Origin of the sequence: Cephaloticoccus primus (assembly GCF_001580015.1) — a bacterium.
GTDB lineage: Bacteria > Verrucomicrobiota > Verrucomicrobiia > Opitutales > Opitutaceae > Cephaloticoccus > Cephaloticoccus primus.
The window spans coordinates 1-57,671 of record NZ_LSZQ01000068.1; the positions used below are offsets into that span (position 1 = coordinate 1).

At 62.9% G+C, this 57,671-nt stretch carries 46 protein-coding genes (1 of these 46 running past the window's edge); 35 read left to right on the forward strand and 11 right to left on the reverse strand.

The genetic code is table 11. From position 1 onward, the window contains the following. Positions 1 to 199 precede the first annotated feature (199 nt). The 3 genes from AXK11_RS08655 to AXK11_RS08665 all read right to left on the reverse strand — a co-directional run bounded on the left by AXK11_RS08655 (position 200) and on the right by AXK11_RS08665 (position 4,753). On the reverse strand, positions 200 to 631 hold the full coding sequence (locus AXK11_RS08655; protein ID WP_068631286.1) for a PIN domain-containing protein: 432 nt from the start codon (positions 629 to 631) through the stop codon (positions 200 to 202). Next, a complete protein-coding gene (locus tag AXK11_RS08660) occupies positions 625 to 852 on the reverse strand; it encodes a hypothetical protein (protein ID WP_156469292.1) in 228 nt (75 codons plus the stop codon). The genes AXK11_RS08655 and AXK11_RS08660 overlap by 7 nt, the downstream gene beginning before the upstream one ends. A gap of 346 nt (positions 853 to 1,198) precedes the next feature. Further along, positions 1,199 to 4,753 (reverse strand): pyruvate carboxylase, encoded by a 3,555-nt coding sequence (locus AXK11_RS08665; protein WP_068631373.1) that lies wholly within the window; start codon positions 4,751 to 4,753, stop codon positions 1,199 to 1,201. 562 nt (positions 4,754 to 5,315) lie between these two features. On the opposite strand from AXK11_RS08665, the gene AXK11_RS08670 reads away from it, so the two are divergent. The 6 genes from AXK11_RS08670 (at position 5,316) to AXK11_RS08695 (ending at position 14,199) form a co-directional block, all read left to right on the forward strand. Continuing rightward, complete coding sequence (locus AXK11_RS08670; protein WP_068631290.1) at positions 5,316 to 5,972, forward strand: DUF2959 family protein; 657 nt, start codon at positions 5,316 to 5,318, stop codon at positions 5,970 to 5,972. Between the two features lie 106 nt (positions 5,973 to 6,078). Then, positions 6,079 to 9,363 (forward strand): alpha/beta hydrolase family protein, encoded by a 3,285-nt coding sequence (locus AXK11_RS08675; RefSeq protein WP_197456863.1) that lies wholly within the window; start codon positions 6,079 to 6,081, stop codon positions 9,361 to 9,363. A 710-nt stretch (positions 9,364 to 10,073) separates the two neighbouring features. Beyond that, on the forward strand, positions 10,074 to 10,427 hold the full coding sequence (locus tag AXK11_RS08680; RefSeq protein ID WP_068631293.1) for a type II toxin-antitoxin system RelE family toxin: 354 nt from the start codon (positions 10,074 to 10,076) through the stop codon (positions 10,425 to 10,427). 8 nt (positions 10,428 to 10,435) lie between these two features. Further along, entirely contained in the window at positions 10,436 to 11,473 is a 1,038-nt protein-coding gene (gene pssA, locus AXK11_RS08685; RefSeq protein ID WP_082781066.1) for a CDP-diacylglycerol--serine O-phosphatidyltransferase, read from the forward strand. 356 nt (positions 11,474 to 11,829) lie between these two features. Beyond that, entirely contained in the window at positions 11,830 to 12,960 is a 1,131-nt protein-coding gene (gene dnaN / locus AXK11_RS08690) for a DNA polymerase III subunit beta (protein ID WP_068631295.1), read from the forward strand. 366 nt (positions 12,961 to 13,326) lie between these two features. Then, entirely contained in the window at positions 13,327 to 14,199 is an 873-nt protein-coding gene (locus AXK11_RS08695) for a hypothetical protein (RefSeq protein ID WP_068631297.1), read from the forward strand. A 400-nt stretch (positions 14,200 to 14,599) separates the two neighbouring features. Here AXK11_RS08695 and AXK11_RS08700 read toward each other — a convergent pair whose 3' ends face one another. Then, on the reverse strand, positions 14,600 to 14,935 hold the full coding sequence (locus AXK11_RS08700; RefSeq protein WP_068631299.1) for a glutaredoxin family protein: 336 nt from the start codon (positions 14,933 to 14,935) through the stop codon (positions 14,600 to 14,602). 181 nt (positions 14,936 to 15,116) lie between these two features. Here AXK11_RS08700 and AXK11_RS08705 point away from each other — a divergent pair, with 181 nt between their 5' ends. From AXK11_RS08705 to dinB, 20 genes are all read left to right on the forward strand, one after another. Next, on the forward strand, positions 15,117 to 16,172 hold the full coding sequence (locus AXK11_RS08705) for an NAD-dependent epimerase/dehydratase family protein (RefSeq protein WP_068631302.1): 1,056 nt from the start codon (positions 15,117 to 15,119) through the stop codon (positions 16,170 to 16,172). A gap of 536 nt (positions 16,173 to 16,708) precedes the next feature. Next, a complete protein-coding gene (recA, locus tag AXK11_RS08710) occupies positions 16,709 to 17,803 on the forward strand; it encodes a recombinase RecA (protein WP_068631304.1) in 1,095 nt (364 codons plus the stop codon). After that, entirely contained in the window at positions 17,796 to 18,083 is a 288-nt protein-coding gene (locus tag AXK11_RS10110) for a hypothetical protein (RefSeq protein ID WP_197456864.1), read from the forward strand. Before recA ends, AXK11_RS10110 begins: the two co-directional genes overlap by 8 nt. A 307-nt stretch (positions 18,084 to 18,390) precedes the next feature. Continuing rightward, complete coding sequence (locus tag AXK11_RS08715) at positions 18,391 to 19,125, forward strand: DUF3800 domain-containing protein (protein ID WP_197456865.1); 735 nt, start codon at positions 18,391 to 18,393, stop codon at positions 19,123 to 19,125. A 747-nt stretch (positions 19,126 to 19,872) separates the two neighbouring features. Then, positions 19,873 to 21,402 carry a tRNA uridine-5-carboxymethylaminomethyl(34) synthesis GTPase MnmE gene (gene mnmE / locus AXK11_RS08720; RefSeq protein ID WP_068631309.1) on the forward strand — a complete coding sequence of 510 codons (1,530 nt, stop codon included), beginning with the start codon at positions 19,873 to 19,875 and terminating at the stop codon, positions 21,400 to 21,402. 101 nt (positions 21,403 to 21,503) lie between these two features. Continuing rightward, a complete protein-coding gene (gene mnmG, locus AXK11_RS08725) occupies positions 21,504 to 23,366 on the forward strand; it encodes a tRNA uridine-5-carboxymethylaminomethyl(34) synthesis enzyme MnmG (RefSeq protein WP_082781068.1) in 1,863 nt (620 codons plus the stop codon). Between the two features lie 564 nt (positions 23,367 to 23,930). Further along, complete coding sequence (locus AXK11_RS08730) at positions 23,931 to 24,731, forward strand: response regulator (protein WP_068631311.1); 801 nt, start codon at positions 23,931 to 23,933, stop codon at positions 24,729 to 24,731. Beyond that, positions 24,731 to 26,278, forward strand: a complete 1,548-nt coding sequence (locus tag AXK11_RS08735; protein ID WP_068631314.1) for a sensor histidine kinase — start codon at positions 24,731 to 24,733, stop codon at positions 26,276 to 26,278. Before AXK11_RS08730 ends, AXK11_RS08735 begins: the two co-directional genes overlap by 1 nt. Before the next feature lie 414 nt (positions 26,279 to 26,692). Then, positions 26,693 to 27,316 carry a tRNA (guanosine(46)-N7)-methyltransferase TrmB gene (gene trmB / locus AXK11_RS08740; RefSeq protein WP_068631315.1) on the forward strand — a complete coding sequence of 208 codons (624 nt, stop codon included), beginning with the start codon at positions 26,693 to 26,695 and terminating at the stop codon, positions 27,314 to 27,316. A gap of 662 nt (positions 27,317 to 27,978) precedes the next feature. Beyond that, complete coding sequence (locus AXK11_RS08745; RefSeq protein ID WP_068631317.1) at positions 27,979 to 28,887, forward strand: F0F1 ATP synthase subunit A; 909 nt, start codon at positions 27,979 to 27,981, stop codon at positions 28,885 to 28,887. 96 nt (positions 28,888 to 28,983) lie between these two features. Further along, positions 28,984 to 29,190, forward strand: a complete 207-nt coding sequence (locus tag AXK11_RS08750) for an ATP synthase F0 subunit C (RefSeq protein ID WP_068631319.1) — start codon at positions 28,984 to 28,986, stop codon at positions 29,188 to 29,190. Positions 29,191 to 29,366: 176 nt separating this feature from the next. After that, entirely contained in the window at positions 29,367 to 29,924 is a 558-nt protein-coding gene (gene atpF, locus AXK11_RS08755) for a F0F1 ATP synthase subunit B (RefSeq protein WP_068631380.1), read from the forward strand. Between the two features lie 67 nt (positions 29,925 to 29,991). After that, complete coding sequence (locus tag AXK11_RS08760) at positions 29,992 to 30,387, forward strand: F0F1 ATP synthase subunit delta (protein WP_068631321.1); 396 nt, start codon at positions 29,992 to 29,994, stop codon at positions 30,385 to 30,387. A gap of 111 nt (positions 30,388 to 30,498) precedes the next feature. Continuing rightward, positions 30,499 to 32,055: a F0F1 ATP synthase subunit alpha gene (atpA, locus tag AXK11_RS08765; RefSeq protein ID WP_068631323.1), complete on the forward strand. Its 1,557-nt coding sequence runs from the start codon at positions 30,499 to 30,501 to the stop codon at positions 32,053 to 32,055. 104 nt (positions 32,056 to 32,159) lie between these two features. Next, positions 32,160 to 33,038 carry an ATP synthase F1 subunit gamma gene (atpG, locus tag AXK11_RS08770; RefSeq protein ID WP_068631325.1) on the forward strand — a complete coding sequence of 293 codons (879 nt, stop codon included), beginning with the start codon at positions 32,160 to 32,162 and terminating at the stop codon, positions 33,036 to 33,038. 68 nt (positions 33,039 to 33,106) lie between these two features. Then, entirely contained in the window at positions 33,107 to 34,528 is a 1,422-nt protein-coding gene (gene atpD / locus AXK11_RS08775) for a F0F1 ATP synthase subunit beta (protein ID WP_068631327.1), read from the forward strand. Between the two features lie 115 nt (positions 34,529 to 34,643). Beyond that, positions 34,644 to 35,057, forward strand: coding sequence for an ATP synthase F1 subunit epsilon (atpC, locus tag AXK11_RS08780; protein ID WP_068631330.1), 414 nt, complete (start codon positions 34,644 to 34,646; stop codon positions 35,055 to 35,057). Positions 35,058 to 35,478: 421 nt separating this feature from the next. Beyond that, positions 35,479 to 35,790, forward strand: coding sequence for a hypothetical protein (locus tag AXK11_RS08785; protein WP_068631332.1), 312 nt, complete (start codon positions 35,479 to 35,481; stop codon positions 35,788 to 35,790). Then, a complete protein-coding gene (locus AXK11_RS08790) occupies positions 35,787 to 36,221 on the forward strand; it encodes a type II toxin-antitoxin system VapC family toxin (RefSeq protein WP_068631334.1) in 435 nt (144 codons plus the stop codon). Before AXK11_RS08785 ends, AXK11_RS08790 begins: the two co-directional genes overlap by 4 nt. Positions 36,222 to 36,280: 59 nt before the next feature. Beyond that, the gene (dinB, locus tag AXK11_RS08795; RefSeq protein WP_068631336.1) at positions 36,281 to 37,339 is read left to right on the forward strand and encodes a DNA polymerase IV; all 1,059 of its coding nucleotides are present in this window, start codon (positions 36,281 to 36,283) and stop codon (positions 37,337 to 37,339) included. 83 nt (positions 37,340 to 37,422) lie between these two features. On the opposite strand, the gene AXK11_RS09925 is transcribed toward dinB, so the two are convergent. Beyond that, complete coding sequence (locus AXK11_RS09925; protein ID WP_156469295.1) at positions 37,423 to 39,222, reverse strand: hypothetical protein; 1,800 nt, start codon at positions 39,220 to 39,222, stop codon at positions 37,423 to 37,425. 193 nt (positions 39,223 to 39,415) lie between these two features. Here AXK11_RS09925 and AXK11_RS08805 point away from each other — a divergent pair, with 193 nt between their 5' ends. The 6 genes from AXK11_RS08805 (at position 39,416) to AXK11_RS08830 (ending at position 44,669) form a co-directional block, all read left to right on the forward strand. Next, the gene (locus AXK11_RS08805) at positions 39,416 to 39,712 is read left to right on the forward strand and encodes a FeoA family protein (RefSeq protein ID WP_082781070.1); all 297 of its coding nucleotides are present in this window, start codon (positions 39,416 to 39,418) and stop codon (positions 39,710 to 39,712) included. Between the two features lie 78 nt (positions 39,713 to 39,790). Continuing rightward, a complete protein-coding gene (locus tag AXK11_RS08810) occupies positions 39,791 to 40,048 on the forward strand; it encodes a FeoA family protein (protein ID WP_068631342.1) in 258 nt (85 codons plus the stop codon). Between the two features lie 14 nt (positions 40,049 to 40,062). Continuing rightward, positions 40,063 to 42,330, forward strand: coding sequence for a ferrous iron transport protein B (feoB, locus tag AXK11_RS08815; protein WP_231865820.1), 2,268 nt, complete (start codon positions 40,063 to 40,065; stop codon positions 42,328 to 42,330). 56 nt (positions 42,331 to 42,386) lie between these two features. Further along, positions 42,387 to 42,572, forward strand: a complete 186-nt coding sequence (locus tag AXK11_RS08820) for a hypothetical protein (RefSeq protein WP_156469296.1) — start codon at positions 42,387 to 42,389, stop codon at positions 42,570 to 42,572. A 127-nt stretch (positions 42,573 to 42,699) separates the two neighbouring features. Continuing rightward, positions 42,700 to 43,488, forward strand: coding sequence for a glucosamine-6-phosphate deaminase (gene nagB, locus AXK11_RS08825; protein WP_068631348.1), 789 nt, complete (start codon positions 42,700 to 42,702; stop codon positions 43,486 to 43,488). A 128-nt stretch (positions 43,489 to 43,616) separates the two neighbouring features. Then, complete coding sequence (locus tag AXK11_RS08830; RefSeq protein ID WP_068631350.1) at positions 43,617 to 44,669, forward strand: aldose epimerase family protein; 1,053 nt, start codon at positions 43,617 to 43,619, stop codon at positions 44,667 to 44,669. A 259-nt stretch (positions 44,670 to 44,928) separates the two neighbouring features. Here the strand turns inward: AXK11_RS08830 and AXK11_RS08835 are convergent, their stop codons facing one another. Together AXK11_RS08835 and AXK11_RS08840 are read right to left on the reverse strand one after the other, a co-directional pair. Beyond that, positions 44,929 to 45,594 (reverse strand): exopolysaccharide biosynthesis protein, encoded by a 666-nt coding sequence (locus AXK11_RS08835; RefSeq protein WP_068631352.1) that lies wholly within the window; start codon positions 45,592 to 45,594, stop codon positions 44,929 to 44,931. Next, positions 45,591 to 46,415 (reverse strand): TrmH family RNA methyltransferase, encoded by an 825-nt coding sequence (locus AXK11_RS08840; RefSeq protein WP_068631353.1) that lies wholly within the window; start codon positions 46,413 to 46,415, stop codon positions 45,591 to 45,593. Before AXK11_RS08840 ends, AXK11_RS08835 begins: the two co-directional genes overlap by 4 nt. Positions 46,416 to 46,492: 77 nt before the next feature. On the opposite strand from AXK11_RS08840, the gene AXK11_RS08845 reads away from it, so the two are divergent. Beyond that, on the forward strand, positions 46,493 to 47,845 hold the full coding sequence (locus AXK11_RS08845) for a class I SAM-dependent RNA methyltransferase (protein WP_231865821.1): 1,353 nt from the start codon (positions 46,493 to 46,495) through the stop codon (positions 47,843 to 47,845). Positions 47,846 to 47,872: 27 nt separating this feature from the next. Here the strand turns inward: AXK11_RS08845 and yfaE are convergent, their stop codons facing one another. Genes yfaE through nrdA form a run of 3 tightly spaced genes read right to left on the reverse strand, consistent with a single transcriptional unit; the run spans position 47,873 to position 51,635 of the window. Beyond that, positions 47,873 to 48,193, reverse strand: a complete 321-nt coding sequence (gene yfaE, locus AXK11_RS08850) for a class I ribonucleotide reductase maintenance protein YfaE (RefSeq protein ID WP_068631356.1) — start codon at positions 48,191 to 48,193, stop codon at positions 47,873 to 47,875. A 12-nt stretch (positions 48,194 to 48,205) separates the two neighbouring features. Next, the gene (gene nrdB, locus AXK11_RS08855) at positions 48,206 to 49,339 is read right to left on the reverse strand and encodes a class Ia ribonucleoside-diphosphate reductase subunit beta (RefSeq protein WP_068631357.1); all 1,134 of its coding nucleotides are present in this window, start codon (positions 49,337 to 49,339) and stop codon (positions 48,206 to 48,208) included. A 22-nt stretch (positions 49,340 to 49,361) separates the two neighbouring features. Next, positions 49,362 to 51,635 (reverse strand): class 1a ribonucleoside-diphosphate reductase subunit alpha, encoded by a 2,274-nt coding sequence (gene nrdA / locus AXK11_RS08860; protein ID WP_068631359.1) that lies wholly within the window; start codon positions 51,633 to 51,635, stop codon positions 49,362 to 49,364. Between the two features lie 256 nt (positions 51,636 to 51,891). Here nrdA and AXK11_RS08865 point away from each other — a divergent pair, with 256 nt between their 5' ends. Then, positions 51,892 to 54,216 (forward strand): hypothetical protein, encoded by a 2,325-nt coding sequence (locus AXK11_RS08865; protein WP_068631361.1) that lies wholly within the window; start codon positions 51,892 to 51,894, stop codon positions 54,214 to 54,216. 461 nt (positions 54,217 to 54,677) lie between these two features. Continuing rightward, on the forward strand, positions 54,678 to 56,984 hold the full coding sequence (locus AXK11_RS08870; RefSeq protein ID WP_082781071.1) for a TonB-dependent receptor: 2,307 nt from the start codon (positions 54,678 to 54,680) through the stop codon (positions 56,982 to 56,984). Positions 56,985 to 57,089: 105 nt separating this feature from the next. Here the strand turns inward: AXK11_RS08870 and AXK11_RS08875 are convergent, their stop codons facing one another. Next, positions 57,090 to 57,671, reverse strand: the 3' portion of a protein-coding gene (locus AXK11_RS08875; protein WP_068631363.1) for an ABC transporter substrate-binding protein. Its footprint extends 990 nt past the window's final position; the window shows 582 of its 1,572 coding nt (coding positions 991-1,572); the start codon falls outside the window, past its right edge; it ends in the stop codon at positions 57,090 to 57,092.

Genomic DNA, 57,671 nt, shown 5'->3' on the forward strand with positions numbered 1-57,671 from the left:
CGCGCTCACCGAGAATTTTGTGAGAAGAGAATAAGCCATAGAGGCGCAAGACTCTGTGCTACACCTCACGGCTTAAACTGAATCTGGCCCCGCTTATTCCTCCCCAACTTAGCAAAACTCCCTCTCCCGATTCCTACGCACCCTTTGCGAGACGTCCGGGCCGCCAGCGAAGCTGGGTGCTAGTGGCCTGAGTGTTCGCTCAGCCGAGAGTGTCTTGCCAGTCTTCGACCAAGAGGCCGGGAACTCGGGAGAATTCGCGGACATTGTTGGTCACTACAGTGGCACCGAGCGCAAGTGCGTGGCCTGCGAGCAAGCAGTCGAGGGGCCCGATCGGCTGCGCGTTAGGCTTCAGATTCGCAAGATAAGCCCTCACTCTGGCGGCAGCGCGAGCGGCCACTTCATCAAATGGCTCCACCTTCGGAATCAAGTGCCGCAGCTCCTCCAAACGCGCTTCAAACTTCAGCTGGTCCTTCCTCTTTTCTGCACCGTAGCAGAGCTCAAACCACACGACTGCGGACAATCTAAGTGCTGAGCGATGCCGCTCGATCAGCTCCACCAAATGCTCATCGCGCCGCGCTGCGAACCCCGACAGCGCATTGGTATCGGGGAAGTAAATGCGCCTCTTTACCATGGTCGCTCGAATTCGAGGTCGAGGGGAGGGCCTTCGCTAAAGGCGCGCAGTGCGGCCAAGCGTTTCTCGAAGGCTTTTTCCCGCTCGACCGGATCGTAGAGAAGAATTTCCCCATCATCCTGGAGTTCTACGACGAGTTCCTTGGCTCTGCCCTTCCACTCGCGCGGCAGCCGCACGGCTTTCGAGTCGCCCATTTTGATCACCTTTGTAACCGTTCGCATATTTGCACGAGTAGCCGTCTTCATGGGTGCGCACTCTGCGGAGGAAAGCTGCAACGTCAACCGGACTGCCAACGAGCCGTGTTGGAAATGCCACTCCAAACCCAGCCCGCGCCGTCTCTCACTTCCCGGCCTTTCCGCTGCTGCCTCGCTCTTGTTCCTCAACCCGTAAACCAAACGAAGCGCCCGCGCGGGTGGCCCCATTTCAACTACGGTTTTGGAACCGGGAGCTGCCGGAACGAGGCCGCACCACAAGCTGCGGGCGCGGGCGCGCGGCAGCCGACCTCGGGCAAGGCGACGGCCTACGGCCAGCAGGACGCGGATTGCGCCTGCGCCTTTATTGCTCGGCTCACTTGGCTAGGCGGACGATCAGGTCTTTGGCTTCGACGGTGTCGCCCACGGCGGCGTGGAGCTCGGCCACGGTGCCGTCTTCGGAGGCGTAGACGCTGGTCTGCATTTTCATGGCTTCCATCATGAAGAGGCGGTCGCCTTTGCTGACTTTGGCACCGACGGAGGCGCTCAGCGTGACGATGAGGCCGGGGATGGGCGCGGCGACCTGGAGCGGATCGGCGAGGTCGGCCTTGGGGCGCGACCGGGTTTGCGCGGCGAGGCTTTTGTCGGCGACGAGGACTTCGCGCGCCATGCCGTTGAGCTCGTAGGTGATGGTGCGGCGGCCTTCCTTGTCGGGCTCGCTGACGCTGATGAGGCGCACGATGAGGACTTTACCCTCCTCGATCTCGATGGAGATTTCTTCCTGAGGCTGGAGGCCGTAGAAGAAGGCGGGCGTGGGCAGGGCGGCGACTTTGCCGTGGGCGCGACTGCGCTTGTCGAACTCGGCAAAGACCTGCGGGTACATGAGGTGCGAGTAGAGGTCGTCGTCATCGGCCTCGCGGCGGAGTTTTGCGGAGAGCTCGGTGCGGAGTTTCCCGAGTTCGCGGGCGTGGGTCGCAGGCCCTCCTGTCTTGGCGCGCGACGAGCGTTTGTTGCTCGCCATCTCGGCGCGGTACCTGGCTTGTGCGGCCTTAAACTTTTTCTCGCCGAGTACGGCGCGCCACACGCCGTGGGGCCAGCCGCCTTCGGGCCAGCCGAGGCCGCCCTGGAGCATGTCGATGACGCTTTCGGGGAAGGGCGTTTCGCCAGCGGGCAGGTTGACGACATCGGCGGGTTTGATGCCACGCGAGAAGAGGAACAGCGCCATGTCCCCCACGACTTTTGAGGAGGGGGTCACTTTTACGATGTCGCCAAAGAGGGTGTTCACCTCGGCGTAGGTGCGGGCGATTTCGGGCCAGCGGTGGGAGACGCCCATCGCAGCGGCTTGCTCCTTGAGGTTGGTGTACTGGCCGCCTGGCATCTCGTGTAGGTAGACTTCGGCGCTGCCGGTTTTGGGCGCGGTGTCGAAGGGGCGGTAGTACTCGCGGACCTGCTCCCAGTAGTCGGAGTAGGCGTCGAGCGCGGGCAGGTCCAGGCCGGTATCGCGCGGGGTGTGCTGGAGCGCGGCCACGATGGAGTTGAGGTTGGGCTGCGAGGTGCTGCCCGACATGGAGGCGATGGCGAGATCGGCCACATCGACTCCGGCGGCGCTCGCCTGGAGCACGGAGGCGGAGGCCACGCCGCTGGTGTCGTGCGTGTGAAAGTGGATCGGCAGGCCGACTTCGGCTTTCAGCGTTTTGACGAGTTTGTGCGCGGCGTAAGGGCGGCACAGCCCGGCCATGTCCTTGATGGCGATCATGTGCGCGCCCATCCGCTCAAGCTCCTTCGCCAGGCGCACGTAGTACTTGAGCGAAAACTTGTCGCGGCGCGGGTCGAGGATGTCGCCCGCGTAGCATAGCGTGCCTTCGCAGATGGCGTGTGTGTCGTGCACGGCCTCCATCGCGACGCGGAGATTGGGCAGGTAGTTGAGCGAGTCGAAGATCCTGAAAATATCCATGCCGCTGGCGGCCGCGTGGCGGACGAAGCCGGCGACGACGGAGTCGGGGTAGTTGGAGTAGCCGACGGCGTTGGCCCCGCGGAAGAGCATCTGGAAGCAGATGTTTGGGACGCGGGTGCGCAGCTCGCGCAAGCGCTCCCAGGGATCCTCGTCGAGGAAGCGCATGGCGGTGTCGAAGGTCGCCCCGCCCCACATCTCCAGAGAGAAGAGCTGCGGTGCGTAGCGCGCGAGGTAGCCCGCGCTGGCGAGCATGTCGTAGCTGCGCACGCGCGTGGCCATGAGCGACTGGTGCGCGTCGCGAAAGGTGGTGTCGGTGATGAGGAGCCGCTTCTGGCGCCGCACCCAGTCGGCAAACTTGCGCGGGCCGAGCTCCAGGAGCAGTTGGCGCGAAGTCGCTCGACTTGTTTTCTGGGCGTGCCGCTCGTTGGCGGCAGGTCCTGATTCAGCGATCAAAGTCGAGCGCTCCTGAAAACACGCTGCACTTTCGGGCGGCGGCTTGAGTGTGGCCGGGCGCAGGGGCGCGGCGGGCCGGTAGCCCTTGGCCTGCGGGTGGCCGTTTACGATGATGTCGCCGAGGTAGTTCAGCAGCTTGGTCGCGCGGTCGCGGCGCGGGGCGAAGCGGAAGAGCTCGGGCGTGGTGTCGATGAGCGTCGTCGTGGCCGCGCCGTTGCAGAAGAGCGGGTGCTCGATGACATTTTCCAGAAAGGGGATATTCGTCTTCACCCCGCGGATGCGAAACTCGCTGAGGACGCGACGCGCGCGGGAGAGCGCGAGTTCGTAGCTCTGGCCGCTGGTGATCACCTTCACGAGCATCGAGTCGTAGAAGGGCGTGATGACCGCGCCCGCGTAGCCCATGCCGCCATCGAGCCGCACGCCCAAGCCCCCGGGCGAGCGGTAAACGAGGATGCGCCCGTAGTCGGGCACGAATTTGTTTTCCGGATCCTCGGTCGTGATCCGGCACTGGATGGCGTAGCCGTTGCAGGGCACATCGGCTTGCTGGGGCATGCCGACTTCGGGCGAGTGCAGGGCATGGCCCTGGGCGATGAGGATCTGCGCGCGGACGAGGTCGAGACCGGTAATGACCTCCGTCACAGTGTGCTCCACCTGGATGCGCGGGTTCATCTCGATGAAGTACCACTGGTGCGTATCGAGGTCGTAGAGGAACTCGATGGTGCCCGCGTTATCGTAGCGGATCGCGCGGGCCAGGCCGACGGCGGCCTCGCAGAGCTCGCCGATGATCTCGCGCGGCAGCCCGTAGCTGGGGGCGACCTCGATCACCTTCTGGTGGCGGCGCTGCACCGAGCAGTCGCGCTCGTGCAGGTGGATCACGTTGCCGTGCTTGTCGCCGAGGATCTGCACTTCGATGTGCTTCGCGTTGGCGATGTATTTTTCCAGAAACACTGCCGGATTTCCAAACGCGCGCTCGGCCTCGCCCTGCGCTTCTTCGAGCAGCGGGCCGAGCTCCCCGGCGTGGCGCACGATGCGCATGCCGCGGCCGCCGCCGCCGAAGGCCGCCTTGATGATCAGCGGGAAGCCGATCTGCCCGGCAATCTTGATCGCCTCGGCGCGGTCGCTCACGGGCTCTTCCGTCCCGGGGAGGACGGGCACGGCGGCCTGCTTGGCGAGGCTGCGGGCGGCGGTCTTGTCGCCCATCATTTCGAGCAGCTCGGGGCGCGGCCCCACAAAGGCGATGCCCGCCTCGGCACAGGCGCGGGCGAACTCCGCGTTTTCCGACAAAAATCCGTAGCCCGGGTGGATCGCCTGGACGCCTTTTTCCTTGGCCAGCGCGATGATGCCGGGGATGTCGAGGTAGGCGGCGACAGGGCCGAGGCCCTGGCCGACCTGATAGGCTTCGTCGGCCTTGTAGCGGTGAATGCACAGCCGGTCTTCCTCCGCGTAAATCGCCACAGTGCGCAGGCCGAGCTCGGTGCCCGCGCGAAAAATGCGCACGGCGATTTCGCCGCGGTTGGCCGCCATGAGCTTGGTCACAGGCGGCGGCTGGGCCGGTGTCGCGCGGGCGCTGGGCAGCGACGCTTTTTTTGGCTTGGTGCTGCGGAGAGGCGGGAGGGTCGACTTGGGGGAACGGGTGTTTTTACGCGCGGAGGGCATGGTTCGGGGAGAGAAGAAACCGGCGGTTGTAGGGAGCACTCACGGCGCCGCCAAGGGAAGAGCACTCGAACTGCGCACTTTTGTGCCGGTGGCACTTCCATTTACGCTCGCGCGACTCGGGATACACGCGATGTACTCTCCCCCCGCTAGCGCGGGGGCCAGAAAAGGAAATTCGATTCGGGACAGCAGCGTGGCCTCTTTGGGCCGCGTCCGAACAGCGTTAACCGGTTAACTGAAAAAATCGCCCCGCTGAGCTTCCGCTTCATTCGCGCTCGATGGCTCACTCTCTGTCGCCGTGCGTAGTAGAGTCTTCACCCTCGCACAGCGACAGTATGGATTGCGTATATCCCAATTCGCGTGAGCGTAAATGAAAGTGCCACCGGCACAGCTTGGCGCCTCTATTCCTCCCCATTTACCCACAACCTAAAAAATGAATGTCGCCTTCTTACGCCTCGCCCTTGTTGTACTTTTCGGAGCCGCCCTCACGGGTTGCTCGACCGCTTACCACCGCGCGCTGGAGCAGCGCGGGATGACCCGCCGCGACGTCCTCGTCCGCCGCATCCAGCATGTGCAGAGCGCGCAAGAGGAAGCGCGGCACCAGCTCGCCAGCGCAATCGCAAGCTTGGGCTCGATCTCTCAGGTCAGCCCGGGGCAGCTTCGCGAAAAACACGCCGAGCTGGATGCCCAGCTCAAGAATGGGCGGGAGCGCACGCGCGATCTGGCGCGGCGATTACCCGCGGTCGATACCGCCGCCGCCGCCCTTTTCAAGGAGTGGGAAAGGGAACTCGCGCTCTACCAAAACGCGGCCCTGCGCGAGCTGAGTGAGCGGCAGCTCGCCACGACGCGCGCGCGCTACGGCACCTTTGTCGCCTCGCAGCAAGCGATCCTCGGGAAAATGGAGCCCGCGCTCGTCCACTTTAAAGATCAGGTGCTGTTCATAAAACACGGGCTCAACGCGCAGGCCCGCAGTGAGCTGAATACGACGCTGGAGAGCCTCCTCGAAGAGCTCGGCGCACTCGTCCGCACAATCGACGAATCCACCCACGCTGCGGATGCCTTTATCCAAAACCTCAACACCCTGGACTAGGGTTTCCCTCCTTCTCCGGCACCGTTCTGCAGAGAGCGGTGCCCGGTGCGCGCCACAAATGAGGTGCGCCCACTCCGCCGTCTGGGCCCCGCCCCGCGCCTTGACCTTGGCCCGCTGGCGAGCCGCCGCCGCGCTTCCCCCTATCGCCGCGCTCGCGTTGGGCCTCGCACTCGCCGCTCCCCCCACATCCGCGCAGCCCCCGCCCCTCCCGCCACCGCTCGCGCAAGCCGCCGGTGCCGCAGCGCCGGACACCGCGCAAAAAAAGCGGCCGCTCGCGTGGGCCGATTTCGAGAGCTGGCGCAGCATCAGCTCGCCCACGCTCTCGCCCGACGGGCGTTGGCTCGCCTACGGCTTCATGCCCGCGCGCGGCGATGGCGAGATCGTCGTCCGCCAGCTCCCCGATCCCGCTTCCCCAGCCGGTAAATCGCTCCGCAGCTACCGGCTCAACGCGGGCGAGACTCCACCGCCCGCTTTCCCCCAAGGGGTGAGTGCCAGCGGCCGCCCGCCACCGCCGCGAAGCGTCGAGCACCTCTTCACTGGCGACAGCCGATTCCTGATCAGCTTGATCTTCCCCTCGGCGCAAACGCAGCGCGAAGCACGCATGCGGGAGCCCCGCAGCATCGATCTGCTGCGCGCCCAGGCCACCTCGCCCAGAAAACTGCGCCAACCGATGATCTTGGTCGATCTTGAGGCCGGACACAGCGAGCTCGTGCCCGAGGTACAGTCGGTGCAGGCGAGCCTCGGTGGCGGCGCGTGGATCGCCTACCTGCATGAGCCCGTAATGGCCGAGCTGCCGCCCAGCCGCACGAGCGCCCCCCCGTTTTCGCGAGTCCCCGCCCCGTCCGGCGCGGCGAAGGGCACACTCCGGCCGCCGCCGGAAAATCGCCGCCTCGTTTTGCGCGAGCTCCTCACTGGCCCGCTGCGCGGCCGGGGCGCGGCGAAGCAGGTCGGCGGCAAAGGCCAGCAACGCACTTTTGACTACGTGACCGAGTACTCGCTGAGCCGCGATGCGCGCACGCTGCTGTACCTCGTCGATTCGCCGCGGCAAAATCGCAATGGCCTCTACGCCTACGCGCCCGGCGGCGCGGGCGAGCCCCAACACCTGTTTCGCACCGCCAAAACCGGAGCGGCTCGCCTGAGCAAGCTCACCTGGGACGCGCGGCAGGCCCAGGCCGCGTTTTTGGTAAAATACCAGGACGGCCGCCACGAAGTGGGGCTTTGGAAACTGGGCGAGCGCGCCCCCACAATGGTCCTTGCGGCGGCGACTCCCGGGCTCCCGCACACGATGCAAATCGGCGAGCACAGCAGCCTGGAATTCTCCGCCGATGGGCGAAAACTCTACGTCGGCCTCGTGCCCAAGCCCGCTGCGGACGGCAAGGCGCCCGACGCACGATCGCCGCGCGGCACGAGCAACGCGGCTGCCGCGAGCGACCCAAACGCCGATCCGCTCGAACAAGCCTTCCCCGAGCTGTGGAGCTGGGACGATGGCCTGATCGCCCCGCGCCGCAGCGTCCTCAGCGAAGTCGAGCGCACGCGCAGCTACCCGGGCGTACTTGATCTCGAAACGCTGCGCTTCGTGCCGATTGGCAGCACGCGATTTTCCGAACTGCGCTTCAGCGAAGACGGCCTGTGGGCGCTGGCTTTCGACGAAGGGCCCTATCTGCGGCTGCGCGATTACGATGCCACTTACGCCGATGTTTACGCCGTCGACACAACGAGCGGTGCCCGCCGCCTCGTCGCCAAAAAATTGCGCGGCCTCTCCGGAGACGAGGAGCTGCCGAGTCTCTATTTTTCGCCCAAAGCAGGTCCCCAGCAATACGTCGCCTACTTCGATGCGGGGCACTGGTGGGCGGTCGATCTGGCGAGCGGCGATTCGCGCAACCTCAGCGCCGGGCTGCCGGTCTCCTTCGCCTACGAAGAGCACGATAAACTGGAGCCCGCGCCGCCCTACGGCTGGGGCGGCTGGCTCGCCGATGGCCGCTCGTTCATCGTCTACGACCGCTACGACCTGTGGCAGCTCAGCGTCGCCGCTCCGCTAAGTGCCGAAGAAGAGCAGGAGGAATGGGAAAGCCGCCCGCCGCCGCCCGCGCCGCGTAACCTCACCGCAGGCTTTGGCCGCAAAGAGCAGATCGTCCTGCGGCTGCAAGACGTCGCTCCCCAGCAAGGACACAGCGAAACCGAGCCGGAGCCGCGTGCGCCCCTGTGGCTGCGCGGGATCGATCCCGCCGAGCCGCTGATCCTGCGCGGCGAAGACGAGCGCACGCGCGACAGCGGCTTTTTCCGGCAAGCGATCTTGCCCCACAGCGCCCCCGCCGGGCAGGCCGACGCGCCCCCGCCGCAACGGCTCCTCTGGGGCGAGAAAAACTACCGCTACCTCGACGCCGCGCGCCGCCCCGCCCCGGCAGGAAGCGCAACCGCCAATGCAGGCCCCGGCCGGAGCCACAGCCGCGATGTGCTCCTGTTCAGCGCTTCGCGCTTCGACGAGTTTCCCGACCTGTGGGTGAGCGACGGCCACTTCACCGCGCCGCAGCGCGTGAGCGATGGCCGCGCCCAGCTCGCCCCACTCGACTGGGGCAGCCCGCCGGAAATCATCGACTACACCGGGCCCGCAGGCGCGCCGCTGAAAGCGCTGCTCTACAAGCCGCCGCACTTTGACCCGAGCCAGCGCTACCCGCTCATCGTTTACCTCTACGAACGCCTCTCCCCATTGCGGCACGCCTTCTTCGCGCCGAGCTACAGCGCAAATATCAACATCCCCCACTACGTGAGCAATGGCTACCTCGTGTACCTCGTAGACATCGCCTACGAGATCGGCGCGCCCGGGCCCAGCGCGCTCGACAGCGTACACGCCGCACTCGATGCGGTGAGCGCTCGTAGCTTCGTCGATCCTGCGCGGGTCGGGATCCAGGGTTCGTCCTGGGGCGGCTACCAGGCCGCCTACATCGTCACGCAGAGCGACCGGTTTCGCGCCGCCGTCGCGGGCTCTCCCGTGGGAAATATGACCAGCGCCTACGCGGGCATTCGCTGGCGCTCCGGCCGCGCCCGCCTCTTCCAGTACGAGCAATCGCAAAGCCGGCTCGGCGCCGCACTCACCGCCGCGCCCGAGCGCTACCTCGCCAATTCTCCCGTCGCCCACGCGCACACGCTGCACACGCCGCTGCTCCTGATGCACAACGACGGCGACGGCGTCGTCCCCTGGAACCAGAGCACCGAGCTGTTTCTCACGCTGCGCCGCCACGAAAAGCCCGTGTGGCTGGTGAATTACCCGCACGAGACGCACGAGGTCGTGCGCTACGCCAACCGCCGCGATTTTCAGAAACGCATGTGGGACTTCTTTGAGCACCACCTGCACGGTGCCCCCGCACCCGAGTGGATGAAGCCCGCCGGGTGAATCCGCACCCGCACCTGCGAGCCCGCACGGCCTCGGGTTGCGCGCCCCGTATTCCCCCCTCCTCGCATCTCCCCTCCCCGGTGGCGCCCTTGTTTGCGTACACCCTCTCGCAGTGCAGAAGCTGAAGCGTATGAAAAAACAGCCGCTGCGCCACGAGAGGGGTTTTACACAACAAACAAAGAACAATCCCAACCCTCACAGCCGCTAGCACTGCCATGAGGTAGGGACAGAGCATGCGACACGCATACGCTCCGCAAAGTTCCCCCGCTCCATTCCATTACGTAGAAATTACGTAGTTACCGAAGGCTTCCACTACGCGTGGGGCGGTGGTCGGTGACCACTTCCATTTAATTTGGGAATCGGCCTCGTCGCTGCGCGACGAAACTCGATTCCCAAATTTAACGGACCATCCCCCAGTCGCGTTGCGACTGGGAATGAGGCATCAAATGCAAATGAATCGAAAACCCATTTGGGCGCAGCGAAAAAGTTGACGGGTTAAATCTCCGCCCGACCAGAGGTCGGGCAATTCTTACTGTAGCGTTTGCTCGTTGGGCAAAATGCCCAACGAGCAAACGCTACAGTAAATGGGAGCAGGCACTGCCTGCCGCCCCACGCGCAGTGGAGGCGGCGACGATGAAACGGTCGAAGACCGCTTGCGCTGGGGAGAAAGTCTTGGGCAGTCTTGAGGCTGCCGATTTTTTGGCGCACCCATGTATCAAGTCACTTTTTCCGAGCAGAGTCTGCGCGAGCTCAAGCAGCTCGATACTCTGGCGCAGCTCGAACTCATTGAGCCGATCAGCAGCCTGAAGCCCGGCGACCTTGCGCGGCCGCGCGAACCGCTTGGCCGCTTCAAGCGCGGGGAGACGCTGTTCTACCGGCTGCGCGCGGGCGACTACCGCTTTTATTTCGAGGTGCAGGGCGAGACGCTCCACACCCACTACATCCTGCACAAGAACTCGCTCGAAGACTTCCTCCTGCGCAACAAGCTGCCCGTCTCCGAGGAGCAGCTCTTTGAGCAGCACTCCAAGTTCTGGAAATATCTGGAAAGTTTAACGCAAAAGTGAGCTCCCCCATGCCCCACCACCCCAGCTCTCGGCCAGCGGCGGCCACCGCTGCGACCCACCCGCACGCGCCGGAAAAAACCGCCGCGCCTGCGACTTCCGTTGCCGCCGAATCCGCACCGCCGCACAACCCGCCGCACGCCGCGCCTCTTTCCGCAGACGATCCGCGCAATCCCTACAACGTCACGCAGGCCAGCCGGATTTACTTCCTGCCCAACTTGATGACCGCCGGAAATCTCTTCTGCGGTTTTATGGCGATCATCAACTGCATCCAGGCGCGGCTCGCGGAAACGGCGGTTGACGGGCGCTACCTCGACGGGCAGCCGGTGGAGCATTACCGGATGGCGGTGTGGCTTATTTTTGCCGCGGCAGCCTTTGACCTGATTGACGGGCGGCTCGCGCGGATGGGCGGGCGCGAATCGCTGTTTGGCGCGGAGTTCGACTCATTGGCGGACGTGGTTTCCTTCGGCGTCGCGCCTGCGTTGATGATGTTCTTCTTCATCATCTCGCCCACCCAGGGGTTCATGTGGTTTCGCAACGTCGGCTGGTTCGTCGGTTTCGTCTACCTGCTCTGCGCGGCGATCCGGCTGGCGCGCTTCAACATCATCACGAATCCCCTGCTCTTGCGCAGTCGCGACTCCGACAAAAACGCGAGCACTTCGAGCAAGGACTTTATCGGCCTGCCTGTGCCTGCTGCTGCGGGGACGGTCGCAGCGCTCGTCCTTTTCTTAACGCAGCTCGTCGAGAGCGACAAGAGCCTCAACCGCTGGGCACTCGCCCTGCCCTTTCTGATGCTGCTGATTGCCCTCTTGATGGTCAGCAAGGTGCGCTACCCCAGCGGTAAAAAAGTGGACCTGCAAACGACCACGCGGATGGGCACCTTCATCCTGATCCTGGTGGCCGCAGGGCTCGTCATCGCGCTCAAGGAAATCGCCCTCCTCATCCTTACGCTGGGCTACATTTTCTACGGGCTCATCCGCCACTTCAGGCGCGTGCAAAGCGCAAAGGGTCAGCGGCTGCGAACGCTCTGGGAAGAGCCCCTTCGCTGAAAGCCCACCCCTACCGATCAGGAACAAAACCAGTGTGGGTCTCGGCTTCAAAAAACGATCCGCCACTGGCAGCCACTGCGAATGCCATTGGCGGAACTCGCCCAGCCTTTGGGAGGAACCTTGTGAGTAAGCTGCGTGCGCTTTGCCGAAATCTTTTTGCGGTGAATAACCCCGGACTTATTGGCCCGTTTCCGGCAGTTCTTCACAGCCCGCAAGGCTCCCCTTCTCCCTCTCAAAACCGGCACTTGTTGGGCTTACTCACGGCCCATAATAATAGGGATAATTTTATTAAAAGGATCCTATTCTTTTAGACTTTGTGAATTGCCCCTGCTCACCTCTAAATCTTTAGCCAGCCTATGAAATTCAAAATCAACCGGGATCACTTCGCCAACGGCCTCGCCCAAGTGCTCAACGTAGTCGGCTCGCGCGCGACCATGCCGATCTTGAGCAACGTGTTGATCGAAGCGGATAACGGCCAGATCTCGCTCACCACGACGAACCTCGACCTCGGCATCCGCTGCCAGATCAAAGCCGAAGTGCAGGAAGCCGGTGCGATCACCCTACCCGTCAAACGCCTGGCCGGAATCGTGCGCGAGCTGCCCAGCGTGGATGTCGCAGTCGCCGCCTCGCCCAACCACCAGGTGAAGCTCGTATCCGGCGGCTCGAACTTCCGCATCATGGGTATCCCCAAAGACGACTTCCCGCCGCTGCCCGAGTTTGGCGAAGAGAAGTCCTTCACGCTGGAGCAAGACGAGCTCACTACGATGCTCAAGAGCGTCTCCTACGCGCAATCGAGCGACGAGACCCGCTACATCCTCAATGGCGTCTATTTCAACTTCGCGGATGCCAAGCTCACGCTCGTCGCGACAGACGGTCGCCGCCTCGCCCACATTTCCAAGGAGCTGGAAGTGCCCGAGGCCAGCGCAGGCGCCATCATCCTGCCCGCTAAAACGGCGAGCGAGCTCCTCCGGCTCCTCGACAAGAAGGGCAACAAGGTCAAAATCAACTTCAACGACCGCCGCGCTGCCTTCCAGATCGCGACCAATGACGAAGCAGACAACGGCCTGATCGACAGCATCTACCTCTACTCAAAAGTCGTCGAGGGCAGCTACCCGAACTACCAGCAAGTCATCCCCAAGGAGACGCACCAGCGCATCAAACTGGAGCGCGAGCTCTTCCTCCAGTGTGTGCACCGCGCCGCGCTCGTGTGCAGCGAGAAGGCGAACTCGATCAAAATCAAACTCTCGCCCAACCTCCTCGAAGTTACCGCACAGAGCCCCGATTTCGGCGAGTCGCACGAATCGATGGCGATCAGCTACGAAGGGCCCGAGCTCCAGGTCGCCTTTAACCCGCAGTTCATCATGGATCCGCTCCGCGCGCTGACCAAGGACGAGGTCTACTTCGAGGTGAAGGACGACATCAGCCCGGGCGTCTTCAAAACCCTCGAAAGCTTCATCTGCGTGATCATGCCTGTCCGGCTAAACTAGCCGGATGCGCGCCGCAGAGCGGCACACGCGCTTGGTACCGCGCGGTTGTCCGCGGAAGCGTGCGAAGAGACGTCGGCTGGATTTTAAGTCGGCGTTTTTTTTGCAAACGAGGAACCTTGGGCCCGTGCAAGTGCTCTTGGTGTGTGGCCATTTTTGAACCGCTCGCGGGTTGTTGCTGCGCACCGTCCGATGCTTGCTCCGCAAGTGTGCGAATGGTCGGCAAGTGGGCCTTTCCATGTGGGCGATTTTTTTGAATCACGGTTTTTTTACGCAGTCTTCGAGCACTTGTCTTACGCCACCACTGTCACATCGATTTCCCCATCAACTGAAACAGGCTGAAGAACCCTCCTCTCGCGCTGTCCGTCCATGAGCTCCTCCTATTTCACCCTCACCCTCATCATCGCCGCGATTGTCTTGATGCAGGTCAACCAGCGGCTCGGCTCGCCGGTGCTGGCGATTTTTGCGCGCTGGCTGCGCTGGTTCGTTTTTGCCTTTGGTGTCGCGCAGCTCTGCACCGATTTTGAGCTGATCGACCGCCCGTTCTGGGTGCTGGTGCTCGCCTTTCTGATGCTCTGGTTTTTGATCGAGACGTTTTACAACTGGCTCGGCATTGCCGCGATGAGCGTCAGCCCCATGCCGCTTTTCCCGCGTTATAGCGTAAACCCCGGCGGCGAAGAGTGGCCCACCCAGGCGCGTTTCCTGAAGCTGAAGGAGTGGCTGCGCGCTCAGGGTTTTAGCCTGATGCAGCCATACAGAGCGGAGATCGGCGGCGGGATCTTCCTGCGCGGAGTGGTGTACCAAAACCAGGCCGAAGACATCCGGCTGCAAATCACTTTTATGCCGATTTCCGCAGCGACGCTCGGTGTGTGCTACTCACTCGTTTCGCAAACCGAGGCCGGACACCGGATCGTGACGGATAATTTCTGCATCCCTTATGCAGGGTTTTACCCCGAAGAATGGTTCGTGGAGCGGCTGCCCTGGTGCCGCTCGCTGGAGAACTTGCTCGCCCGCCACCAGGCCCGGCTCATCAACGAAAAAGCGCTCCCCATCAAAAGCGATCCGCTGGCCGATCTAAACGCACAACAACACCAGCTCGACCAGCTCAATACACAGCTCGGCTTCCTCAACCCACACGCTGAGCGCGAAGAGTTGGGAAAAATTTCCCAAGCAGGCCGCTACCGCGTCTGGAAAGAAGTCTGGATGCTCAACTACCTGGGCCGCCCCGCACGCTATCGGTAAGCCTATTCCACTGCGCAAGTGGCCTTCGACCGTTTCATGGTCGCCGCCTCTTTTCCACTGCGCGTGGGGCGGTGGCGGGTCGCCACTTCCGTTTACTGTGCGTTTTGCGTATCGCGCGTTCCGCGCGATACGCAAAACGCACAGTAAGAACTATCCGACCAGAGGCTCGGGGGAGATTTACCCGTTAACTTTTTCGCCGCGCCCAAATCCGATCCATCCGCATTTGATGTTTCAGTCCCTGTCGCAACACGACAGGAGGATGGTCCGTTAAATTTGGGAATCGAGTTTCGTCGCGAAGCGACGAGGCCGATTCCCAAATTCAATGGCACGTGGCGCCCCGCCACCGCCGCCCGCGCAGGGCTACTTGTCAGCTCCCACGCGCAGTGGAGAACATGCTTCTTTAAAAGAAGCGGACGGTTTGGGTCGCCATTGCGGCGTGTTCTTCGTCCGAGCAGCCCGCGTTGAGTGGCGTATCAATCTCGGTATCGCGTTGGCTCACCAGATGGTTGCTGAGCAAGTAATTCTCGACCTCTTCGCCTGACACATCGGCCAGCATCACCCCGTCAACCTCCACGCAAGGTGAGAGCGGTTGGCCGGAGCGCTGCACCATCTCCGCGTAGTTGGCGCGGTTGTTGATGATGTCGATGTCCTCAAATTCCAGGTCGTATTTACGCATGATGGCGCGCACGCCATTGGACCATCCGCAGTGCGGTTTGAGGTAGGCTTTGATTTTCATAAGGGCGCAATCTGTGGTGCAATTTGCTCGCTGCGCAAGCGGGCTTTGCGGCTGGAATTATCGCGCGCTGTCGGCCGGGTTTATTCGCGAAAAAACCGTCGGCGCAAGGTGGCGTGGCGCGTGTGCGTTGCGGAAAATAAAACACTCGAAGCGGCTGCCCTGCGTAAGCATACCCGCGCGGATGAAAGTGCTCGTGACCGGCGCGGCCGGCTTTATCGGCTACCACATTTGCAAGCGGCTCAGCGCACATCCGGACTGCGAGGTCCTCGGCATCGACAACTTGAACGATTATTACGACGTCGCGCTCAAGCGGGCGCGCCTCGCCGAGCTCGACGCCCAGCAGGCCGCGCGTGCGGGCAATCCGGCGGTCTCCTCGGCCTCCGCGATTGCGGCGACGCCCACGAACTCCTCCGCGGGCACCCACTTCCGCTTCGTGCAGGCCGATTTCGCCGAGGGCGATATGTTGCTGAAACTCTGGGCGCACTTTCGCCCCGACTACGTCGTGCACCTCGGCGCGCAGGCCAACGTGCGCTACAGCGTCACCCACCCCGAAGCCTACGTGCAGAGTAACCTGGTTGGTTTTTTTAAAGTCCTCGAAGCCGCGCGCGCCCACCCGCCCAAGCACACGGTCTTCGCGTCTTCGAGCAGCGTCTACGGTACGAGTGCGGCGATTCCTTTCGCGGAAGACGGCGACACGAGCCACCCGCTCTCCTTTTATGGTGCGACGAAAAAAGCCAACGAAGCGATGGCGCACAGCTACGCGCATCTCCACGGGCTCGCGCTCACCGGCCTGCGTTTTTTCAACGTGTACGGCCCGTGGGGCCGCCCCGACACCGCGCCCACGCTCTTCGCCAAGGCGATCTTTGCGGGCGAGCCGATCAAGCTTTTCGCCGAAGGCCGCGCGCGCCGCGATTTCACTTACATCGACGACATCTGCGACGGTGTCCTGAAGCTGCTCCTGTACCCGCCGCTCAAGCCGCCCGTGCCGCCATTTCGGATGTTCAACATCGGCCACCACCGGCCCGTGGAGACGCTCCTCTTTGTGCAAATGCTGGAGCAACTCATCGGCCGCAAAGCCCGGCTTGAGCTGCTCCCCGCGCAGCCCGCCGATGTGCCGGAAACCTGCGCCTCGCTCGACCGCATCCACGCCGCCGTCGGCTACGCGCCGCGCGTCCCGCTGGAGGATGGACTGCGCCAGTTCGTGGACTGGTTTCGCCAGTATTACCAGCCCGAGTAACGCGCGACCAACGAGCGGCTCGCCCAAAAGAAGGGTCTCTGACCCCTGCGCGCAGCGGCAACGCCGCTGCGGCCAATAAAATGGGTCGAAGACTTCCCCTGCGCGGGGGGCGGTGGCGTGGCGCCACGTGCCATTCAATTTGCGATTTTGCCGCGTGCGCTTCGCGCCCGAACAAAATCGCAAATTTACAGGAACTCCCCCTGTCGCAGCGCGACAGGGAATGGGACATCAAACAGCGGATGGAGCGAAAACCCGTTTGGGCGGATTTTTTGGGTTAACGAGTAAAAGTGCAGCACCGGACGAGGCCCCAGCAAGGGCCTCGCCAGATAAGTCGGTCAACGACCGCGACCGGAGGTCGCGGCAGTTCTTACTGTGCGGTTTGTGCATCGGGCGGAATGCCCGATGCACAAACCGCACAGTAAATGGGAGCAGGCACTGCCTGCCGCCCCACGCGCAGTGGTTGAAAACGGTATAAGTCGAGGAGTGTATAAACCGCGCTTGCTCTCCGTTCGCGGCGCGGCCTCCCTAGGCTGCATATGTCCAAAGCCGCCCCCTCCCGCACGATCGCCCCCGATACCAACAGCCGCGAGAAGAACATCGAGCTCGCCGTTTCCAGCATCACCAAGCAATTCGGCGAAGGCTCGATCATGCGGCTGGGCAGCAACCAGAAAATGGCGGTTGATTGCCTGAGCACCGGCTCGCTGTTGATCGACCTCGCGCTCGGCGGCGGCGGCCTGCCCAAGGGGCGGATCATCGAAATCTACGGGCCGGAATCTTCGGGCAAGACGACCTTTTGTTTGAGCGTCATTGCGCAGGCGCAGAAGCGCGGCGGGCTCGCTGCCTTTATCGATGTGGAGCACGCGCTCGACCCGAAGTACGCGCGCGTCGTCGGTGTAAACCTTGACGACCTCCTCGTCTCGCAGCCCGACTCCGGCGAAGACGCGCTCAACATCATGGAGACCCTCATCCGCTCCAACTCGATTGACGTGATCGTCCTCGACTCCGTAGCCGCGCTCACGACCAAGGCCGAGCTCGAAGGCCAGATGGGCGATGCCACCGTCGGCGCGCAGGCGCGGCTCATGTCGCAGGCCATGCGCCGCCTCACCGCAGTGGTAAACAAGACCAAGTGTATCTGCATCTTTACCAACCAGATACGCGAGAAAATCGGCGTCATGTACGGCAGCCCCGAGACGACCTCCGGTGGCCGCGCGCTGAAGTTTTTCGCCAGCGTGCGGATCGACATCCGCCGTCGCGAGCCGATCAAAGGCGCGGAGGGCAAGATCGTGGGCAACCGCACCAAGATCAAAGTCGTGAAAAACAAGATCGCCCCGCCCTTCACCGAAGTGGAGTTCGACATCATGTACGACGAGGGCATCTCGACGACCGGCTCGCTGCTCGACCTCGCCCTGCATCACAAGGTGTTGGAAAAACGCGGCTCGTGGATCTCCTTCGATGGCGAACTGATCGGTCAGGGCCGCGACGCCACGCGCGTGGCGATCAAGGACAACCAGGCGCTCGCCGACAAAATCCAGGCCGCCGTCATGACCAAGGTCGATGCGCTGAAGGTCGGCGAAGACGTCAGCCTGCCCAGCGGCGGCAGCGAGGACGGCGGAGACGCTGCCGATGAGTAATCCGGCGGCAGCCGATTCTGGCAGCGCAGCGGGCGCTGCTGCGGATCGCGCTGGCGCAAGCGCGGCTGTGAAACCGGCGGCAAATCGGGCGGCAGGGGCGGCGGTAGGGCCGGAGCCGAAGACGGAACTCGCGGCTAGGCCAATAGCGCTCGCGCGCGGCCCCGATGCCGTTTCGCCTGCGCTGGATGCCGATCTCGACACGATGTCGCGCGAGGCACTTTTGGCCGAAGTGCGAAAACTGCGCGCGGGGATTTTACTCTCCACATTGGTTTTGCCCTGACGGCGCACCAACGAGTGCGCCGCCAAGCAAAAGGGTCTGCGACCCTGGTATCAGCCGCAATTGTGGGGGTTGTTACCCGAGCAAGAGGCAGCCTCGCCCGACGAGGTACCTGCCTGGCCGCAATTTCTGCGCGGCTGCATAAACTACCGCGCGTCCCTCGACACCCAGTGCCCCTCCGCGCCCCGCACCACAGAAGAGTTTTGAAAGGCTGATGCCTCTTGGTGCGGCAGGGGTTTAGGCTACGTTCTTGTGATATGTAGGTATATGAACTCTCTATTTTGACGGTAGAAAATGCTCGCCCTTTGAAGTGAGTTTTCCGATTGCTTGGGATCTAAAAGATATGCCTCGGACTATTCATGTGTATTGTGATGAGTCATGCCATCTAGAAAATGATGGCCAGCGAGCAATGGTATTAGGGGCTCTTTGGTGCCCTTCAAATCATCGTAAGCAATTGGTGCGTAAAATTAGAGAGCTGAAGCGCTTACATGGGCTCAGCGATGCCTTCGAGATTAAGTGGGTAAAGGTTTCTCCTGCCAAGTTAGATTTTTACAAGAGCCTAATAGATTTGTTTTTTGATGAACGTGTTTTGGGGTTTAGGGCCTTGGTTGTTCCCGATAAGGGGAAGCTTAATCACTTAAGGTTTAATCAGAGTCATGATGAGTTTTATTATAAACAATGGTATACCTTGCTCAATCGCTTGGTTGAGCCTAGGTACCGCTATCGCATTTTTTTAGATATAAAAGATACTCATGGCGTAAGTAAGGTGCGTCGCCTCCACGATTTCTTATGCAACGGGAACTACGATTTCAATCAAGATATTATTGAATCGTTAGAACTGGTTCATTCGTCCGACCTAGCCTTGCTCCAGCTAGCAGATTTATTGATTGGAGCATTGGCATATTTGCATCGTGGTTTGTTGGGGAGTGGGGCTAAATCTCTTTTAGTTAATCAGTTAAAGGATAAGCTAGGTGCAAATCTTGAGAAAAGTACTTTACCGCAGGAGAAGAAATTTAACCTTTTCATTTGGAGGGCACAGGATTGAACCATCCTCCCGAACTAGTACAGTTCGATCAGTATGGAGATTGGTCGCAGTATGAGTCTCGTCTATATGAGATTTACCTCGAAATCATAGTGTGGGCTGATCTGAGGTTCTTAGGCCATCCAGTGAGAGTTCGGTTTCTTCCGGAGACCAGGGGAATGGGCTATGGGTTTTGGCATCTTATTTCGGAGGCGCCTGATTCTAGGAACCGAGATGAGGAAGCGCGAATTCCCGATTTGAGACGTTGCGAGCGGCTGCCTTGGGTCTCGTGGTGTATCACGAACGCACAAAACGAGGGATTTTCATACTGGGAAAACTACCGCAAAGGACAGGTGCATGTTGTCATTTGGGCAAAAGCGTACGATTTTGCAGTGGTTTTGGCCAAGCGCCAACCTCAGGGGCAACGGAGGTTCTACTTGCTAAAGACTGCTTACTGTTTGCGGGAGCACACCAAGGCGAAGTTCAGGAAGGAGCGTGATGCGTGGCGAGCCGCCCAAAGTGGCTGAGGCCCCTACATGTTTACCATGTAAGGGCCCCGGATACTCCTTCTACACGTGGCAGATGAGCTGGAGGTAGCCCAATATCCAAGATTCACAGGTGTCAAGTTAGTTTGTCGCCATGCTGGCTGGGCTGAACTACGAGGGCGGCGCCTACCAGGCCAAGAAGGGGTGATGGGGGCGGGATAGCTGGGCAAGAGGAGGCCTGTTGTCCTCCTTGTCTTGAGGGAAAGGGGCGCTTTGGCTAGCGGGCATGTTTGCTTCGCCGCAGGATACTATCGCCGCGCTGGCTACGCCGGTGGGCACCTCTGCCATTGCGCTGCTGCGCGTCAGCGGCCCCGCCGTGGGTGAAATCGCGCGTGCGCTAGTCTCCACGGCGGGAAACGACGCGACCTCCTTTGCGCCGGTGTATTCCCCTGCCCCAACGCTTGGTGGCGGTGTGGAGAACAGCGGAAACGCGGCTTCAAGCGGGAGCAAGGGCGAGGGCGACGTGCCAACGAGCGCGTCGCCAGGAAAAGGGGACTTCCTCCCCTCCCCTGCCCTGCTGCCGCTTGCGCCTCGGGTGGCGACTCGCGCCGATTATCGGGCCCTCTCGGGCGAGCTGATCGACGATGTGCTGCTGACGCTGTTTCGTGCGCCCGCGTCGTACACGGGCGAAGACACGCTGGAGATCAGTTGCCACGGAAACCCGTATATCGCCCAAAAAATCCTCGAAGACCTCGTCGCGCGCGGTTGCCGGCACGCGGCGCCGGGCGAGTTTACCCAGCGGGCCTTTCTCGCCGGGAGGCTTGACCTGTCGCAGGCCGAGGCGGTCATGGACTTGATCCACGCGCGCGGCGAGCGAGCCCTGGCTGCTGCCAATCAACAACTTCGCGGTTCCCTGGGGCGGCATATGCAGGGCCTGATCGACCGCCTGTTGGTGATTCTGGCGCGGATCGAGGCGTATATCGACTTCCCCGAAGAAGACTTGCCGCGGGAGGATCAGAGCTGGGTTGGCACAGAGGTCGATAAGCTCCAGGTTTCTGTATCTAAAATATTGGAGACCAATCATTACGGTGATATTTTGCGCGAAGGGCTGCGCGTGGTAATTCTCGGTGAACCGAATGTCGGCAAGAGCTCGCTGCTCAATGCGCTGCTGGGGCGCGACCGCGCACTCGTCAGCGAGCGCCCGGGGACGACGCGCGACTATCTCGAAGAGATGCTCCTGCTAGGCGGTTTCCCGTTTCGGTTGATCGATACCGCCGGGCTCAATGAAAATCCGGAAGAGATTGAAGCAAAGGGGATTGAGAAATCATTAAGCCTCACCGAGGAGGCGGATCTGCTGCTGCTGGTCATCGATGCATCGCGTCCGCCCCCTACCCTGCCCAAGCCTGTGCTCGCAGCAATCCGCCCTGAGCGCGCCTTGCTCGTAGCCAACAAGAGCGATTTGCCGCCCCACCCTGCGACTGCGGCAGCTTGGCCGGAGATTCAGCGTGTGAGGACTTCGATGCTGACCGGCGAAGGGGTGGAGGCGCTGCGAACGGCGCTTGCCCGCCATGCCGAATTGTTCCACGTGGAACAGGGCGCGGATGTTATCGCGATAAATGCCCGCCATGCCGAGGCACTCGCCCGTGCCAAAACTGGGCTGGCTCGTGCGCTTGAGCAGTTCCGCGCACAGGCGCCTGTCGAGCTTGTGTCGAGCGAGCTGCGTGGCGTGCTCGATGCCTTTGGCGAAATCGCGGGGCGGGTCGATAACGAGCGGATGCTCGATCAGCTCTTTGCCAGTTTCTGCATCGGTAAATGATGGGCTGCCACTTGTGTGTGCGCTACGCCTGCCGTTCTCTACTCCGCCTGCCCTATTTCCCTCCTCTCCTGCTTCTTCCTCTTGGAATCGCCTTTATTTCGATGATTTATAACAAGATCCCCTACGATGTGATCGTCTGCGGCGCGGGGCACGCGGGCGTTGAGGCGGCCTTGGCAGCGGCGCGGATGGGCTCCCCTACTCTGCTGCTGACGGGAAATCTCGATACGGTGGCGCAGATGAGCTGTAATCCGGCCATCGGAGGTCAGGCCAAGGGGCAAATCGTGCGCGAGATCGATGCGCTCGGCGGCGAGATGGCGATCAATACCGACCTGACGGCGATCCAGTTTCGGCTGCTCAATGAATCGAAAGGCCCCGCGGTGCGCTCGCCGCGTGCGCAGAGCGACAAGAAGGCCTACCAAAACCGGCTAAAGCACACGCTGGAGCTCCAGCCTGGGCTGGAGCTCTTTCAGGCACTGGTGACCGACCTGGTCTTCGAGGGCGACCGGGTCGTGGGGGTGAGGACGAACTTTGATCTCGAATTTCGCGCCAGGACGGTGGTGGTGACGACCGGCACCTTTCTGCGCGGGCTCATGCACATCGGCGCGAACAAGCAGGAAGGCGGGCGCCTGGGCGACTTTTCTGCGCAGACCCTCTCGGGAGCCTTTTTGCGTGCGGGGATCGAGCTGGAGCGTTTCAAGACAGGGACGCCGCCGCGGCTACTCGGGCGGAGTCTGGATTTTTCCAAAATGCAGGAGCAAAAGGGCGACGCCGAGCCGACACTCTTTGCATTTCACGACACGCGCGCGGCGGATGGGGCGGGGGAGGCATTGTTCCACGTGGAACAAACGGGCGAGGTGCGCCCCGGTTGGCGGCCCGGCCGGGCCCAGGTCTCCTGCTGGATGACGCATACCACGGAGCAGACTGCCGAGCTTGTCCGCGCAAATCTTTCGCGCTCGGCACTCTATGGGGGCGAGATTCGCGGGGTAGGGCCGCGGTATTGCCCGAGCTTTGAGGACAAAGTGGTGCGTTTCTCCGACAAGCCGCGCCACCTGCTGTTTCTGGAGCCGGAGGGCTATTCGACGAACGAGTACTATGTGAACGGGCTTTCGACCAGCCTGCCTTTCGATGTGCAGCTCGCGATGGTGCACAGCGTGCCCGGGCTGGAGCGGGCGCAGCTCTTGCGGCCCGCCTATGCGGTGGAGTACGATTATGCGCCGCCCACCCAACTTTTCCCGACTCTGGAGTCGAAGCGGGTGGAGAATCTCTTCTTCGCGGGGCAAATCAACGGCACTTCAGGCTACGAGGAGGCCGCAGGGCAGGGGCTTGTCGCCGGCGTAAATGCCGCACAGAAGGCGAGGGGAGGGGTGCCGCTGATCATCGGGCGGCACGAGGGCTATATCGGCGTCCTGATCGACGATTTGATCAACAAGGGCGTGACCGAGCCGTACCGGATGTTTACGAGCCGCGCCGAACATCGGCTGCTCTTCAATCATGGCAGCGCAGAGCTGCGGCTACTCACACATGCCAAAACCCATAACCTGATGTCTGGTAGCCGGATAGCGGCAATCGAGGCCAAGCAGGCTGCGATTGCCCACTGGCAGGCCTGGTTTGAGGAAAATCGGCATGAGGGGAGGACTTGGGGCGAGCTCGTCCGGCGCGGGATTGAGGCAGACGCATTGCCGCCGGAGTTTCGTAAAGCAGAGCTTGTGGTGCGTGAGGAGGTTTTGTATCGCATTAGCTATAAAGGCTATCTGGAGCGCGAGTCGCGCCAGATCGAGCGCCTGCGCGAGGTGGATGCGATCAAAATCTCGGCAAATTTCGACTTCCTCGCCGTGCGCGGCCTGCGCAAGGAGAGCGCACAGCGTCTCGCCGAGCTGCGCCCGCTCACCCTCGGCCAGGCCGCACGGATCAGCGGCGTAAACCCGGCCGACATCAGCGTCCTGCTCGTCGCCCTCTCTCGCTGAATCGGGGAGTGGCCCCGCGTTTTCTCGGGTTTTTTCTCCACTGCGCGTGGGGCGGTGGCGTGGCGCCACGTGCCATTGAATTTGGGAATCGGCCCCGTCGATAAAACGGGTCTGCGACCCCGACGAAGCACGATTCCCAAATTTAACGGGACCTCCCCCTGTCGTGTTGCGACACGGTCTTCGACCGTTCCATTTTGCGAGCCGCTCGTTGGCGGCTCGTCAGGTACTTCAGCCCGTGCGCGAATGAAGCGGGAACCCATTTGGGCGCGGTGAAAAAGTTGACGGGTTCAATCTCCGACCGCGACCGGAGGTCGGGTATCTCTTACTGTGCGGTTTGCTCGGCGGGCGGAAGGCCCGCCGAGCAAACCGCACAGTAAATGGAAGGTGACACCGTCCCCCGCTCCACGCGCAGTGGAGGAATAGGGGGCGACTCCCAAATTCAGGGAATACTGACGAGGCGGCAACGACGCCTCGCCAAATGAAACAGCCTGCGGCTGTGACGATTGGGTGACGGGGCGGGTTTTCGCTCGTACGCGGTGGGCAGCGCGTTAGGGTCGGCGTCTTATGTCTGACAAAAAACCCGAGAAAATCCTCGTGGTGGACGACGAGCCGGACGTCACCGAGCTGTTGAGTTATACCCTTAAGGCGAAAGGGTTTATGGTTGAAGTGCTCAACGAGCCCAATGCCTGTATCGACCTGGCGCGGAGCTTTCAGCCGGACTTGATCATCCTTGATGTGATGATGCCCGAGCTGAGCGGGATCCAGATTTGCCGGATGTTGCGCGCCTCGGCCTCGCTCAAAACGGTGCCGGTGCTGTTTTTGACGGCGAAGGCGGAGGAAGCGGATCGCGTGCAGGGTCTGGAGGTCGGGGCGGATGATTATGTGAGTAAACCATTTAGCACCAAGGAGTTGGTCTTGCGTGTGCAGTCGATTTTGCGGCGTTCGCGCGAGGGGCGTCGGGTGGAGGTGCCGATTCTCGAGGCGGGCGAGATCGCGCTGGATGTGGCGCGGCACGAGGTGCGGCTAAAGGGCGCGCCGCTCGAGCTGACGGCGACGGAGTTTCGGCTGTTGCACTTGCTCATGGAGCGGCGCGGTCGGGTGCAGTCGCGCGAGCATTTGTTGCTCAACGTGTGGAACTACGAGGCGGAGATCGAGACGCGCACGGTGGACACGCATGTGCGGCGGCTGCGCGAGAAGCTGGCCGATCAGGCGGACTGGATTGAGACGGTGCGCGGCGTCGGGTATCGCTTTGCAGCACAGCGGGTTGAGAGTGGCAGCGGCACTCACTCCAGTGCGCAAGTCGCGGGCTCGGGCCGCACTGCCGCGAAGGCGCCCGCCGCCAGAGCGGGAGCGGAGCAGCCGTGATGTCGTGGTTGCTGCCAGTCCTCGCGGTGGCTCTTGGCGCGGCGTTTTATGCGCTGTGGGCGCGGCGCGAGGGATTGTTGGCGCTGGAGAGCTACCGGCGCGGGCAATTGGCGGAGCTGTCGGCGACTCTCGGGAATTTGCAGGAGGCGGTCCTGATTGTGGACGCGGATAATCGGGTCTTGCTGGCAAATCAGGCCCTGCGGGCGATTTTTGGAGATTCGGAAAAAATCGTAGGCCAGAGGCTCGAGTGGCTGCGGCACGGGGGCGCCTTGCTGGAGTACCTGGAGGCGGTGCGCGGGCGGCAGCCGACGCCGCGACGGGCAATCGAGTTTCGGCCTCAGCAGGCCGCTTGTATTGGCGAGTCGCCCGTTGGTGCTTCGTCTCCCCATGCGGATGCGCGCTCCTCGGTGTGGGTAGAGGTGGCCGGGACGCTGATGCCGCCGCTCGATGGCGCGGCGGGGGCGGGCGGAGCCGGAGGGCAGGGGGCCTGGGTGCTCGTTATCCTGCACGACATCAGCCACCAGCGCAAGCTGGAGGCGGTGCGTAAGGACTTCGTGGCCAACGTGTCGCACGAGTTGCGCACGCCCTTGAGTGTGATCATGGGCTATGTGGAAACGCTGGTCGACGGGCACGAGACGATCCCGCCGGAGACGCGCGAGCGGTTTTTGCGCACGATCCAGCGGCACACGCAGCGGCTCAACTCGCTGCTCGACGACCTGCTCTCGCTGTCGCGGCTGGAGTCGGATGCGCCGGGGCTGGTGTGCGAGCCAGTGGACCTGGGGCGCCTGTTGCGCGAGGTGGTCGAGGACTATCGCGGGCGGCCCGTGAGTGTCGGGCATGCGCTCCGGCTGGCGATTGACCCCGCGTTGTGCGCCGCGGGAGCGGGGGCGCCGATTGTGCGCGGGGATGCGCTCAAGCTCACGCAGGTTTTGGAAAACCTGATCGACAACGCGCTCAAGTACACGCCCGCGAGCTCGCAGATCGTCGTCTCGGCGCGCCTGCGGCAGACGGGCGGCCGCGCGGCCGCCGCCAATTTGCCGGGGGAGGGGCTGCGGGCGCAGGGCGGCTCTCCCGCGGACGAAACTCGGGAAATCCCCGCTCAGGAGCTCGCCGTTTCTCCCGCGCCGGAGCAGCCGGCGAAAGGGCAGGGGAGCCCACGCGCCGCCACAGCGGCCGAGGTGGAGATCTGCGTGCGCGACAACGGCGCGGGGATTCCTGCCGAAGACCTGCCGCATATTTTCGAACGCTTTTACCGCGTGGATAAGGGCCGCTCGCGCGCACAGGGCGGCACAGGGCTGGGCTTGAGCATCGTAAAACACATCGTGCAGCTCCACGGCGGCCGCGTGTGGGCCGAGTCGCGCAGCGGTGCGCATCCGGCGGGCAAGCGGGCACCAAGCGCGGAGGCAGCTCCGTGCGCAGCCGGAGCTGCGACGGGGAAGGGCGAGCCCCAAGCAGGCTCCGACGCCGCAGGGCAGGGGACCGCGTTTTACTTCACCCTGCCTTGCGAGGACGCGAGCCCTCCCCGATCTACGCCTCCAAGGTATTGACCCCCTTCAGGTTGGGGATCCGCAGAAGACTCCACTGCGCGTGGGGCGGTGGCGTGGCGCCACGTGCCATTGAATTTGCGATTTTGCCTGTGCGCTGCGCGCCCAAACAAAATCGCAAATTTAACGGATCATCCTCCCTGTCGTTTCACGACAGGGGAAGGAGCATCAAATGCGGATGGAGCGGAACCCATTGGGGCGAGGTGAACCGATTTGCCAGTGAATCACCGACTAATGGTAGGGACCTTTCTACTGAGCGGTTTGCCTGGCGGGCGGAACGCCCGCCAGGCAAACCGCTCAGTAAATGGGTGCAGGCACCGCCTGCCGCCGCCTGCGTAGGGCCACCTCTTCCCGCCCCGCGCGCAGTGGTATCGTGGGCTTGCGCCGGAGTCGGGGCGGAGCTAGCGAGGGCGGGCTATGCCGCCGCCAATCGAGGATGCCCGAGCGATCATTGCGAATCGTGCCGCCGAGCTGCGCGCGCAGCTCGCGGCGGTTCCCGAGAGTTGGACGGATGCGGTGGCGCGCGGCGGTGGGGCCACGCTGGAGATTGGTTGCGGGCACGGGCACTTTATCGCGGCCTACGCGCAGGCGCAGCCCGAGGTGCCGTGCCTGGCGATTGACATCCTCGCCGAGCGGCTGGCGCGCGCGCAGAAGAAGCTCGACCGCGCGGGGCTGCGAAACGCCGTCCTGCTGCGCAGCGAGGCGCGGCTTCTGCTCGATAACTTGCCGGACTGGCTGCGCTTGCGGCGGGTGTTTGTGCTGTTTCCCGATCCGTGGCCGAAGCGGCGGCATCACAAAAACCGGCTGCTCCAGCCGGACTTTCTCTCGGCACTCGCGCGACACTGCGTGCCCGAGGCGCGGCTGCACTTCCGCACCGACCACGCGCCGTACTTCGCAGAGGTGCAGGCCCTGCTGCACGAACATCCCGATTGGGTGCTGCTCGACGACGCGCCCTGGCCCTTTGAGCACGAAACCGTGTTTCAAAACCGCGCCGCCACCGGCTACCAATCGTGCAGCGCCCAAAAACGCCGCAGCGGATAACCTGCCCCTCGCCCCCTGCGCCCCACATTGCGCTGACGGCGCACCAACGAGTGCGCCGCCAAATGAATCGGTCGAAGACCGCACTACGCGTGCAGCGGTGGCGGGGCGCCACGTGCCATTAAATTTGCGATTTTGCTTAGGCGCGCAGCGCACGGGCAAAATCGCAAATTTAACGGGACCTCCCTTTTCCGCTCCGCGCGGGGCGGCAGGCGGTGCCTGCACCCATTTACTGTGCGGCTTGCTGTCGGGTGTACCGCCCGACGAACAAGCCGCACAGTTGGAAATTCCCGACCAAAGGCCGGCTTAACCCGTAAACTCTTTCGTCGCGCCCAAGTGGGTTTTCGCTTCATTCGCATTTGATGCTCTTAATCCTGTCGCAACGCGACAGGGTGCGAAATTTGGGAATCGCGCTTCGTCGCGTAGCGACGGGGCCGATTCCCAAATTCAATGGCCCGTGGCGCGCCGCCACCGCCGCACGCGCAGGGCAGTCTTCGACTCGTTCATTATGCGCGCAGCGCAGGGCGCAGGGGCGGGTGCCGATAAGCGGGAGTGGGTGCTGTGCTTATTTTGCGGGGTTATCCGGGCATCGGTAGTTGACGCGGGGGCGCGCGGGTCCCTAGCAATGGCCCCTTTACTTTTTTGAAGGAACTTTTCTGCACGACATGTCACGCCTCTCCAAGCTTGCTTCCCTGCTTTTGTTTTTGAGCTCTGGCGTGGGTGCGTTTGCCGCGGTGGATCCGGCGGCGTCCCAGTTTCTTGGGGGTTGGGTCACGAACAGCATGCTGACTGGCTGGGCGGTGTCGCTGGTGCTTGCGCTGGTGGTGGTGAAGCTGATCGGCAAGCCGTCGCTGCTGCCGACGAAGCGGCAGGCGGTGTTTGAGTCGCTGCTTGAGGCGTTGCGCGGGCTGTTTGAGCCGATTGTCGGGAAGAAGGCGTTTCCGGCGGCCTTTCCGCTGCTGGTCACGTTTTTCATTTTCATCCTCGTCCAGAATTACGCGGGGCTGCTGCCCGGGGTGGGGACGGTGGGCTACGGGCATGCTGATGCGCAGGGGGATTTCCACGTCACGCGGGCACTGGTCCGCCCGTTTACGGCGGACTTCAATAGCACGATCGCGCTGGCACTGATCTCGTTTGGCGCGTGGTTGATCATCATTTTCAAGTACGCGGGGCCGCGGGTGATCCTCTGGGATCTTTTCGGGAACAAGGCTGAGCGGAAGGACACGCCGGGCTGGCTCTACCCGGTGCTCTCGCTGGTGTTTCTGGTCGTGGGCTTGATCGAGGTGTTCTCGATCTGCATCCGGCCCTTTACGCTCTCGGTGCGGCTTTTCGGAAACGTCTTTGGCGGGGAAAACCTGTTGCACGGCACGGGCTTTGTTTTCGTGTTTTACTTTATGGAGCTGATGGTCGGGTTGATTCAGGCCATTGTCTTCACGCTGCTTTCGGCCGTCTACATCGGGCTGATCACCAACCACGACGAAGGGCACGATGAGGCCGCGCATGGCGAGGCGCATCCGGCCTCTGCCGCCGGGGCTTCCGCCCCCGCCTCGGTGGCTGCCGAGGGCCTGCACTGACCACTCTTCCCATTTCCTCTTTAACCGTCGGGAGTGTGCCGACCAAGATGCGCACACGGCGGCTAACCCGATAACCACAAAACTCCACACCTCATCATGATCCACCTCCTCGCAGAAATCTCCGGTAACCTCACCAGCGCGCTGGGCCTGCTCGCCGCCGCTATCGGTGTCGCGCTGATCGGCACGAAGGCCGCCGAGTCCGTCGGCCGCAATCCTGGCGCCTCGGGTAAAATCCTCGTGCAAGCCATCATCGGTATGGCGCTCGTCGAAGGGCTCGGCGTCCTCGCCCTGTTTCTCGCCTAAGTGCGGCTGGCGCGTTTTTGTACGTTTTTCTAAAAACCAACCGGCTGCTGCGGGGCCGAGCGGTGTCTGCGCCTTAACCGGCGCCTTCGCTCCCCCCTAAGCCAGGGCGACGGGCGAGGCGGCATTCGCCCCTCGTGCTCCGCAGCAGCTCCTTTTCCTTCCTTATCTTTCCTGCCATGTTGCCACTCCTGCTTGCCGTTACTGATGCTGCGACTCAGGCGGCGGATGCTGCGCCCGGGATGATCGAGAAATTCGGCCTGGAGTCGAAGTTCGTCATCATGCAGGCGATCAGCTTCCTCATCCTGTTTGCCGTCCTTTATCGCTACGGCATCAAGCCCACGCTCTCCACGATGGAGGAGCGCAATGCGAAGATCGAGTCGGGGCTGAAGTACGCGCAGGAGATGCGCGACAAGCTCGAAGCCTCGCAGCGAGAGGCCGCGGAGATCGTCCGCGAGGCGCAGTCAAAGGCGGGCGAGATCATCACTGAGGCCCGCACTACGGCCAAGGACTTCCTCGACCGGCAGACCCAGGACGCCACGCAGCGGGCCAACGAGCTGATCACCAAGGCGCAGCAGGCCATCGAGCTGGAGCGGCTGAAGACAGTGGCCCAAGCGCGCGAAGAAATCGCCCGCCTGGTCATCGCCACGACCGAGCGCGTGCTGGCCAGGCAGCTCAGCGACGCCGACCGCAGCGCCTACAACGAAGCCGCAACCCGCGAGCTCAATATCGCCTGACGGGCGCGCGCCTGTCGCCACACACACTGCCGCCGCTTCCCGCACTCTCTGACGCAAACACACACACATGGCCGCCGCCCCAACCAAAGCCTCGCAGCAACTCGCGCGCCAGCTCTTCGCCCTGAGCCTCGTCAACGGCCTCGTCGCGCCCGCGCAGGTCGAGGGCGTCCTCGCTTATCTGGAGAAGCACCCGCCCGCGCAGCCGCTGCAAGTGCTGCAAGCCTACCGCCGCCTCGTCGCGCGCGAGCTCGCCAAGGGCGAGATCGTCGTCGAGCACGCGGGGCCGATTGGCGAAGGCATCCTGCGCGGACTCGAAGGCGCGTTTACGCAAAAATACAAACGCCAGGTCACCGCGCGCGGCGTGCACAATGCGAGCCTCATTGCGGGGCTGCGGCTGCGCATTGGTGACGATGTTTACGAAGCCTCCATTGCGAATCAGCTCGCGCAGCTCAGCGCCGCCTAGTGCTGCGCCACCCGCCAGACGCCGAACACCGATTTTCCGGATCAACCACTGCGCTATACTCTCTCCTCTCCCACTTTCCTTTTTAAGCTCCCCACTCGCACTCCGCACTCCATGAGCACCGTCCTCGAACAAATCGAACAACAGATCGCCAAACTCTCCAACAAGGCGGTCAAGAAAAACACGGGCACCATCCGCAGCGTCGCCGATGGCGTCGCCAAGATCGACGGGCTGTCCGACGTCATGTACAACGAGATGGTGCAGTTCCCCGGCGGGGCGACCGGCCTCGCGCTCAATCTGGAGACCGACGAGGTCGGCTGCGTCATCCTCGGCGACACCTCGCAGCTCAAGGAAGGCGACGAAGTCTTCACCACGGGCAAGCTGCTTTCCGTGCCGGTCGGTAAAGGGCTGCTCGGCCGCGCGGTCGATGCGCTCGGCAACCCCGTCGATGGCAAGGGGCCGATCGAGGTGAAGGAGTATTACCCCGTCGAGCGGATCGCCCCGGGCATCATCGCGCGCAAGTCCGTCGACCAACCGCTCTTCACAGGCATCATGGCGATTGACTCGATGATCCCGATTGGCCGCGGCCAGCGCGAGCTCATCATCGGCGACCGCGGCACGGGCAAGACCACCATCGCCATCGATACGATCATCAACCAGGCCAAGATCAACAAGGTGGGCCTCGCTTCGGGCGACTCCAGCTTCCGCCCCGTTTACTCGATCTACGTGGCGATTGGCCAAAAGAACTCGAACATCGTGCGCACGATCTCGGCGCTCGAAGCCGCCGGAGCGCTCGACTACACGATCATCGTCACCGCGCCCGCCGCCGATAACCCCGCCAACCAATACCTCGCGCCCTACTCCGGCGCGGCCATCGGCGAGTGGTTTATGGAAAACGGGATGGACGCGCTGATCGTCTACGACGACCTCTCCAAGCACGCCGTCGCCTACCGCCAGATCTCGCTGATCCTCAAGCGCCCCTCTGGCCGCGAAGCGTACCCGGGCGACGTGTTTTACCTGCACAGCCGCTTGCTGGAGCGCTCCGCGCGGCTCGATGGCAAGGGCTCGCTCACTGCGCTGCCGATCATCGAAACGCTCGCGGGCGACGTCTCGGCCTACATCCCGACCAACGTGATCTCGATCACCGACGGGCAGATCTTTCTGGAGACCGACCTCTTTAACCAGGGCATCCGCCCGGCGGTTTCCGTCGGCCTCTCCGTCTCGCGCGTGGGCTCGGCGGCGCAGGTGAAGGCCACCAAGCAGGTCGGCGGCAAGCTGAAGGGCGAGCTCGCCCAGTTTCGCGAGCTGGCGGCCTTTGCCCAATTCGGCTCCGACCTCGACGCGAAGACCAAGGCGCAGCTCGACCGCGGCTCGCGCATCGTGGAGCTTTTCAAGCAGCCGCAGTTTAACCCGCTGCCGATTGAGCTTCAGGTCGCGGTGCTCTTCGCCATGCAGCAGGAGTTTTTCAACGACGTCGCGGTGGGCGACATCGTCGCGGCCAGCGCCTCGCTCAAGGACTTCCTGACGACGCGCAAGGAAGCGCTCCTCACCGAGATCCGCACCAAGGCCAAGCTCGACGACGCGCTTGAGGCCGCGCTGAAGGCCGCCATCCAGGAGTGGAAGGCGAGCTACGCGACTGCTGCCGGCGGCGCGGCGGCTGCGGCGCGGTAACTCTACACGCGCCACCGCTTCCGCCTTCGCTCACTGCGCGTTCGCACACGTTTTTCTAAAGCACGCCGTCCTTTCGCCCATCCGCCCGCTTGCAGCCCTGACACATGGCCTCCACCCGCGACATCCGCCGCCGCATCAAGTCGGTCAAAAATACCCGCCAGATCACCCGGGCGATGGAGCTCGTGGCTGCCTCGAAGATGAAGCGCGCGCAGCAGGCCACGCTCGCGGGCCGCCCCTACGCGCAGCTCATGGCACAGATGCTCGCCTCGCTCGCCACGCGAGCCGACGGCGCGCAGCATCCCTTTCTGGAAAAACGCGAAGTCAAGATGCGCGGCATCCTGCTCCTGACGACCAACATCGGCCTCTGCGGCGCGCTCAATGCGAACCTCTTCAAGCTCGTCGGCGAGGTGCAGGGCGCGGCCAAATTTGTGGCGATTGGCCGCAAGGGCGCGCAGTATCTGGCCCGCACGAAGCGCGACCTGATCGCCGAGTTTGTGGTCGATGACCGCGCCAGCTTTAACGACGTGAAGGTCGCCATCGAGTTCATGACCGAGCGTTTTCTAGCGGGCGAGATCGACACGATCGAGGTCATTTACCCGCGCTTCAAAAACACGCTCGTGCAGACGCCGCTCCTCCGCCCGATCCTGCCGCTGACCAATGTGCGCGATTTCGCTGCGACGCTTGAGGCCGAGACCGGCGTATGCGGGGCCTTGCCGCGTGACGACCGCGAGATGCTCTTCGAGCCCGATGCGCCGCGCGTGCTCGCCGCGCTGCTGCCGTTTTACGTCAACCGCTTCATCCACCAGCTCGTGCTCTCGGCCAAGGCCTCGGAGTTTAGCGCGCGGATGGTCGCCATGAAGACCGCCAAGGACAACGCCTCGAAGCTCCTCGACGACCTCACCCTCGAGTACAACAAGGCGCGTCAGGCGGCCATCACTCAGGAAATCCTCGAAATCGCCGCCGCCCAATACGTCGCCGCATAAGCGCGCGGCCGCATCTCACACTCACTTTTATCCCCCTTTTTCTTTTATCCCTTTTTTAAAAAACAGCCATGAGCCAAACCGGAAAAATCGCCCAAATCATCGGCCCCGTCGTCGACGTGCAGTTCGCGGAAGATCAGATCCCGCCCATTTACCAGGCGCTGACCGTCGAGTTTGAAGCCTCCGGCAAGGCCGAGACACTGACGCTCGAAGTCCAGCAGCACCTCGGTGGCGGGCTCGCCCGCGCGATTGCGATGTCCTCCTCCGAAGGGCTCAAGCGCGGCATGGAAGTCGAGGACACGGGCGCGCCGATTTCCGTGCCTGTGGGCGAAGGCGTCCTCGGGCGGATTTTTGACGTGACCGGCACGCCGGTCGATGGCCGCGGCCCGGTCGCCTACCAAAAGAAGTACCCGATCCACCGCGCCGCGCCCTCGCTCGCCGATCAGGACACGAATGCCGAGATCCTTGAGACCGGCATCAAGGTCATCGACCTGATCGCACCTTTTACGAAGGGCGGCAAGGTCGGCGCCTTCGGCGGTGCGGGCGTCGGCAAGACCGTTGTCATCATGGAGCTCATCAACAACATCGCCAAGGCGCACGGCGGCTACTCCGTCTTCGCCGGAGTCGGTGAGCGCTCGCGCGAGGGCAACGACCTCTACCACGAGATGTCCGATGCGGGCGTCATTGATCAGAAGAACCTCGCCAACTCGAAGGTCGCGCTCGTCTACGGCCAGATGAACGAGCCCCCGGGCGCCCGCATGCGCGTGGCCCTCTCTGCGCTGGCGATGACCGAGTACTTCCGCGACGAGAAGAACCAGGACGTGCTGCTCTTCGTCGACAACATCTTCCGTTTCTCGCAGGCCGGCTCCGAGGTGTCCGCGCTGCTCGGGCGCTCGCCCTCGGCGGTCGGCTACCAGCCCACGCTCTCCAGCGAGATGGGCCAGCTCCAGGAGCGCATCACCTCGACCAAGAAAGGCTCCATCACCTCCTTCCAGGCGGTCTACGTCCCGGCGGACGACCTCACCGACCCCGCGCCCGCGAACACCTTTGCCCACCTCGACTCGACCATCGTTCTGGAGCGCGCTATCGCCGAAAAGGGCATCTACCCGGCGGTCGATCCGCTCGCCTCGGTGTCGAAGGCGCTGGAGCCCGGCATCGTCGGCGAGGAGCACTACCAGGTCGCCCGCGAGTGCCAGCGCGTCCTCCAGCGCTACAAGGACCTCCAGGACATCATCGCCATCCTCGGTCTCGATGAGCTCTCGCCCGAGGACAAGCTCACCGTCTACCGCGCGCGCAAGATCGAGCGCTTCTTCTCGCAGCCCTTCCACGTGGCCGAGGTCTTCACCGGCTCGCCCGGCAAATACGTCTCGGTGAAGGACACCGTGCGCGGTTTCAAGATGATCCTCGACGGCGAGCTCGACGACGTCGCCGAGGGCGATTTCTACATGAAGGGCTCGATCGACGAAGTCCTCGCCGCCTCGAAGAACAAGTAAACCCGCGCACCCACAAGCAAGCGCCTACCAAGTAAGCCGCGCGTCTATTTTTCGCATTTCCCCGCCGCCGCCGTTTTTTTACGCGCCACGCACAGACACTGCCGTTTTTCAAAAAATGTCACTCACCCTGGAAATCGTTACGCCCGAGGCCCGCGTCTACTCCGACACGGTGGATGCGGTCGTCATCCCCACAGTCGAGGGCGAGATCGGCATCCTCCCCGGGCACATCCCGTTGCTGACGCAGGTCGCAAACGGCGAGCTCGTCGCAACCAGGACCGGTAGCGGCGGTTCCCAGTATCTCGCGGTCGGCGGTGGTTTTGCGCAAATCTCGGGCGATAAGGTGTCGGTGCTGGCCGAGCACGCGTGCTCGGAAGACGCGATTGATGAGCGCGCGGTCGAGGAAGCGCTAAAGCGCGCGCAACAGCAGATCGAGGAAAGCAAAAACCTCGATCCGCAGCAGTACGAGCACCTGCAAAATCTGGTGAGCTACTCCGGCGTCCAGCTCGCGCTCAAACGCCGCAGCCGCTGAGCGCGAAGCCCGCCCCGCGCGCGGCGCGGGGGCGCAGACCCGTTTATTTGGCGAGCCGCTCGTTGGCGGCTCGTCAGGTACTTCAGCTCGTGCGCGAATGAAGAGGGAACCCATTTGGGCACGGTGAAAAAGTTGACGGGTTCAATCTCCGATCCGACCGGAGGTCGGGTATCTCTTACTGAGCGGTTTGCTCGGCGGGCGGAACGCCCGCCGAGCAAACCGCTCAGTAAATAGGGTGCAGGCACCGCCTGCCGCCGCCCGCGTAGGGTCGTCCTCCCACCGCTCACGCGCAGTGGCCAGAGCCTTTCATTGTGCGGCATGATTGGCGGCTGGTTTGACTTTGCTGTCGGCTGGCGAAACGCTCGGCCCGAACCGCGTCCCGATCGGGTATGCGGCGAACTCATTTAAAAGGAGCCCAGCCATGATCACCGAAGTCAGCGCCGAGCAGTTCGTAAACGAGGCCCAAAGCCTGCTGGATGAGGTTTTGCAGAAGCACGGCCGCATCCGGATCAAAACCAAGGACGGTGCGGGGGCCATTTTGATGGATGACAGCCGAAGCTTGGCATTTCCCGAGCAGGGTGACGCGGATTGGGAAGAGGAGCCTTTGTCGGAAGAAGAACTCGCAGACCGCGTGGCAGCCATTGATAGGCTCTTGCAGTGGCCGAATCGGGTCATCGGGCCTCCCATGACGATTGAGGAAATCATCTCTGCACGTGACGAGGGACGGAGATGAAAAAGCCAATTGTCATTGATGTCTCCATGGCCGCTTCGTGGGTGATGCCTGATGAGCAAAGCGATGTGGGGCGGCGACTCTTGCGTGAGCTGAGGTTGGCTCCTTTTCGTGCAATCACAGTGCCTTTATTCTGGTTCGAGTTCTGTAATATTCTCCTCACCAACGAGCGCCGAGGCCGGATTTCAAAGAACGATGGTTTGGAATCTCTGGCGACGGTCCATAGCGTAAGAATGAGGGTTCAGGATGTGAGTGATCATTACCAGATCCTCTCTCTGGCGCGGGCGCATGAGTTGAGTGCATACGATGCCGCGTACTTGGCGCTGGCGATGGGGGCTGGAGCCGTTTTGGCGACGAATGACAAAAAACTCGCTCGGGCGGCGATAAATGCGGATGTCGAGCTGCGCACGGCACTGACACCGCTTCAGATGTGAGGCTCCGGCCGTAACGCGTTGCGCTGTTTGTCAGCGCGCCCTGTGGTGCTCTTTCCGTTATGCGCAAGATCCTGCACGTGGATATGGACGCTTTTTTTGCCTCGGTCGAGCAGCGCGATACCCCGTCCCTGCGCGGTCGCCCGGTCGTGGTCGCCAAGCGGGGAGCGCGCTCGGTGGTGTGCGCGGCTTCCTATGAGGCGCGCCAGTACGGTATTCACTCGGCCATGCCTGCCCTGCGCGCGGAGCGCCTGTGCCCGGATGCGATTTTCGTGCCGCCAGATTTCCCGCGCTACGAAGCGGTTTCGCGTCAGGTGCGTGCGATTTTCCTGGCCCATACCGACCTCGTCGAACCGCTGTCGCTGGACGAGGCCTACCTGGATGTGACTGCACCGCGGATCCCCTTGCCCAGTGCGACCGCGACTGCCAAGGCGATCCGCGCACACATCCGCGAGGCTACCGGCCTTACTGCCTCGGCGGGCGTGGCACCAAACAAGTTTATCGCCAAGATCGCCTCGGACTGGAACAAGCCCGACGGCCTGTGCGTAGTCAGGCCCGCGCAGGTGGACGCCTTTCTGATTTCGCTGCCGGTGGCGCGGCTCCCGGGCGTGGGAAAGGTGACGCAGCAGCAGTTGGCCAGGCTCAGGGTCAGCACTGTCGGTGAGTTGCGCTGCTTGCCGCTGGACCTGTTGTTGCGCGAGTTTGGGCGCTTCGGCCTCAGCCTCTATCGCTGCGCGCGCGGGGTTGACGAGCGGCCGGTGGAGCCCGAGCAGCCGGTGAGATCGCTGTCTTCGGAAGATACGTTTCCCGAAGATCTGCCACTGTGTGAGCTGCCACCGCTGATCAGACGCCTCGCTGAGCGCACCTGGGAATCGCGGCTAAAGACGGATCGCAGTCCGCGGACCGTGGTCCTCAAGCTCAAGACTGCGCAATTCCGGATTTTGACCCGCAGCCGGACTCCTGAAACCCCACCCCATTCACTGGGCGCCTTTACTCGGGTGGCGCTGGGCCTGCTGGAGCGCGTCAACCTGCCTGCAGATACCCGTTACCGCTTGGCTGGAGTTGGGCTGGCGGGGTTTTGCGAGAAAAAGGAGGATGCGCAGACGTCGATCTGGTTTTGAACTCACGAAGTGGCGGGGCAGCCCGCCTGCCGAAACAGCCTGCACTGCCAATCTGCTGTTCGAGAAGTCACCGGGGGGGCACCTCATTCGGTTCGGCGGCGTTTGTTGCGCCATACGATCAGGCCGAAGGCGAGGCTGCCGAAGATTGCACCGTAGGTGCCGGGCTCGGGCATCGGGGTGATCTGCCAGTAGTCGCTGTACCCTTCCAGATAGTGTTCGCGCCACATGGCGGGCCCGTAGCCTTCGAAGTGGATCTGATTGAGAATTGGCGGGATGTTTACGTCGCCGTAGCTGCGCCGAACGAGGAGATAGTCAGCGCGGTCGTCCCAATTGCGGATGATGAGCTGCGCATCTGCGCCGCTAATGGTGAGCGCGTCGAGGTAGAGTATGTTTTCTTTGCCGTTCAGTGCTCCGCCCACGAAGTCAACCACGCCCCGATCCTGGATTTGCAGGCCGCGGAGACTTTGCTTCGTATTTCCGCCGAAGCGCAGAATCGCCTCCTCGTTGGGGAGGCCGGGAGGACCTCCCATAAGCGTAATAAAGGGAAAATCTCCGTAGTGTCCGCCGAGCCCTACGAGCGGGTTAGTTTGATTGGCGGGAAGTGCCAAGACGTCCGTTCCTGCCCTGTCACCTACCGTGATTTGGTTAGTGCGGATCGTGCCCTGGTTTAGCCGGACCTGCCCTTGGTAAATTGTAACGCGATTAAACACATGCTGCCCCGTGCTGTTCAAGATGAGGTTCCGTGGCCCTGTTTTAACAATGTAACTAGCTGATCCTTGGGAGATGAGCCGAACGGACCCTTGAATTTCGAGGTCTTTATAGGTGTGAATGAATGCCGAGGCATTTGCGAAAATCTGCCCTGTGCCTGCAATGAGAGCGGGAGCTGTGGATCCAGTTGATGCAGTCAGTATTCCTCCAGAGCGAATAGTCAGAGTACCTCCATCAAGGGTGAGTGCTGAGGCTTGAGAGGAGTCTGCGAACCTGAGCGAATTGATTGTAGGGTTGTTGGAAATGGTCTGACTGGTGCCTCCTTCAATACTCACATTGTCACCAAACTTCCATGTATTTGCTTTACCTGTGTTGTAGTTACTTGTAGTGGTTATGTAGCGGAAGTTTCCTGAGGTCATGATACGGCCCCAGTTTAAGCCTTCGATTGTCGCCCAAGGAGTGATTTCGCTAGCTGTAATTATGCTATTTGCACCCGTTATGGATGAGTCCCAGTACAGGCTGACAATATCATCTTCGTCGAAGCCCCAATCGCGGTTGGCGATGAGGTTTAATGTGTTGTTATTCGTTCGCTCAAAGCGGCTGATTGGGCGTAAACTCATTTTGCCAGCTGTATTTTGTTTGAATAAGCTGATCTCATTGGCTCCAAAACCAAGGATTAGCCGACCGAGGTTTTCTTCAGTATCACCAATGCCTTCAGCCGTGCTCCCGAGAAGTGTCAGGTTTCCTGCAATCAGGGAGACTGCAGAATCGTTGGAGAGGTAGTCAATTCCATCTTGCCCTGTACTATCCATGAAAAAGGTGCCGCCATTTCGGACGTTGATGAAAATGCGGCTATTCATCCGTCCTTCACCGTGGAGCCTGAATTTGGCACCTCTTATGTCTATAACTCCCTCCAATGAGTTGATTGCGGATGAGTTTACCTGGCCTTCCCCCAGGATATTGAGGCCCCCATTTCCGGTGATCGGTTCGGTAATATTGAGGGTTGTATTCGGATCAGCGGTGAGTGTGTATGCCCCATTGATATCCAGTCCGGGAAGAGTGATGGTGATTTGAGCGTGAGCGGTGAAGGCACTTGTAATCAGAGCTAAAAAAAGCGCCCCAATCGCGCGAATTCCGCCCGCGAGGAGCGGTTTTGTTGTCGGCTCGTTGCTCATTGAGGGGCTGCGGGGGTCTGCCACATGGTGGCTATCAAGCGCGCATAATTCATGCTGAGCGGCAAGTTATAATGGGTAGTGGGGCAGTCTTAAGGTATCTTAATATGCGCTTCTGCCTGCCTCTTTAAAAGAGGAGAAAGGGGCCGTTGACTTTGAGTGCGGTTCTCAATGCGCTGCGCGTCCTCTTTCCCGAATGGCCGATTCACCGAATCCTCCCGCAATCCCTGCGCCGCACCTGCCGCTTTGCCAGCTTCCGGCTGGGACACGCGGGCGGGTTTTGGCTCTGGCGGGAGATGCGCCGTTTTGCCAGCGGGTGCGCGAGATGGGCTTTGGCGAGGACGCGGTGATTACGAAGCTCTCGGGCCGCGGGACGACCCTTTGCCAGGTGGGAGAGACGCGGCTCGCGCTCAGTCACGAGGCGGCCCGCAGAATTCAGGTGCAGGTGCTCGCCCCTCCCGCCCCGTCCGCTCCGTCGCCCGGCTTATCATGACCGATGGGCCCGTGTCGTTTGCCTCCGCTGCTGTTGTGTTCTCCCGCTGCTCATACCCACTCTCCGAACATTTTTCCCATGTCTGAATTGACGAGTCTTTCTTCACTGGCTGCGGGCCAGAGTGCGGTCGTGCGTGAGCTTCCGGCGGGAGGGGCGGGCAGCACGGCAGCCCTGCGGCTGCGCGAAATGGGTGTCTTGGTCGGGACGCCGCTTACGCTGGTGCGGCGCGCGCCGCTGGGCGACCCGATTGAAATCAAGGTGCGCGGCTACCATCTGACGCTGCGCCAGAGCGAGGCGGAGCACATCTTCGTCGAGCCCGTTATGGCCGAGGCCTGATCTTCCGCGCCGCCATGTCGAATGCTTCCACACGCTCCGCTTCCTCTCCCGAAGTGCCGCCCCTCCCGCCCCCTCCGCCGCCGCGCGCTGCTGCATCCGCTGCGCCCGTGGATGGTGCACGGCGGCCGATGCCGACCTATGCGATTGTGGGCAACCCGAACTGCGGGAAGAGCACGCTGTTTAACGCGCTGACGGGGCTGCGCCAGAAGATCGGCAACTACCCGGGCGTGACGGTGGAGAAGAAGGTCGGCACGAGCTGGTCGCAGCATGGGCAACCGATCACGTTGATCGACCTGCCGGGGAGTTACTCGCTGGCGGCGCGCTCGCCGGACGAGGCGGTCACGCGCGACGTGCTGCTGGGCCGGCGTGCGGATACGCCCGCGCCGGAGCGGGTCTTGTGCATCGTCGATGCCGCGAACCTGGAGCGCAATTTGTACCTCGTGCATCAGATGCTTGATCTGGGGCGGCCCGTGATCCTCGTCCTCAACATGATGGATGTGGCCCGCGAGGCGGGGCTGCGGATCGACGTGTCGCGGCTTGAGCACGAGCTGGGTATTCCCGTCATCCCCTGCGAGGCGGTGAACGGGAAGGGGCTGGTGGAGCTGCGGCTGGCGATGAGCCGCGCGAGCTTGCCGCTGCCGCGCCGCGCGTGGGACATACCGGCAGAAATCGCGCCTGCGGTGGCCGAGCTGCAAGCCGCCTTGATGGAGGACGAGGGCAAGCCGCCGCTGCTCGCCCGCGCCGAGGCGTTGCTGCTGCTCACCGAGAATGCGGCGGGCGGCGGTGCGAGTGAGGCTGGCGCCGGGGCCAATCGTGCCGACGGCGGCAGTGGCCGCCCCTCCCGCCCCTCCCGCCGCGCGGAGATTCTGGCGCAGTGGCACCAGCGCTGGCTCGCGGCGGGCACGGATTGGGCGGCGGTTTTGGTGGCCTCGCGCTACGATGCGATTTCGCGCCTGTGCGCGCAGGTCGTGGAGCAGCGCGGCGGTGGAGCCGATGGCGCGGGAGGAGCGGGAGGGGCTGGGGGAGGGCAGCCGAGCCGCAGCGACCGGATCGACGCGGTGGTGACGCATCCGCTCTGGGGCTGGCTGATTCTCGGCGGGCTGATGACGCTGATTTTCTTTAGCATCTTCACCTTCGCGGAGTACCCGATGGACTGGATCGATGGCGGCGTGGCGCGCTTTTCGGACTGGGTGCAGGCGCGGCTGCCGGAGGGCGATTTGCGCGACTTGATCACTGATGGGGCGATTGCCGGTGTGGGCGGCGTGGTGGTGTTCCTGCCGCAGATCCTGATTTTGTTTTTCTTCATCGGGCTGTTGGAGAGCACCGGCTACATGGCGCGCGCGGCGTTTATCATGGATCGGCTGATGAGCCGTGTAGGGCTGAATGGTAAGTCGTTTATCCCGTTGCTGAGTTCCTATGCGTGCGCGATCCCGGGGATCATGGCGGCGCGCACGATCGAGAACCACAAGGACAGGCTGGTGACGATCCTCGTGGCGCCGCTGATGAGCTGCTCGGCGCGGCTGCCGGTGTACCTGCTGATGATTGCGGCGCTGCTGCCGGGCGAGGCGGTGTCGGTGGCGGGCAAGGTCGGGCTGATGCTGCTGATGTATGCGCTGGGGACGGGCGGGGCCTTCGGCTTCGCGTGGCTGTTCAAGAAGACGCTGCTCAAGGGCGAGCCGCCGCTGATGATCATGGAGCTGCCGCCGTACCGGCTGCCCGCGCTCAAGGATGTGGCGCGCCAGATGCTCGACCGGGCGGGGCTGTTTCTGAAGCGCGCGGGGACGATCATTTTGGCGATCTCGATCGTGCTTTGGTTTCTGGCGAGCTACCCGCGCGCGCCGGAGGGCGTGGAGGAGAGCGGGCAACTGGCGCAGAGTTTCGCGGGGCAGGCGGGGCACTTGATCGAGCCGGTGATCGAGCCGCTGGGCTTTGACTGGCAGATCGGGATCGGGCTGATCACGTCGTTTGCGGCGCGCGAGGTCTTCGTCTCGACGATGGGCGTAGTCTTCAATGTGGATGACCCCGAGGAGAATACGACGCCGCTGCGCGAGGCACTGGCGGCGGCGACCTGGCCGGATGGGCGGCCGCTGTTTACGCCGCTGGTGTGCCTGAGCCTGATGATTTTTTACGTGTTCGCCATGCAGTGTGTGGCGACGGTCGCGGTGGTGCGGCGCGAGACGAACTCGTGGCGCTGGCCGCTCTTTCAAATCGCCTACATGACGGGGACGGCGTGGCTGGTGTGCTTCGCCGTCTACCAGGTCGGGCGCGCGCTCGGGTTTTGAGCGAAAAAGAGCGTAGCCTCCCCGCTTGCCTTGTCCTAACCGTGCCGCCCGCCGCCATGTTGCCCGAATCTCCCGAACTCCAAACAGTCCTCGCCCTGCTCGTCGTGGCCGCCGCCGCCGCGTGGCTGCTGTGGCGCGTGTTTTCCAAAAGCGGCGGCGGCGGCTGCGCCAGCGGCGAATGCGCGTCGCTGAGCCCCGATGTGAAAGCGCTGCAACGCAGGCTGAAGCGGCGCGGCAGCTAGCCGTGGCGTTTCCTTTTCGCGCGCGGTGCGGGTGCTCGTTGCCCGCGCGTGACGTGCCTCCTGGCTCGCCCGTGCGTGCCGTTCCCCTTTCTTCCCCCCCACACACACAACAAACCCTGAACACCCTATGGAAATCCTCATCCAGCCCAGTGCCGAAGCAGGCTGCCTGCTCGCCGCCAAGATCATCGCCCGAGTCGTCCGCGAAAAGCCCGCTGCGGTGCTCGGCCTCGCCACAGGCCGCACGCCCTTGCGCCTCTACAAGGAGCTGATCCGCATGCACCGCGAGGAGGGCCTGGACTTTTCCAAAGTCACGACCTTCAACCTCGACGAGTACGTGGGGCTGCCCGCGAGTCACCCGCAGTCCTACCGCCGCTTCATGGACGACCACCTTTTCGCGCACATCAACATCGACCGTGCGCGTACGCACGTGCCCGACGGGATGGCGGAGGACTTGCTCGCGGAGTGCCGCAGCTACGAGCAGCGCATCGCCGCAGCGGGCGGCATCGACATCCAGCTCCTCGGGCTTGGGCGCAATGGGCACATCGGCTTCAACGAGCCCACCGGTTCGCTGCGCTCGCGCACGTGGATAAAAATCCTCTCCGAGCAAACGCTGCGCGATAACAGCGAGGTCTTCGGCGACAGCGAATCGGCCATGCCCAAGCACGCGATCACGATGGGCGTGGGGACGATCCTCGACGCGCGCCAGTGCCTGCTGCTCGCCTTTGGCCCCTCAAAAGTCCGCGCCGTCGAGCACATGATCGAAGGGCCGCTCTCGGCGATCTGCCCGGGCTCGGCACTGCAAATGCACCCGCGCGCCATCGTGCTGCTCGACGAAAACTCGGCGGCTGGCCTGCGCTACGCCGACCACTACCGCTGGATCGACCAGCACAAGCTCGACTGGCAACGCTATAGCTAAAGGAAAGGGCGCGCGCGCCGGAGGGAAAGGCGGCGGCCACAAAAGGCACCGCGCGCCCGGAACCTCGGCCCAGACTGCGTTTCTCTCTCATCGTTTAGCATAAAACTGCGTCGTCGTTTATTCCTCCCATGTCTTCCTCGCCCGTCTCCGATCCCTCTGCCCCGCCCGCTCCGCCCGCGCGCCTCGAAGCCCACGTGATCCGCAATGCGGCGGGCGCGTCGGCCGAGGTGCTTAACTACGGCGGCATCGTCGTGAGCTTGCGCGTACCTGATCGCGCGGGCGTTTTCGCGGACGTCGTCCTCGGGTTTGCCGAGGCAGAGCGCTATCTCGGCGCGCACCCCAGCTTCGGCGAGATCGTGGGCCGGATCGCGGGTCGGCTCACGGCGGGTCGGCTGCGCCTGCCCGACGGCAGCACGCACCAGCTCGTCCTCAACGACGGGCCCAATCACCTGCACGGCGGCGGCGCGGGTTTCGGGCGGCGTTTCTGGGAAGTGCGGCGCGTCGAGGCCGATTCGATCACGCTGCATTACCACAGCCCCAATGGGGAAAACGGCTACCCGGGCGCGCTCGACGTGGAGCTCACCTACACGCTGCGCGCGGATAATGCGCTCGTCGTCCAGACGAGTGCGACGAGTGATCGGGTGACGCCACTGTCGATGGCGCAGCACAGCTACTTCAACCTTGCGGGCGAGGGCAGCGGCGATGCGCTCGACCACCAGGTGCAGATCTTCGCCGAGCATCACATCCCGGCGGCGGATGCCGCGATGACGCTCTCCGGCCACCTTACGCCCGTGGGCGGCACGGGTAACGACCTGCGCCAGCCGCGCCGCTTGCGCGAAGTCGTCCCGCAGCTTTTTGGCGGGCATGGCGAGCACTACTTCATCCGCGCCACAGCCGCGGCGGCTGATGCGCCGACGCGGGTCGCGCGCGTTTACGAAGAAAAATCGGGCCGCGTGCTGGAGGTCTCGACCAACGAGTGCGGGCTCCAGTTCTACACGGGCGCCAAGCTCGACGGCTCGCTCATCGGCAAGTCGGGTTGCGCTTACGGGCCGCACGCAGGGATTTGCTTCGAGGCGCAAGGCTACCCCGATGGCGCGCACCGTCCCGAGCTCGGCGACATCCTCGTGCACCCGGGCACACCGCAAAAACGGACGACCATTTACGCGTTCTCGGTCGCGTGAGGTTTTTTTTCCCGCTGCGCGCGTGGCGGTGGCGGGTCGCCACTTCCATTCAATTTGCGATTTTAATTCGTGCGCTTTGCGCCCGAACAAAATCGCAAATTCAAGGAGCCTCCCCCTGTCGTTTCACGACAGGGGCCGAAGCTCAAAACGCACAGTAAATGGCAGGAGACACTGACGAGCCGCCAGCGAGCGGCTCGCAAAATAAACGGGTCTGCGACCCCGCTCCACGCGTAGTGGGACAGTTTCTTTTGCTGGCGTGCTAGGCGTTGAGCCAGTGCCAGAAGGATTGGCCGAGCTGTTGGGCGGCGGTGCCGAGCAGCAGCAGGTACAGGCCGCCGAGGACGAAGGCCACATGGCCCAGCAGGATGGCGAGCCCGTCGCGCTCCAGTACTCCGGCGGCGATGAGCAAGATTGCCCATGCGGGCAAGGTGTTGCTGAAGGGAATTGGCAGCGGCAGCAGCAGGATCAGCGCGGCGAGCACGATCACCAGTGAGTGCAGCCGCTGCGCGCCTGCGGGTTCGCCCACGACCCACAGGAGCCGCGGTCGCAGCAGTGCCTCCAGCCAGCGGATCACGCGTTCGGCGAGGGCGAAGGTTTTTTGGAAAAAACCGGCGGGCAGCTCACGGCGTTGCCACTTCGCGGGCAGCCAGGGGCGCCGCCCGAGGGCCATCCGCAGCGCGATGAAGCCGATCGCTGCGCCCAGCGGTGTGGAGACGCCCGGCAGCGGGATCGGCACGACGAAGGGCAGTGAAAACAGGATGATGATCAGCACGTAGGCGCGGCCGCGCAGCGTCACCGTGACTTCGCGGAGGGTGACGGGGCGCGTGCCCAACCGGGCGCGCAACCGCGCGAGCTCGGTCGAGAGCTTGGGCGCGGGTGCCTGCGCGGGAGGCGACTGCTGGAGTGGCGGCGAAGCGGAGCTCATCGCGCGCTGCCTCCTCCTCGCTGGCGGACGGCCTCGAAGAGCGTGATGATCGTGGCCATCGCGACGTTCAGCGAATCGGCCTGGCCGGCCATCGGGATGCGCAGCTTCAGGTCGCTGCGGCTCATCCAGAATTCGCTCAGGCCGTATTGCTCGCTACCCATGATGAGGGCGAGCGGGCCGCGCAGGTCAGCCGCGGTGTAGAGCTGCTCGCTGTGCGGCGTCGTCGCTGCACTGCGGATGCCGCGCTCGCGCAGCCACGCGGCGACGGTGCGGCTCTCGGCGACGACCAGCGGCACGGAGAACAGCACGCCGGTGGAGGCGCGGACGACGTTGGGGTTAAAAATATCGGTGACCGGATCGCAGACGATCACGGCATCGCAGCCCGCCGCATCCGCGCTGCGCAGGATCGTGCCGAGGTTGCCGGGTTTTTCGATGCCCTCGACGACGAGGAGAAAGGGGGCGGTGCCCAGCTGCAGGTCGGCGAGCTCGCGCCGCCATTGCGGAGCGACGGCGAGGAGCCCGTCGGGCCGCTCGCGGTAGGCGACCTTTTCAAAGGCGTGCCTGGAGAGCTCGACCAGCTCGGTGCCGGCCGCGCGCGCCTCGGCGAGCAGCGCGTCTTCGTTGGCGCCGAGGAAGCACTCGCGGCAAAAGTAGAGCTCGCGCAGCGCGATGCGCTTTTCCAGCGCGCGGCGGATTTGCCGGTAGCCCTCGACTAAAAAAACGCCCGCTTCGTCGCGCGGGCGCCGGTCGCGCAGCTTCACGAGCTGTTTTACGCGCGGGTTTTGGAGGCTGGTGATTCGTTCGGGAGCGGTCGGCGGCACGGGTTTTCCCTTAGCATAAAAAGAGCATTGGGAAGCCTCGTTTTTTCTGAACTGTGGGCGCCCCCATTGCGCTGCCTGTGGCTAGAAAATTTAACGACCACCCTTTCGCCTATCACGCCGAGATCGAGCTGGAGATCTCGACGCTCACCAATCGCGGGCATGGGCTCGGCCGGGTCGAGCTGCCCGCTGCGGCGGAGGCGGCGACGGTGACGGGGAGTGACGCGCGGCTGCCAGCAGTGTCGCCCGTGTGTGCCGAGCCCGCCGGGCTGGACGCGCCCGCGCCGCGGCAGTGGGTGGTGATGGTGCCGTTTTGCCTGCCCGGGGAGCGCGTGCGGGCGCGGGTGTTTCGGAATCATAAAAACTATTCGGAGGCCGATCTGGTGGAGGTGCTGCGTGCTTCGCCGCATCGGGTGGAGCCGCGCTGCGGACTCTTTGGCGAGTGTGGCGGCTGCCAGTACCAGCATCTCGACTACGCGGAGCAGCTGGCATGGAAGCGGCGCCAGGTCGAAGAGCTGCTCCTGCATATGGCGGGGATTGCGCATCCGGTCGCGCCGGTCATCGGCTCGCCGAGGCAGTTTGGCTACCGCTCAAAAATCACGCCCCACTTCAAGGCGGGGCGGCCGAATATCGGGTTTCTGCGTCAGGGGACGCGCTTCGAGGTCGTGGACGTGCCGCAGTGCCATATCGCCACGCCGGAGATCAATGCGCGGCTCGGCGAGGTGCGCGGCGAGGTGCAGGCCAGGCTGGCGCGCGGCGAGTACCGCCGCGATGCGACGCTGCTGCTGCGGCACGCCGCCGAGGGCGTCACCACCGACTACGAGGCGGTGATCACCGAAGAGATCGCGCCCGCTGCCGATGGGGATGAGGCGGCGGCTCCGCTGAAGCTGCGATTTCTGGCGCGGGATTTTTTCCAGAACAACCCCTTCATCCTGCCCGCGTTTACGCGCTATGTGCGCGAGCAGGCGGCGAGCTCTGGCGCGCGGTTTTTGGTCGATGCGTATTGCGGCAGCGGGCTCTTCGCGCTGAGCGCGGCGCCAGCCTTTGAGCGCGTGGCGGGTGTCGAGATCAGCGCGACTTCGATCTGCTTTGCCGAGCAAAACGCTGCGGCCAACGGAATCGCCAACGCGCGCTTCCTCGCGGGTGATGCGTCGGCGATTTTTGCCGGACTGGATTTTGCGCCTGCCGAGACAGCGGTCATCATCGACCCGCCGCGCCGCGGTTGTGATGAGGCGTTCTTGCGCCAGCTCTTCGCCTTTGATCCGCGTGCGGTGGTCTACGTGTCCTGCGATCCGGCGACGCAGATGCGCGACTTGCGGCACTTTCTGGACGCGGGCTACACGTTGAGCGCGGTACAGCCCTTCGACCTTTTCCCGCAGACCCGCCACCTCGAATGCGTGATCACGCTCAGGCGCGGTAACGCGACCCGATGAAAGAGTCGATAGCCTGCCTCGGGTTCGTTACTCGTTCGGCGCTTCCTCGAACAGGTCGAGCTGCTGGTCGTCGCGGTTGAGATCGAGCTGGCGGTCGGGCCGCAGGGCGCAATCCACGGTGATGGGGCCCTCGACCTGACAGCAGCAGGCGAGGAGCTCGCCCGGGTGCAGGTAGGCGAGCGGCGGCCTTGCGTAGGAGACGCGGCCTTCGATGAGCGGCAGCCGGCACACGCCACAGTAGCCGCTGAGGCACTGGTACTCCACTTCGTGGCCCGTGCGCTCCAGCCCCTCCAGCAAGCTTTCCCCCGGGCGCAGCATGAAGTGACGATCAGGAGTCGTGATCCTCATCGCTTACAGGGCTCAAAGCTCGAAGTCATTGAGATCGCCTGCCGAGACTTCCGCGTCGATCTGCCCCACGAGGTAAGAGCTGAGCTCGACCTCTTGCGGGGCGACCTGCACGGTGTCGGAGGCCAGCCAGGTATTGATCCACGGGATGGGATTATTCCTGGCGTCCCCAAAGGCGGGCTTCAGGCCGACTGCTGTCATGCGGATATTGGTAATATAATCCACATACTGATTCAGGATGTTTTTGTTCAGCCCGATCATGGAGCCATCCTTGAATAGATAGTCGGCCCAGCGTTTTTCCTGCTCGGCAGCGGTCTTGAACATCTGGAAACACTGCGGATCCGCCTCACGCGCAATCTCGGCAAACTCGGGATCATCATTCCCCGCGCGCATGATATTGAGCATGTGCTGTGTACTGGTGAGGTGCAGCGCTTCGTCGCGCGCAATCAGCCGTATGATTTTGGCGTTGCCTTCCATCACCTTGCGCTCGGCAAAGGCAAAGGAGCAGGCAAAACTGACGTAAAACCGGATCGCCTCCAGTATATTCACACTCATGAGGCACAGGTAGAGCGTCTTCTTCAGCTCGCGCAGCGTGATGCGGTGCGTCTCGCCATTGATGGTATGCTCTCCCGGGCCAAACTGTGCGTAGAGCATCGTCTGGTGAATCAGGTTGTCGTAGTAGCTGGAGATATCTTGTGCGCGCAGCAGGATGTGTTCATTGCGCACGATGTCGTCGAAAATGACCGAGGGATCGTTAACGATATTGCGAATGATGTGTGTATACGAACGCGAATGGATGGTTTCCGAAAAAGCCCAGGTCTCGATCCATGTTTCCAGCTCGGGCAGTGATACGAGCGGGAGCAGGGCGACGTTTGGGCTGCGGCCCTGGATCGAGTCGAGCAGCGTTTGATATTTGAGGTTACTTATGAAAATGTGTTTTTCGTGCTCGGGCAGGCCCTGGTAGTCGATCCGGTCCTGAGAGATATCGACTTCCTCTGGCCGCCAGAAAAACGAGAGCTGCTTTTCGATCAGTTTTTCAAATATCGGATATTTTTGTTGGTCGTAGCGCGCCACGTTCACCGGCTGGCCGAAGAACATGGGCTCCTTTAACTGATCGTTGTCAGTTTTTGAAAAAATACTGTAGGTCATGGTGGTGTGTTCCTGCGGCGTATCACAGTTTGCAGGCTCCGCTTGCACAGCCGTCGTCTTCCGGGTCCTCTTCTCCCGCCCCATCCCGGGTATTGTGGTAGTAGAGTGTTTTGAGTCCGTATTTATAAGCCTGGAGCAGGTCTTTTAAAAGTTGCTTCATCGGCACGCGCCCGCCCTCGAAGCGTTGCGGGTCGTAGTTGGTGTTGGCCGATATGGACTGATCGACAAACTTTTGCATCACGCCAACAAGCTTCAGATATCCATCATTGTTGGGGAGTTGCCAGAGGAGCTCGTATTGATCTTTCAGCCTCTCGAGCTCTGGCACGACTTGGCGCAAGATGCCGTCCTTGGATTGTTTTACAGAGACGAGGCCGCGCGGAGGCTCGATGCCGTTGGTCGCATTGGCGATCTGGCTCGACGTTTCCGAGGGCATGAGCGCGGTCAGCGTCGAATTGCGCAGCCCGTGTGTGCGGATGTCGCGGCGCAGGCTTTCCCAGTCCAGGTGCAGCGGCTCGCTGCAAAAGGCATCCGTATCCCGCTTATAAGTGTCGATGGGGAGTATGCCTTTGGCATAGGTCGTTTGTTTAAAAGCAGCGCAGGGGCCGTATTCACGGGCGAGCTGCACTGAGGCCTTGAGTAGATAATACTGGATGGCCTCGAAGGTGCGGTGTGTCAGTGCAAGTGCGCCGGGCTCGCTGTAGCGGCTGCCATTTTTCGCGAGATAATAGGCGTAGTTGATCACGCCGATGCCCAGTGAGCGGCGTTTTTCGGTCGCATTGCGCGCGGCTTTGACCGGATAGTCTTGATAGTCGAGCAGGGCATCAAGTGCGCGGACGGCGAGCTCGGCCAGGCCTTCGAGCTCGTCCAGTGACTCCAGCGCACCGAGGTTGAAGGCAGAGAGTGTGCACAGCGCAATCTCGCCTTCGGTGTCGTGTAAATCGACGAGCGGGCGCGTCGGCAGTGCGATTTCCATGCAGAGGTTTGACTGGCGCACGGGGGCCTGGCCGGGATCGAAGGGGCTGTGTGTATTGCAGTGATCGACATTCTGGATGTAGATACGCCCCGTGCTCGCACGCTCCTGCATGAGGAGTGAAAATAATTCCGTGGCAGAGAGGCTGCGTTTGCGGACGTTTTCAGCTTGTTCGTATTGTATATAGAGCCGCTCGAATGCGTCCTGATCGGCAAAAAAGGCTTCGTACAGGTCGGGCACTTCGTGCGGCGAGAAGAGCGTGATATCCTGCCCCTTGATCAGGCGCTGGTAGAGCAGGCGGTTGATCTGTACGCCATAATCGAGGTGGCGGATGCGGTTTTCTTCCACGCCTCGATTGTTTTTCAGGACAAGCAGTGACTCTATTTCCAGATGCCAGAGCGGATAAAATAAAGTGGCCGCGCCGCCGCGAACGCCTCCCTGAGAGCAGGACTTTACGGCGGCCTGGAACATTTTGAAAAAGGGAATGCAGCCCGTGTGCTGAGCCTCGCCGCCGCGGATTTCGCTGCCTACGGCGCGGATGCGCCCGCCGTTGATACCGATCCCGGCCCGCTGCGAGACGTAGCGCACAATGGCGCTTGTAGTGGCATTGATACTATCCAGGCTGTCGTCGCATTCGATAAGGACACAGGAGCTGAATTGGCGTGAGGGCGTGCGGACTCCCGCCATGATCGGGGTCGGCAGCGAGAGCTTGAATGTAGAAATCGCGTCGTAAAAAGCGGTTACGTAGCGTAGCCGAGTGGGTTTCGCGTAGCGCGAAAACAGGCACATGGCGACGAGCATGTATAGGAACTGGGGGCTTTCGTAGATCTGGCGTGTGACCCGGTGCTGCACCAGGTACTTGCCCTCCAGTTGTTTGACGGCTGCATAGGCGAAGTTCATATCGCGCCCGTGGTCGATATGTGCATTGAGCGTATCGAACTCGGCCTCGTCGTAGTCGCGCAGTAGGTGGGCGTCGTATTTTCCCAGCTCTACGAGCTTGCGCGTGTGGGCGAGCAGGTGTGGCGGGTCGAACTGGCCGTAGGCGATCTTGCGCAGGTGAAATATCGCCAGCCGTGCGGCTAGATATTGGTAGTCAGGCGTTTCAGCAGAGATGAGGTCAGCTGCCGATTTGATGATCGTCTCGTGAATCGCGGCGGTGTGGATGCCGTCGTAAAACTGGATGTGGGACTTTAGCTCGACTTGTGAGACGGATACGTTGCTCAGCCCGGTGGCGGCCCACTCGATCACTCGGTGGATTTTGTCCAGGTTGATGGGCTCCAAACGGCCGTCGCGTTTGGTGACATTTATGGCTTCGGGAGGGGGCATGATAAGGTGTTTGAATACAGATTTTTCCGGCGGATTATTTGTTTTATAAGTTTCTTTATTATAGCTGGTTATAGTTTTTTGGAGGATCCCCTTTTCCTCCGCAAACTGGAGCTGCGCGGAGGAGTATTTTGTAGCCTCGGCTACGCAATCTATTTCGGGTGATTTTGGCCCTCCCAGAGGGAGAAAAAAAATCGCGGACTATGCGCTCGAAGTCTCTGCGGCACGCGCTAGCTCTCGTGCTGTGCCGCCCCCTGCCATGCCTCCAGCCTCGGCTCCCCACGCCTCTGCCTCCCGTCCCCACACCTGGACTTTTTTTCGCACGGGAGGGATCGACCAGATCGCCCTCAATAATGGGGAGGACCTGCGCCGTCTGGAGACGCTGGACCAAAAACTCTGGGTGGCGCTGAGCTGTCCGGTGAAGGGACTGGAGATCGACGAGAAGACGCTGGCACTGATCGATACCGATGGCGACGGGCGGATCCGCGCGCCCGAGCTCATCGCGGCGGTAAACTGGGCGTCGGCGCGGCTCAAAAACCCGGGCGACCTCCTCGCGGGCTCCGAGAGCCTCGCGCTCAGCGAGATCGACACGTCGAGCGCGGAGGGCGCGATTCTCGAATCCAGCGCGCGGCAGATTTTGCGCAGCCTCGGCAAGGGGGACGACTCCGCGATCACGACCGCCGATGCGGCCAACACGGCGGCGATTTTTTCGGCGAGCGTGCTCAATGGCTCAGGAATCATCCCGCCCGCCGCGGCTGAGGAGCCCGCCGTGCAGGCGCTCATCAAGGACATCATCACCTGCCTGGGCGGCACAGCTTCGCGCAACGGGGCGACGGGGATCACGGCGGCGCAGATCGACGCGTTTTTTAAAGACCTCGCCGCGTACACGAGCTGGGTCGAGCAGAGCGGGACAAAGGAAATCGCCGTCCTGGGCGATGCGACTGCGGCGGCGTGTAATGCCATAAAAGCGCTGCGCCCCAAGGTCGAAGACTACTTCGCGCGCTGCCGGATGGCGGCCTTTGATCCGCGCGCGATTGAGGCACTGAGTCGCAGCGAATCCGAGTATCTGAGCCGCGCCGCCGAGGACATGCGGCTCAGCGCGGAGGAGATCGCCGAGTTTCCGCTGGCGCGGATCGCGGCGAACCAGCAGCTCCCGCTTTTCGAAGGCGTAAACCCGGCGTGGGCAGAGGCACTCGCGCACCTGCACGAGCGCGCAGTCACGCCCGTTTTCGGCGCGGAAAAGACGAGCCTCAGCGCCGAGGAGTGGCGCGTGCTGGGTGACAAGTTTGCGCCCTACGAGACCTGGCTGGGCGACAAGGCGGGCTCCGCTGTCGAGAAGCTCGGGCTCGCGCGGGCAAAGGAGATTTTGGCGGGCGAGGGGCGCGCCGCGCTCGCCGCGCTGGTGGCCAAAGACAAGAGCCTGGAGCCCGAGTTTCGCGCGATCAGCGACGTCGAGCGGCTCGCCCGCTACCACCGCGACCTGCGCGACCTGCTGCACAACTTTATAAACTTCGCGGACTTTTTCGCGCGCGACCGGCTGGCGGTCTTTCAGGCGGGGACGCTTTTCCTGGACGGGCGCTCCTGCGAGCTGTGTTTGCGCGTCGAGGATCCAGCCAGGCACGCTGCGCTGGCCGCCATGAGCAAGGCCTACATCGCGTATGTGGACTGTGTGCGCCCGGGCGGGGAGAAGATGCAGGTGGCGGCGTGTTTCACCCAGGGGGACAGCGACTACCTTTTCGTTGGGCGGCACGGGATTTTCTACGACCGCAAGGGGCGCGACTGGGACGCCACGATTACCCGCCTGATCGATAACCCGATCAGCGTGCGCCAGGCCTTTTGGTCTCCGTACAAGAAGTTCGTGCGCTTCGTCGAAGAGCAGGTCGCCAAGCGCGCCGCCGCGGCCGACACCGAGGCGACGAGCAAGCTGGAAAACGTCGCGTCGAGCACGGTCAACACGGTCGCCAGCGGCAAGCCGGTCGCCCGCGCGGGCGGGCTCGGGGTGCTCGCAGGTGAGGGCGCGGGCGGCGCGGGGCGGCCCAAGTTCGAGGTCGGTACGGTGGCGGCCCTCGGTGTCGGGCTCGGTGCGATTGGCACGCTGCTGGGCGGCCTGGTCGCGGGCTTCCTCGGGCTGGGCGTGTGGATGCCGCTGGGCGTCCTGGGGATCGTGCTCGCGATCTCGGGGCCCTCGATGCTCATCGCGTGGATAAAGCTGCGGCAGCGCAACCTGGGGCCGATCCTCGATGCCAACGGCTGGGCGATCAATGGGCGGGTAAAAATCTCCGTGCCCTTTGGCACTGCGCTGACCGACCAGGCGCGGCTTCCGAAAAATGCGCGGCGCTTGCTGCGCGATCCTTACGCGCGGAAAAACCGCGCCCTGCGCGTGTGGGCTTGGGCTGCGCTCGGCGTCGTGGTGCTGGGCGCAGTCGCCACGCGGGTGGATCGGCACCGGCGCGGGCATTACTTTTGGCAGGCCGCGCCCACGGCCCCTGCGGTCGCCGCGCCGCCCGCTCCGGCGGTTTCGTCCGGCCCTGCCGAAATCGCGTCTGAGGCGGAAGCGGGGGCGACACCCGAGACTGCGAAATAGGGGCCCGCTGCCGTCGCCCGCGCCTGATTTGCGAAGAGCCGCCAAGCTTTCGTTTTTTGGGAGGAGCTCCACCAGGGGCTTCGGGTGGGAGCGGCGTTGCCCTTCGACTCCGCATCCGGACCTTAAAACCTGCGTAAAATCAGGAGTCCTCAATTTGCAGGGAGAAACGGGGGGCTACTCCAGCTCCCTGCATGCTGGGCCAGCCGTAGTCAGGAGGGGGACAGCGTCTGTGAAAGCATCCGGCGAAGGGAGGGCCTCCCGTTTGGGCGAACTGTCAGGGGATGGTTTGCAGAGGGAAGAGCGAAGTTTTGGGAGAACTTTATTGATTTTAAGTCTCAAAATCTATCGCTCCTGCGCCCTCTCAAGTGAAATACCCAAGTGGATCCCTCGCTGATAACGCCTCAATTGTGCCGGCTGGCCGCGCTGCTGCGGCAGCCGCCCCGCATGCTTCGGAGGCTTGCATGACACGCGTTTGCCGCAACACGCAGGGCGGCGTCTGGATGCGCCGCAGGCTTTCCGGCCTGCGAGCGGGTCGATCCTTGCGTGAGTTTTTCGCGCGTCGCGTCGCCGTGCTTCTGGCTGCATCCGCGTGGCTGCTGGTAATGGGCCCTGCGGCGGTTTTCGCACAATCGCCCCGAGGAGCTGCTGCCGCCGCCGCCTACTCGGGCGATTTTAGCGACCTGGCGGATAGCGATGTGACCACGCTGCCGGATGTCACGGTGCGCGATAGCCGCACTGCGCTGGACGAGGCCGCCGCGGCACTTGCCGGCGGGCAAGTCGCGCGCGGAGCGCGGATGGGGCTGCTCGGCACCACGGACGTGATGGACACGCCCTTTAGCGTCACCAGCTACACCGACGAAGCGATTCGTAACATGCAGGCGCAATCGATGGCCGACCTCCTCGCCGCCGATCCTGCGGTGCGGTCTACGACGGGGCGCGGACACTTGAGCGAGACGATCCGGATCCGCGGCTTCACCGTAGGCGCGAGTGATTATGCGTTTAACGGGATGTTTGGCGTCGCGCCTTCGGGGCGCGTTTTTCTGGAGGCGGTCGAGCGCTCCGAGGTTATCAAAGGCCCTTCGGCGGCACTTTTCGGGATGTCCCCGGGCGGTAGCGTCGGCGGTGTGGTCAACCTCGTCCCGAAGCGCGCGCACAACGAGCCGATCACGCGCCTGAATATCGGCCTGCGTCAGGATTCGGTGCTCAGCACCCATGCGGATATCGGGCGGCGCTTCGGGCAGGGCGGGATGTTTGGCGTGCGCGTCAACACGCTGTATCTCGACGGAGACACGGCGGTTAACGACCAATCCATCCGGCGGCGGGTTGGTTCGCTGGGGACGGATTTTCGCGGGGAGAAGCTGAGTGTCTCGCTCGACCTGCTCTGGACACATGAGGATGTGAATAATGCGACTCGCCCCTTCAGCGTGGCACCAGGGCTCACCGGCGTTCCGCCCGCACCGAATGGCAAAAACGCCTATCCCGGCTCAGGCGAATTTGAGACCGAAAACACGACCGCCCTGCTCAAGGTAGAGTACGAGATCAACCCGGCACTCAACGTCTATGCGGGCTACGGCGAGCACGTCTACAAGGTCGATGGGGCCCTCATTTACCCGACGATGCAAAATGTCGCGGGCGACTACACCTGGATCTACCGCCAGTGGAAGCAGCAGAACGACCGCGACTCACTGGAGGCCGGTCTGCGCGGTACTTTTGAGCATCCCGGCATCAAGCACCGCTACGGCTTTAGTGCGTCGCGACTGCAAAACGACCAAGGCACCTTCGTTCCCAATCGCGGCAGCGGCAGCTCCAATATCTGGAACCCTGTGCCGCCGCCGAAGCTGGATCGCTTGCCTGATCCGATTCGCCCGGGCTCGGAACTCGAGCTCACGAGTTTCGCACTCGCTGATACGATGGAGCTCTGGGAGGGGCGGTCGCTGCTGACCCTCGGCGTGCGCCGTCAGGAGGTGGACTCGCTGAGTCTCACGAGCACCAACCCGCTGACGCGCCACTATAACAAGAAGGCGACCTCGCCCGTTGCGGGCCTCGTATACAAACCCGCGAACTGGGTTTCGCTCTACGCGAGCTACGTCGAGGGGCTTTCGACGGGTGGCAGTGCGCCTAATGATCCCGTTTACGTTAACGCCAACGAGCAGCTCGCACCCTACGTTTCCGAACAATACGAGGTGGGCGCGAAGTTCAGCTTTGGCGACTGGATCGCGACTGTTGCCGCCTACGAACTGAGTCGCCCGACCGCTGGCGCGATATTCCTGCCGGGGCCGGTTCCGCCCGGCGAGCCTGACCGCGTTTATGGCATTTATGGTGAGCAGCGAGCGCGCGGTGCCGAGCTCAGCGTCGCGGGCCAGGTGACCGAGAGCCTGCGCCTTCTCGGCGGGCTGACCTTGATTGACGCTAAAATCCAAAAAAGCGCGACGCCCGCCGTTCTCGGCAATCGCCTTGCCGGAGCGTCCAGGTTTCAGGGCAACCTCGGCGCCGAGTGGGACACGCCCTTTGTCCCGGGCCTTTCGCTCAGTGCGCGTTTTATCTACACGGGCAGCGCGTATGCAGACGAAGCCAACCGGTTGCTCATCCCCAGTTGGGATCGGATCGACATCGGCGCCCGCTACACTTTCGAGGACGCGCGTGGCACGCGCTACACCCTGCGGCTCAACGTCGATAACCTCACCGACAAGCAATACTGGACAAACTCGTACACGCTCTCCCTTGGCCAACCTCGCACCTGGTCTCTCTCGCTGGAAATGAGTCTCTGAGCATGGATTGCCTGTTGCTGTCTGTGGCTTTCCGGCAGAACAGGCTGGGGACAAAAAAAGGGGCTCACGCGATGAGCCCCTTTTGCGTGAATGGCACGAGCGTACTCACTCTCCCTCGAGGAAGTGGTTATAGCCCACGTAGCGGCGCTGGGCGCCGTGCTGGGCTTCGGCGTAGCGCAGCCACGCGTTGCGTTTGGGGTGTTCTTTGGGGAGCATGTAGTGGAGCGCGACGACGGCATCGTATCGCTGCAAGGTAAGGTAGTCCCCTCGGCGATAGCCCTTGATGTCTTCGTAGATGTAGCGGGGCATCTCGGCATCCATTGCCTCGGCAAAGCCGCGGACGTCTGGCTGGGGGCCGGTGATTTTGTGGATGTTGCGGCCAACGAGCGTGACGGTGTTTTGGCGGCCCAGGAAGGTATCGACGCGGAAGCCGGGGACTTCTCCTTCGGTCTGGGCAGCCATGAGTGCGAGGTCGCCCGGCATGGGCACATCCACCACTGAGGACACGCGTTTACTGATCTCGGTGAACTGCGTGGCGATGGGCAGGCTGGTGAGGAATTTCAGAAAATCGACTGCGACATCGGAGTGCGGGCTTGCACTCACTGCGCCCAGCGCTGCCGTCACCTCGACTTTTTCGGCGGCTTGCCCGAGGGTGAAGCGACCGTACTTGGGGTCGTTTACGGAAGG

What these genes read in the sequence shown, in the direction of transcription:
- AXK11_RS08655 (WP_068631286.1), bottom strand. Translation starts at nt 631, where the DNA reads ATGGTAAAGAGGCGCATTTACTTCCCCGATACCAATGCGCTGTCGGGG.
- AXK11_RS08660 (WP_156469292.1), bottom strand. Translation starts at nt 852, where the DNA reads ATGCGAACGGTTACAAAGGTGATCAAAATGGGCGACTCGAAAGCCGTG.
- AXK11_RS08665 (WP_068631373.1), bottom strand. Translation starts at nt 4,753, where the DNA reads ATGGCGGCCAACCGCGGCGAAATCGCCGTGCGCATTTTTCGCGCGGGC.
- AXK11_RS08670 (WP_068631290.1), top strand. Translation starts at nt 5,316, where the DNA reads ATGAATGTCGCCTTCTTACGCCTCGCCCTTGTTGTACTTTTCGGAGCC.
- AXK11_RS08680 (WP_068631293.1), top strand. Translation starts at nt 10,074, where the DNA reads ATGTATCAAGTCACTTTTTCCGAGCAGAGTCTGCGCGAGCTCAAGCAG.
- pssA (WP_082781066.1), top strand. Translation starts at nt 10,436, where the DNA reads ATGCCCCACCACCCCAGCTCTCGGCCAGCGGCGGCCACCGCTGCGACC.
- dnaN (WP_068631295.1), top strand. Translation starts at nt 11,830, where the DNA reads ATGAAATTCAAAATCAACCGGGATCACTTCGCCAACGGCCTCGCCCAA.
- AXK11_RS08695 (WP_068631297.1), top strand. Translation starts at nt 13,327, where the DNA reads ATGAGCTCCTCCTATTTCACCCTCACCCTCATCATCGCCGCGATTGTC.
- AXK11_RS08700 (WP_068631299.1), bottom strand. Translation starts at nt 14,935, where the DNA reads ATGAAAATCAAAGCCTACCTCAAACCGCACTGCGGATGGTCCAATGGC.
- AXK11_RS08705 (WP_068631302.1), top strand. Translation starts at nt 15,117, where the DNA reads ATGAAAGTGCTCGTGACCGGCGCGGCCGGCTTTATCGGCTACCACATT.
- recA (WP_068631304.1), top strand. Translation starts at nt 16,709, where the DNA reads ATGTCCAAAGCCGCCCCCTCCCGCACGATCGCCCCCGATACCAACAGC.
- AXK11_RS10110 (WP_197456864.1), top strand. Translation starts at nt 17,796, where the DNA reads ATGAGTAATCCGGCGGCAGCCGATTCTGGCAGCGCAGCGGGCGCTGCT.
- mnmE (WP_068631309.1), top strand. Translation starts at nt 19,873, where the DNA reads ATGTTTGCTTCGCCGCAGGATACTATCGCCGCGCTGGCTACGCCGGTG.
- mnmG (WP_082781068.1), top strand. Translation starts at nt 21,504, where the DNA reads ATGATTTATAACAAGATCCCCTACGATGTGATCGTCTGCGGCGCGGGG.
- AXK11_RS08730 (WP_068631311.1), top strand. Translation starts at nt 23,931, where the DNA reads ATGTCTGACAAAAAACCCGAGAAAATCCTCGTGGTGGACGACGAGCCG.
- AXK11_RS08735 (WP_068631314.1), top strand. Translation starts at nt 24,731, where the DNA reads ATGTCGTGGTTGCTGCCAGTCCTCGCGGTGGCTCTTGGCGCGGCGTTT.
- trmB (WP_068631315.1), top strand. Translation starts at nt 26,693, where the DNA reads ATGCCGCCGCCAATCGAGGATGCCCGAGCGATCATTGCGAATCGTGCC.
- AXK11_RS08745 (WP_068631317.1), top strand. Translation starts at nt 27,979, where the DNA reads ATGTCACGCCTCTCCAAGCTTGCTTCCCTGCTTTTGTTTTTGAGCTCT.
- AXK11_RS08750 (WP_068631319.1), top strand. Translation starts at nt 28,984, where the DNA reads ATGATCCACCTCCTCGCAGAAATCTCCGGTAACCTCACCAGCGCGCTG.
- atpF (WP_068631380.1), top strand. Translation starts at nt 29,367, where the DNA reads ATGTTGCCACTCCTGCTTGCCGTTACTGATGCTGCGACTCAGGCGGCG.
- AXK11_RS08760 (WP_068631321.1), top strand. Translation starts at nt 29,992, where the DNA reads ATGGCCGCCGCCCCAACCAAAGCCTCGCAGCAACTCGCGCGCCAGCTC.
- atpA (WP_068631323.1), top strand. Translation starts at nt 30,499, where the DNA reads ATGAGCACCGTCCTCGAACAAATCGAACAACAGATCGCCAAACTCTCC.
- atpG (WP_068631325.1), top strand. Translation starts at nt 32,160, where the DNA reads ATGGCCTCCACCCGCGACATCCGCCGCCGCATCAAGTCGGTCAAAAAT.
- atpD (WP_068631327.1), top strand. Translation starts at nt 33,107, where the DNA reads ATGAGCCAAACCGGAAAAATCGCCCAAATCATCGGCCCCGTCGTCGAC.
- atpC (WP_068631330.1), top strand. Translation starts at nt 34,644, where the DNA reads ATGTCACTCACCCTGGAAATCGTTACGCCCGAGGCCCGCGTCTACTCC.
- AXK11_RS08785 (WP_068631332.1), top strand. Translation starts at nt 35,479, where the DNA reads ATGATCACCGAAGTCAGCGCCGAGCAGTTCGTAAACGAGGCCCAAAGC.
- AXK11_RS08790 (WP_068631334.1), top strand. Translation starts at nt 35,787, where the DNA reads ATGAAAAAGCCAATTGTCATTGATGTCTCCATGGCCGCTTCGTGGGTG.
- dinB (WP_068631336.1), top strand. Translation starts at nt 36,281, where the DNA reads ATGCGCAAGATCCTGCACGTGGATATGGACGCTTTTTTTGCCTCGGTC.
- AXK11_RS09925 (WP_156469295.1), bottom strand. Translation starts at nt 39,222, where the DNA reads ATGAGCAACGAGCCGACAACAAAACCGCTCCTCGCGGGCGGAATTCGC.
- AXK11_RS08805 (WP_082781070.1), top strand. Translation starts at nt 39,416, where the DNA reads ATGGCCGATTCACCGAATCCTCCCGCAATCCCTGCGCCGCACCTGCCG.
- AXK11_RS08810 (WP_068631342.1), top strand. Translation starts at nt 39,791, where the DNA reads ATGTCTGAATTGACGAGTCTTTCTTCACTGGCTGCGGGCCAGAGTGCG.
- feoB (WP_231865820.1), top strand. Translation starts at nt 40,063, where the DNA reads ATGTCGAATGCTTCCACACGCTCCGCTTCCTCTCCCGAAGTGCCGCCC.
- AXK11_RS08820 (WP_156469296.1), top strand. Translation starts at nt 42,387, where the DNA reads ATGTTGCCCGAATCTCCCGAACTCCAAACAGTCCTCGCCCTGCTCGTC.
- nagB (WP_068631348.1), top strand. Translation starts at nt 42,700, where the DNA reads ATGGAAATCCTCATCCAGCCCAGTGCCGAAGCAGGCTGCCTGCTCGCC.
- AXK11_RS08830 (WP_068631350.1), top strand. Translation starts at nt 43,617, where the DNA reads ATGTCTTCCTCGCCCGTCTCCGATCCCTCTGCCCCGCCCGCTCCGCCC.
- AXK11_RS08835 (WP_068631352.1), bottom strand. Translation starts at nt 45,594, where the DNA reads ATGAGCTCCGCTTCGCCGCCACTCCAGCAGTCGCCTCCCGCGCAGGCA.
- yfaE (WP_068631356.1), bottom strand. Translation starts at nt 48,193, where the DNA reads ATGAGGATCACGACTCCTGATCGTCACTTCATGCTGCGCCCGGGGGAA.
- nrdB (WP_068631357.1), bottom strand. Translation starts at nt 49,339, where the DNA reads ATGACCTACAGTATTTTTTCAAAAACTGACAACGATCAGTTAAAGGAG.
- nrdA (WP_068631359.1), bottom strand. Translation starts at nt 51,635, where the DNA reads ATGCCCCCTCCCGAAGCCATAAATGTCACCAAACGCGACGGCCGTTTG.
- AXK11_RS08865 (WP_068631361.1), top strand. Translation starts at nt 51,892, where the DNA reads ATGCCTCCAGCCTCGGCTCCCCACGCCTCTGCCTCCCGTCCCCACACC.
- AXK11_RS08870 (WP_082781071.1), top strand. Translation starts at nt 54,678, where the DNA reads ATGACACGCGTTTGCCGCAACACGCAGGGCGGCGTCTGGATGCGCCGC.